The organism is Agrobacterium tumefaciens str. B6 (assembly GCF_001541315.1).
Taxonomy (GTDB): domain Bacteria; phylum Pseudomonadota; class Alphaproteobacteria; order Rhizobiales; family Rhizobiaceae; genus Agrobacterium; species Agrobacterium radiobacter.
This window is the reverse complement of sequence record NZ_LMVK01000023.1, coordinates 56,851-113,536: the sequence shown is the minus strand read 5'-3', so window position 1 is coordinate 113,536 and position 56,686 is coordinate 56,851. Positions and strand designations below refer to the sequence as shown.

51 protein-coding genes and 1 pseudogene (2 of these 52 running past the window's edge) are annotated in these 56,686 nt (G+C 60.3%); 24 read left to right on the top strand and 28 right to left on the bottom strand.

The annotated features are described in order from the left end of the window. The 3 genes from ASB65_RS16685 to ASB65_RS16675 form a co-directional block, all read left to right on the top strand. Window positions 1-185, top strand: the final stretch of a protein-coding gene (locus ASB65_RS16685) for an ABC transporter permease (RefSeq protein ID WP_060724737.1). It extends 691 nt beyond the left edge of the window; 185 of the gene's 876 nt are visible here — the last part of the coding sequence; its start codon lies beyond the left edge, outside the window; the stop codon is at window positions 183-185. 1 nt (window position 186) lies between these two features. Continuing rightward, window positions 187-1,410 carry an amidohydrolase/deacetylase family metallohydrolase gene (locus ASB65_RS16680; RefSeq protein WP_060724736.1) on the top strand — a complete coding sequence of 408 codons (1,224 nt, stop codon included), beginning with the start codon at window positions 187-189 and terminating at the stop codon, window positions 1,408-1,410. Window positions 1,411-1,495: 85 nt separating this feature from the next. Then, a complete protein-coding gene (locus ASB65_RS16675; RefSeq protein WP_060724735.1) occupies window positions 1,496-1,990 on the top strand; it encodes a RidA family protein in 495 nt (164 codons plus the stop codon). A 6-nt stretch (window positions 1,991-1,996) separates the two neighbouring features. Here the strand turns inward: ASB65_RS16675 and ASB65_RS16670 are convergent, their stop codons facing one another. Further along, a complete protein-coding gene (locus ASB65_RS16670; protein WP_060724734.1) occupies window positions 1,997-2,833 on the bottom strand; it encodes an IclR family transcriptional regulator in 837 nt (278 codons plus the stop codon). A gap of 89 nt (window positions 2,834-2,922) precedes the next feature. Here ASB65_RS16670 and ASB65_RS16665 point away from each other — a divergent pair, with 89 nt between their 5' ends. Both ASB65_RS16665 and ASB65_RS16660 read left to right on the top strand, forming a co-directional pair. Beyond that, window positions 2,923-4,119, top strand: coding sequence for an aminotransferase class V-fold PLP-dependent enzyme (locus tag ASB65_RS16665; protein WP_060724975.1), 1,197 nt, complete (start codon window positions 2,923-2,925; stop codon window positions 4,117-4,119). A 203-nt stretch (window positions 4,120-4,322) separates the two neighbouring features. Continuing rightward, the gene (locus tag ASB65_RS16660) at window positions 4,323-6,158 is read left to right on the top strand and encodes an ABC transporter ATP-binding protein (protein WP_060724733.1); all 1,836 of its coding nucleotides are present in this window, start codon (window positions 4,323-4,325) and stop codon (window positions 6,156-6,158) included. A 6-nt stretch (window positions 6,159-6,164) separates the two neighbouring features. Here ASB65_RS16660 and ASB65_RS16655 read toward each other — a convergent pair whose 3' ends face one another. Both ASB65_RS16655 and ASB65_RS16650 read right to left on the bottom strand, forming a co-directional pair. Continuing rightward, window positions 6,165-6,794 (bottom strand): glutathione S-transferase family protein, encoded by a 630-nt coding sequence (locus ASB65_RS16655; protein ID WP_060724732.1) that lies wholly within the window; start codon window positions 6,792-6,794, stop codon window positions 6,165-6,167. A gap of 1 nt (window position 6,795) precedes the next feature. Further along, window positions 6,796-7,161, bottom strand: a complete 366-nt coding sequence (locus ASB65_RS16650) for an ArsR/SmtB family transcription factor (protein ID WP_003500789.1) — start codon at window positions 7,159-7,161, stop codon at window positions 6,796-6,798. Window positions 7,162-7,372: 211 nt separating this feature from the next. Here ASB65_RS16650 and ASB65_RS16645 point away from each other — a divergent pair, with 211 nt between their 5' ends. Genes ASB65_RS16645 through ASB65_RS16630 form a run of 4 tightly spaced genes read left to right on the top strand, consistent with a single transcriptional unit; the run spans window position 7,373 to window position 12,227 of the window. Then, window positions 7,373-8,224, top strand: a complete 852-nt coding sequence (locus ASB65_RS16645; RefSeq protein WP_060724731.1) for an ABC transporter substrate-binding protein — start codon at window positions 7,373-7,375, stop codon at window positions 8,222-8,224. Continuing rightward, window positions 8,221-9,348 (top strand): LLM class flavin-dependent oxidoreductase, encoded by a 1,128-nt coding sequence (locus ASB65_RS16640; RefSeq protein WP_020011816.1) that lies wholly within the window; start codon window positions 8,221-8,223, stop codon window positions 9,346-9,348. The genes ASB65_RS16645 and ASB65_RS16640 overlap by 4 nt, the downstream gene beginning before the upstream one ends. Before the next feature lie 31 nt (window positions 9,349-9,379). Beyond that, complete coding sequence (locus ASB65_RS16635; protein WP_060724730.1) at window positions 9,380-11,212, top strand: TRAP transporter large permease subunit; 1,833 nt, start codon at window positions 9,380-9,382, stop codon at window positions 11,210-11,212. A gap of 16 nt (window positions 11,213-11,228) precedes the next feature. Further along, window positions 11,229-12,227 carry a TRAP transporter substrate-binding protein gene (locus tag ASB65_RS16630; RefSeq protein WP_060724729.1) on the top strand — a complete coding sequence of 333 codons (999 nt, stop codon included), beginning with the start codon at window positions 11,229-11,231 and terminating at the stop codon, window positions 12,225-12,227. A gap of 66 nt (window positions 12,228-12,293) precedes the next feature. On the opposite strand, the pseudogene aztD reads toward ASB65_RS16630, so the two are convergent. Next, window positions 12,294-13,543: pseudogene (gene aztD, locus ASB65_RS16625) on the bottom strand (zinc metallochaperone AztD). Window positions 13,544-13,846: 303 nt separating this feature from the next. Further along, window positions 13,847-15,358: an aldehyde dehydrogenase (NADP(+)) gene (locus ASB65_RS16620; RefSeq protein WP_020011811.1), complete on the bottom strand. Its 1,512-nt coding sequence runs from the start codon at window positions 15,356-15,358 to the stop codon at window positions 13,847-13,849. Between the two features lie 244 nt (window positions 15,359-15,602). On the opposite strand from ASB65_RS16620, the gene ASB65_RS16615 reads away from it, so the two are divergent. Beyond that, window positions 15,603-15,956: a hypothetical protein gene (locus tag ASB65_RS16615; RefSeq protein ID WP_060724974.1), complete on the top strand. Its 354-nt coding sequence runs from the start codon at window positions 15,603-15,605 to the stop codon at window positions 15,954-15,956. A 27-nt stretch (window positions 15,957-15,983) separates the two neighbouring features. Here ASB65_RS16615 and uxuA read toward each other — a convergent pair whose 3' ends face one another. The 7 genes from uxuA to ASB65_RS16580 form a co-directional block, all read right to left on the bottom strand. Continuing rightward, window positions 15,984-17,192: a mannonate dehydratase gene (gene uxuA, locus ASB65_RS16610; protein WP_060724728.1), complete on the bottom strand. Its 1,209-nt coding sequence runs from the start codon at window positions 17,190-17,192 to the stop codon at window positions 15,984-15,986. A gap of 16 nt (window positions 17,193-17,208) precedes the next feature. After that, entirely contained in the window at window positions 17,209-18,255 is a 1,047-nt protein-coding gene (locus tag ASB65_RS16605) for an L-idonate 5-dehydrogenase (RefSeq protein ID WP_060724727.1), read from the bottom strand. Between the two features lie 69 nt (window positions 18,256-18,324). Continuing rightward, entirely contained in the window at window positions 18,325-19,731 is a 1,407-nt protein-coding gene (locus ASB65_RS16600) for a TRAP transporter large permease (protein ID WP_060724726.1), read from the bottom strand. 4 nt (window positions 19,732-19,735) lie between these two features. After that, window positions 19,736-20,308, bottom strand: coding sequence for a TRAP transporter small permease (locus tag ASB65_RS16595; protein WP_060724725.1), 573 nt, complete (start codon window positions 20,306-20,308; stop codon window positions 19,736-19,738). Window positions 20,309-20,369: 61 nt separating this feature from the next. Then, window positions 20,370-21,344 carry a sialic acid TRAP transporter substrate-binding protein SiaP gene (locus tag ASB65_RS16590; protein WP_060724724.1) on the bottom strand — a complete coding sequence of 325 codons (975 nt, stop codon included), beginning with the start codon at window positions 21,342-21,344 and terminating at the stop codon, window positions 20,370-20,372. A gap of 62 nt (window positions 21,345-21,406) precedes the next feature. Beyond that, window positions 21,407-22,123 carry a FadR/GntR family transcriptional regulator gene (locus ASB65_RS16585; protein ID WP_003506492.1) on the bottom strand — a complete coding sequence of 239 codons (717 nt, stop codon included), beginning with the start codon at window positions 22,121-22,123 and terminating at the stop codon, window positions 21,407-21,409. Between the two features lie 366 nt (window positions 22,124-22,489). Then, the gene (locus tag ASB65_RS16580) at window positions 22,490-23,176 is read right to left on the bottom strand and encodes an HAD family hydrolase (protein ID WP_060724723.1); all 687 of its coding nucleotides are present in this window, start codon (window positions 23,174-23,176) and stop codon (window positions 22,490-22,492) included. Window positions 23,177-23,584: 408 nt separating this feature from the next. Between ASB65_RS16580 and minC the strand changes: the two genes are divergently transcribed. The 3 genes from minC to minE are packed head-to-tail and all read left to right on the top strand — an operon-like array spanning window position 23,585 to window position 25,421. Next, entirely contained in the window at window positions 23,585-24,313 is a 729-nt protein-coding gene (gene minC / locus ASB65_RS16575) for a septum site-determining protein MinC (RefSeq protein ID WP_060724722.1), read from the top strand. A gap of 35 nt (window positions 24,314-24,348) precedes the next feature. Continuing rightward, window positions 24,349-25,164 (top strand): septum site-determining protein MinD, encoded by an 816-nt coding sequence (minD, locus tag ASB65_RS16570; RefSeq protein WP_003506498.1) that lies wholly within the window; start codon window positions 24,349-24,351, stop codon window positions 25,162-25,164. Then, window positions 25,161-25,421 (top strand): cell division topological specificity factor MinE, encoded by a 261-nt coding sequence (gene minE / locus ASB65_RS16565; protein WP_003506500.1) that lies wholly within the window; start codon window positions 25,161-25,163, stop codon window positions 25,419-25,421. Before minD ends, minE begins: the two co-directional genes overlap by 4 nt. A 42-nt stretch (window positions 25,422-25,463) precedes the next feature. On the opposite strand, the gene ASB65_RS16560 is transcribed toward minE, so the two are convergent. The 3 genes from ASB65_RS16560 to ASB65_RS16550 all read right to left on the bottom strand — a co-directional run bounded on the left by ASB65_RS16560 (window position 25,464) and on the right by ASB65_RS16550 (window position 29,681). Next, window positions 25,464-26,366 (bottom strand): amino acid ABC transporter substrate-binding protein, encoded by a 903-nt coding sequence (locus ASB65_RS16560; protein ID WP_003506502.1) that lies wholly within the window; start codon window positions 26,364-26,366, stop codon window positions 25,464-25,466. A 72-nt stretch (window positions 26,367-26,438) separates the two neighbouring features. Beyond that, a complete protein-coding gene (locus ASB65_RS16555; protein ID WP_060724721.1) occupies window positions 26,439-27,332 on the bottom strand; it encodes an amino acid ABC transporter substrate-binding protein in 894 nt (297 codons plus the stop codon). Between the two features lie 30 nt (window positions 27,333-27,362). Next, window positions 27,363-29,681 carry an EAL domain-containing protein gene (locus tag ASB65_RS16550; protein WP_060724720.1) on the bottom strand — a complete coding sequence of 773 codons (2,319 nt, stop codon included), beginning with the start codon at window positions 29,679-29,681 and terminating at the stop codon, window positions 27,363-27,365. Between the two features lie 343 nt (window positions 29,682-30,024). Between ASB65_RS16550 and ASB65_RS16545 the strand changes: the two genes are divergently transcribed. Beyond that, entirely contained in the window at window positions 30,025-31,383 is a 1,359-nt protein-coding gene (locus ASB65_RS16545; RefSeq protein ID WP_060724719.1) for an amidase, read from the top strand. Window positions 31,384-31,428: 45 nt separating this feature from the next. Here ASB65_RS16545 and ASB65_RS16540 read toward each other — a convergent pair whose 3' ends face one another. Genes ASB65_RS16540 through ASB65_RS16530 form a run of 3 tightly spaced genes read right to left on the bottom strand, consistent with a single transcriptional unit; the run spans window position 31,429 to window position 34,440 of the window. After that, window positions 31,429-32,070: a ThuA domain-containing protein gene (locus ASB65_RS16540; RefSeq protein WP_060724718.1), complete on the bottom strand. Its 642-nt coding sequence runs from the start codon at window positions 32,068-32,070 to the stop codon at window positions 31,429-31,431. 17 nt (window positions 32,071-32,087) lie between these two features. Further along, window positions 32,088-33,188 carry a Gfo/Idh/MocA family protein gene (locus ASB65_RS16535; RefSeq protein WP_060724717.1) on the bottom strand — a complete coding sequence of 367 codons (1,101 nt, stop codon included), beginning with the start codon at window positions 33,186-33,188 and terminating at the stop codon, window positions 32,088-32,090. 52 nt (window positions 33,189-33,240) lie between these two features. Then, on the bottom strand, window positions 33,241-34,440 hold the full coding sequence (locus ASB65_RS16530) for an ROK family transcriptional regulator (RefSeq protein ID WP_003506508.1): 1,200 nt from the start codon (window positions 34,438-34,440) through the stop codon (window positions 33,241-33,243). Between the two features lie 195 nt (window positions 34,441-34,635). Between ASB65_RS16530 and ASB65_RS16525 the strand changes: the two genes are divergently transcribed. The 6 genes from ASB65_RS16525 (at window position 34,636) to ASB65_RS16500 (ending at window position 41,283) form a co-directional block, all read left to right on the top strand. Then, window positions 34,636-35,937 (top strand): ABC transporter substrate-binding protein, encoded by a 1,302-nt coding sequence (locus tag ASB65_RS16525; RefSeq protein WP_060724716.1) that lies wholly within the window; start codon window positions 34,636-34,638, stop codon window positions 35,935-35,937. A gap of 70 nt (window positions 35,938-36,007) precedes the next feature. After that, a complete protein-coding gene (locus tag ASB65_RS16520) occupies window positions 36,008-36,946 on the top strand; it encodes a carbohydrate ABC transporter permease (protein WP_060724715.1) in 939 nt (312 codons plus the stop codon). Then, entirely contained in the window at window positions 36,939-37,787 is an 849-nt protein-coding gene (locus ASB65_RS16515) for a carbohydrate ABC transporter permease (protein WP_003506513.1), read from the top strand. The genes ASB65_RS16520 and ASB65_RS16515 overlap by 8 nt, the downstream gene beginning before the upstream one ends. A gap of 17 nt (window positions 37,788-37,804) precedes the next feature. Further along, window positions 37,805-38,878 carry an ABC transporter ATP-binding protein gene (locus ASB65_RS16510; protein ID WP_060724714.1) on the top strand — a complete coding sequence of 358 codons (1,074 nt, stop codon included), beginning with the start codon at window positions 37,805-37,807 and terminating at the stop codon, window positions 38,876-38,878. Between the two features lie 143 nt (window positions 38,879-39,021). Continuing rightward, a complete protein-coding gene (locus ASB65_RS16505; RefSeq protein ID WP_060724713.1) occupies window positions 39,022-40,074 on the top strand; it encodes a sugar phosphate isomerase/epimerase family protein in 1,053 nt (350 codons plus the stop codon). 21 nt (window positions 40,075-40,095) lie between these two features. Next, entirely contained in the window at window positions 40,096-41,283 is a 1,188-nt protein-coding gene (locus ASB65_RS16500) for a Gfo/Idh/MocA family protein (RefSeq protein ID WP_003506517.1), read from the top strand. Between the two features lie 72 nt (window positions 41,284-41,355). Here the strand turns inward: ASB65_RS16500 and ASB65_RS16495 are convergent, their stop codons facing one another. The 3 genes from ASB65_RS16495 to ASB65_RS16485 all read right to left on the bottom strand — a co-directional run bounded on the left by ASB65_RS16495 (window position 41,356) and on the right by ASB65_RS16485 (window position 43,353). After that, the gene (locus ASB65_RS16495; protein WP_003506519.1) at window positions 41,356-41,604 is read right to left on the bottom strand and encodes a hypothetical protein; all 249 of its coding nucleotides are present in this window, start codon (window positions 41,602-41,604) and stop codon (window positions 41,356-41,358) included. Between the two features lie 116 nt (window positions 41,605-41,720). Then, window positions 41,721-42,995, bottom strand: coding sequence for a glycerate kinase type-2 family protein (locus ASB65_RS16490; protein ID WP_060724712.1), 1,275 nt, complete (start codon window positions 42,993-42,995; stop codon window positions 41,721-41,723). A gap of 4 nt (window positions 42,996-42,999) precedes the next feature. Next, a complete protein-coding gene (locus ASB65_RS16485) occupies window positions 43,000-43,353 on the bottom strand; it encodes a DUF1304 domain-containing protein (protein WP_060724711.1) in 354 nt (117 codons plus the stop codon). 223 nt (window positions 43,354-43,576) lie between these two features. Here ASB65_RS16485 and ASB65_RS16480 point away from each other — a divergent pair, with 223 nt between their 5' ends. The 3 genes from ASB65_RS16480 to ASB65_RS16470 are packed head-to-tail and all read left to right on the top strand — an operon-like array spanning window position 43,577 to window position 49,045. After that, window positions 43,577-44,341, top strand: coding sequence for an ImuA family protein (locus ASB65_RS16480; protein WP_060724710.1), 765 nt, complete (start codon window positions 43,577-43,579; stop codon window positions 44,339-44,341). After that, window positions 44,256-45,773 (top strand): Y-family DNA polymerase, encoded by a 1,518-nt coding sequence (locus ASB65_RS16475; protein WP_060724709.1) that lies wholly within the window; start codon window positions 44,256-44,258, stop codon window positions 45,771-45,773. Before ASB65_RS16480 ends, ASB65_RS16475 begins: the two co-directional genes overlap by 86 nt. After that, window positions 45,770-49,045, top strand: coding sequence for an error-prone DNA polymerase (locus tag ASB65_RS16470; protein ID WP_060724708.1), 3,276 nt, complete (start codon window positions 45,770-45,772; stop codon window positions 49,043-49,045). The genes ASB65_RS16475 and ASB65_RS16470 overlap by 4 nt, the downstream gene beginning before the upstream one ends. A gap of 12 nt (window positions 49,046-49,057) precedes the next feature. Here ASB65_RS16470 and ASB65_RS16465 read toward each other — a convergent pair whose 3' ends face one another. Together ASB65_RS16465 and ASB65_RS16460 are read right to left on the bottom strand one after the other, a co-directional pair. Further along, window positions 49,058-49,696 carry a class I SAM-dependent methyltransferase gene (locus ASB65_RS16465; RefSeq protein ID WP_060724707.1) on the bottom strand — a complete coding sequence of 213 codons (639 nt, stop codon included), beginning with the start codon at window positions 49,694-49,696 and terminating at the stop codon, window positions 49,058-49,060. Window positions 49,697-49,779: 83 nt separating this feature from the next. Beyond that, window positions 49,780-50,718, bottom strand: coding sequence for an AraC family transcriptional regulator (locus tag ASB65_RS16460; RefSeq protein ID WP_003506534.1), 939 nt, complete (start codon window positions 50,716-50,718; stop codon window positions 49,780-49,782). 182 nt (window positions 50,719-50,900) lie between these two features. Here ASB65_RS16460 and ASB65_RS16455 point away from each other — a divergent pair, with 182 nt between their 5' ends. Continuing rightward, window positions 50,901-52,118 (top strand): MFS transporter, encoded by a 1,218-nt coding sequence (locus tag ASB65_RS16455; protein ID WP_060724973.1) that lies wholly within the window; start codon window positions 50,901-50,903, stop codon window positions 52,116-52,118. Window positions 52,119-52,186: 68 nt separating this feature from the next. Here the strand turns inward: ASB65_RS16455 and ASB65_RS16450 are convergent, their stop codons facing one another. From ASB65_RS16450 to ytfQ, 5 genes are all read right to left on the bottom strand, one after another. Continuing rightward, window positions 52,187-52,921: a FadR/GntR family transcriptional regulator gene (locus ASB65_RS16450; protein ID WP_020011781.1), complete on the bottom strand. Its 735-nt coding sequence runs from the start codon at window positions 52,919-52,921 to the stop codon at window positions 52,187-52,189. Window positions 52,922-52,939: 18 nt separating this feature from the next. Further along, window positions 52,940-53,920, bottom strand: a complete 981-nt coding sequence (gene yjfF, locus ASB65_RS16445) for a galactofuranose ABC transporter, permease protein YjfF (protein WP_003506538.1) — start codon at window positions 53,918-53,920, stop codon at window positions 52,940-52,942. Further along, on the bottom strand, window positions 53,917-54,960 hold the full coding sequence (locus ASB65_RS16440) for an ABC transporter permease (protein WP_003506540.1): 1,044 nt from the start codon (window positions 54,958-54,960) through the stop codon (window positions 53,917-53,919). Before ASB65_RS16440 ends, yjfF begins: the two co-directional genes overlap by 4 nt. Further along, window positions 54,960-56,483 carry a sugar ABC transporter ATP-binding protein gene (locus tag ASB65_RS16435; protein WP_060724706.1) on the bottom strand — a complete coding sequence of 508 codons (1,524 nt, stop codon included), beginning with the start codon at window positions 56,481-56,483 and terminating at the stop codon, window positions 54,960-54,962. The genes ASB65_RS16440 and ASB65_RS16435 overlap by 1 nt, the downstream gene beginning before the upstream one ends. Before the next feature lie 75 nt (window positions 56,484-56,558). Further along, window positions 56,559-56,686: the 3' end of a galactofuranose ABC transporter, galactofuranose-binding protein YtfQ gene (gene ytfQ, locus ASB65_RS16430; protein ID WP_003506544.1), read on the bottom strand. Its footprint extends 832 nt past the window's final position; 128 of the gene's 960 nt are visible here — the last part of the coding sequence; its start codon lies off the right edge, out of view; it ends in the stop codon at window positions 56,559-56,561.

Genomic DNA, 56,686 nt, shown 5'->3' with positions numbered 1-56,686 from the left:
TCGGTGTCAGCCCCGAAATTCCGACCTGGGGAACCATGATCTCCGCCGGCCGCCAATATATCGGCCAGGCGGACTGGATGACCTATTTCCCCGGCTTTGCCATCATTCTTTCCGTGCTCTCGCTGCAAATGGTCGGCGATGGGCTGCGGGACATGCTCGACCCAAGACTGCGAAGGGATTTGTAATATGACGTCCGGTGAACAGGCGAAAACGCCTCTTCAAGCTCCCATTCTTCTCTCCAATGTGAAACCCGTCGGCTTCGAAAAGGGGGCATCACAGGCCTCGACCGATATTCTGATCGGCGGCGACGGCAAGATCGCGGCGGTTGGGCCAGCCCTTCAGGCGTCGGCGGATGCGCAGCGCATCGACGCCAAGGGCGCGTTCATCTCGCCCGGCTGGGTCGATCTGCATGTGCATATCTGGCATGGCGGCACCGATATCTCCATCCGTCCCTCCGAATGCGGTGCTGAGCGCGGCGTGACGACGCTGGTGGATGCCGGTTCGGCGGGGGAAGCAAATTTCCACGGTTTCCGCGAATATATCATCGAGCCCTCGAAAGAACGTATCAAGGCCTTCCTCAATCTCGGCTCCATCGGGCTTGTCGCCTGCAACCGGGTGCCGGAACTGCGCGATATCAAGGATATCGACCTCGACCGCATCCTTGAATGTTATGCCGAGAACAGCGAGCATATCGTTGGCCTCAAGGTGCGGGCGAGCCATGTCATCACCGGCTCCTGGGGTGTTACACCGGTCAAGCTCGGCAAGAAGATCGCCAAGATCCTGAAAGTGCCGATGATGGTGCATGTGGGTGAACCGCCGGCACTTTACGATGAGGTGCTGGAAATTCTCGGCCCCGGCGATGTCGTGACCCATTGCTTCAACGGCAAGTCGGGCTCCAGCATCATGGAAGACGAGGACCTGTTCAACCTTGCGGAACGCTGCGCGGGGGAAGGCATCCGGCTGGATATCGGCCATGGCGGCGCATCCTTCTCCTTCAAGGTGGCGGAAGCGGCGATTGCGCGTGGCCTTTTGCCCTTCTCGATCTCCACGGATTTGCATGGCCATTCGATGAATTTCCCAGTCTGGGATCTCGCGACGACCATGTCGAAGCTGCTGTCGGTCGATATGCCCTTCGAAAAGGTGGTCGAAGCCGTCACCCGCAACCCGGCCTCCATCATTCGCCTCGATATGGAAAACCGCCTCGATGTCGGCCAGCGCGCTGATTTCACTGTCTTCGATCTTGTCGATGCCGATCTCGAAGCGACCGATTCCAATGGTGACGTGTCGCGTCTGAAGCGCCTGTTCGAGCCGCGTTACGCGGTCATCGGCGCGGAAGCGATCGCCGCCAGCCGCTATATCCCAAGGGCGCGCAAGCTGGTGCGCCACAGCCATGGTTATTCCTGGCGCTGACCCCCGACTGGAATGGCGGAGGGCATTGCCTTTCGCCTTCCGCAGACACGACGGGATACCCGTCCCGGCATTATGAGGAATTCGCGTGAAACAGTCTTCGCTTGATGCCGAAGGGCATCTTTCGCCCTACGACCGGCTTGCCGCGCTCGGCATCTCCCTGCCGCCGCCGCCGCCGCCGATTGCCAATTTCGTCACCCATGTGGTGGAAGGCAACATGCTTTACCTTTCAGGGCAGGGCCCGAGGGAGGAAAACGGCCATCTTTACGCCGGCAAGGTGGGCGCGGAAATCGGGCTGGAAGAGGCCTATAACCATGCGCGGCTCACCGGCATCAATCTGCTTGCCGTCATGCACGAGGCGCTGGGGGATCTGGCGCGGGTGAAGAAGGTGGTGAAACTGCTGGGCATGGTTAATGCCGTCAGCGATTTCCGTGATCATCCGAGCGTCATCAACGGCTGCTCCGATCTCTTCATCGACGTGTTCGGCGATGCCGGGCAGCATGCCCGTTCCGCCGTGGGTTTCGGCTCATTGCCGGGCAATATCACCGTCGAGATCGAAGCGATCGTCGCGCTCAAGGGGTGAGGCTATTTAATGGTTGCGCCAGCCCATCAGCTTTTCGATCCGCTCCGCCGAGACCCTGACCTGTTCGGTGTAGTGGTTCTCGTCCGCCAGCACCTTCTGTTCCGGCAGCACGATGGAGATCGTTGCAACGCATTCGCCCCTGTTATCGCAGATCGGCGAGGCAATGCAGGCCACGGCGTAATCGGATTCGGCAACCTGTATCGACAACCGGTCATGGAAGGCGGTCGCCGCCGATTGCGACAGTGTTTCCGGATTGATCTCCGCGCGACCGGTCGGCGAAGAGCGGGCGCAGCGCCGGAAAAGTTCGAGACGCTCCGCTTCCGGCAGGTGGCCGACCAGCAGGCGGCCGGACGCGGTCCAGTTCAAGGGAACACGGGTGCCGACGCGCGAGGCAACCTGAAAATGGCTCGGCCCATCGGCCATGGCCAGCACAAGCATATGGTCGCCGTCACGACCGCAAAGCTGCACGGTCTCGCCCGCATGGCGGCACAGATCATGCATTTCATGCGTGGCGACGCCCATGAAATCCAGCGAGCGGGCATAGGCAAGGCCGTAATGGTAAAGGCGCGCGCCGAGCCAGATGTTGCCGTCGGCATTGCGGGCCAGCATGTTCTTTTCCACGAGATCGTCGATGATCACATAGACCGTGGAAAGCGGCGCCTTTATCGCCTTGGCGATGGCGTAAGCACCGGCTGGCGATCCGGTTTCGTAAAGGTAATCAATCACCTGAAGAGCGCGGTCAATGCCGCTGACGCGCGAGCGCTTTACCGCCTTCGCGTCCGGGTTTTCCGCTGCGTCGGACGGGGCGGTTGAAGACAATTCGTCCAGTCTGTGGGCGTCCAATTTCCGGCTCCTCATGAATTTTGAGAAGCTATTACATTATTATGGCATATATGTCGATGCCCATCGCATCGCAAAGACAGGAGAAAGACATGACCGAGGATATCAGAAGCAGGATCGGCCTTCGCCCGGTCATCAACGTCTCGGGCACCATGACCTCGCTCGGCGCTTCCATCGTCGTTCCGGAAGCGGTTGAAGCCATGGCGGCCATCCTGCCGCAATTTGTCGAGATCAACGATCTGCAGCGCAAGGCAAGCGCGGTGATCGCAAGGCTGACGGGCGGTGAGGCCGGTTTCATCACGGCCTCCTGCTCCTCCGGCATCAGCCTTGCGGTGGCGGGTGCGATCACCGGCAACAATCTTCTGGCCATCGAAAAGCTGCCCGATGTGACGCCGGAAAAGAACGAGGTTCTGGTGCAGATGGGGCATGTGGTGAGCTATGGCGCACCGGTGGACCAGGCGATCCGGCTTGGCGGCGGCAAGGTGGTGCTGGTCGGGCAGGCGACGTCCACTCACCGTTTTCACATGGAAAACGCAATCACCGACAAGACGGCGGCGGCGGTTTATGTCATCTCGCACCATGTGGTCGATTACGGCCTGCTGCATCTTTCCGAATTTGTCGAGATCGCCCATGCCAAGGGTGTGCCTGTCATCGTCGATGCCGCTTCCGAATATGATCTGAAGCTGTTTCTGGCGACGGGTGCGGATGTCGTGCTCTATTCCGGCCACAAGTTCCTCGGCGGCCCCACCTCCGGCATCGTGGCCGGCAAAAAGGAGTTGGTGCGCAACGCCTTCCTGCAGAATATGGGCATCGGCCGCGGCATGAAGGTCGGCAAGGAAAGCATCTACGGCGTCATGGCGGCGCTGGAAGCCTGGGAAAAGCGCGACCATGCCGGCATCCGTGAGCGTGAGACCGGCTATCTCAATCTCTGGAAGGAAACACTGGATGGCCGCCCCGGCGTGACAGCGCTGATCGAGCCGGATCCGACCAATAACCCGCTCGACAGGCTGCGCGTTATCATCAATGCCGAGGAAGCGCATATCACCGCCTGGGACCTGACGACGGCGTTGGCCAGGGGCAATCCTCCGATCATCACCCGCGACCACGAGGTGGAGCATCGCTATTTCTATCTCGACCCCTGCAACCTTCACCCCGGCCAGGAAACCATCGTGGCTTCGCGTCTCGCCGAGGAACTGGACAAGGCGCGCGCCTCCAACGAGGTGATTGCAACATCTTTCGAAGACCGCAGCCGCCACCGCTTCGACGGCATGCTGCGCTGGCCGGATTAAGTGAAGCGAGCGGGTGCCACTTGTTTCTTCTCCCCGAGGGGGAGAAGGTCGCGGCAGCGGGATGAGGGGGCGAGGGTAAGATATTTCGGAGAGCTTGCCCCCTCATCCGACCCTTCGGGCCACCTTCCCCCCCTCGGGGAGAAGAAACTCGCGGCAACTGCCCGCCTAAAACATTGCAACCAGAATAATAGAAGGGAACGATCATGACCATGCCGCAGGCCGCACCCCTTGGTGCCAATGAGCCGGTGCTTTCCGTCCGCAATCTCACCACGTCCTTTCACGTGGATGGCGGCTGGAAGCCCGTGGTTCGTGATATTTCCTTCGATGTCGGGCCGGGCGAGACGGTCGCGATCGTTGGTGAAAGCGGTTCGGGCAAAAGCGTCACCTCGCTCTCCATCATGCGGCTGCTGGATCGGGAAAGCAGCAGGGTTCAGGGTGAAATCCTGCTTGGCGGGCGCAACCTGCTCTCCCTTTCCGAAGATGCCATGCGGCAGGTGCGCGGCAACGATGTCGCCATGATCTTTCAGGAGCCGATGACCAGCCTCAATCCGCTCTTCACCATCGGTGACCAGATTTCCGAAGCCTTGCTGTGTCACCAGCCGATGTCCAGGGCGGATGCGCGGGCTGAGACGATCCGCCTTCTCGAAAAAGTCCGTATTCCTTCGGCCTCATCGCGTTTCGATGAATATCCGCATCGCTTTTCCGGCGGCATGCGCCAGCGCGTGATGATCGCCATGGCGCTGGCCTCCAAACCAAAGCTCTTGATTGCCGATGAGCCGACAACGGCGCTCGACGTCACCATTCAGGGCCAGATTCTCGACCTCATCAAGACGCTGCAGGAAGAGGAGGGCACGTCGGTTCTGTTCATCACCCACGATATGGGCGTGGTGGCTGAGATCGCCGACCGCACCGTCGTCATGTATCGCGGCGAGCAGGTGGAAGTCGGCGCGACGGCCGATATTTTCCATCGCGGCAAACATCCCTATACCCGGGCGCTTTTGTCCGCCGTTCCGGTTCTGGGCTCCATGACAGGTGAGGAAAGACCGCTCCGGTTTCCCATCGTCAACACCACCACGGGGCAAACGCAGCAGCCGGCGCGCCCGGGCGATACCGTCGATGCGAGCGCCCAGCCGGTGCTGAAGGTGGAAGGGCTGACCAAGCGCTTCGATATTCACTCCGGCCTTTTGGGACGGCTCAGCGGCCGCGTGCATGCGGTGGAGAATGTGTCCTTCGATCTGAGAGCCGGCGAAACATTGTCCTTGGTCGGCGAAAGCGGTTGCGGAAAATCGACAACGGGACGTGCCATCATGCGGCTGATCGAGCCGGATGCCGGCTCAGTGGTGGTCAATGGCGAGAATATTCTCGCTCTCGACAAATCAGGCATGCGCGAGATGCGCAAGACGGTGCAGATGATCTTTCAGGACCCCTTCGCCTCGCTCAATCCACGCATGACGGTGGGTGCGGCGATTGCCGAACCCTTTCTGGAGCATCGCATGGGAAGCGCCCGCGAGGCGAAGGACGTGGTGGCCGACATGCTCAAAAAAGTCGGTCTCTCGCCCGATATGGCGGCGCGTTACCCCCACGAATTCTCGGGCGGCCAGCGCCAGCGCATCTGCATCGCCCGCGCGCTTGCGCTTCAGCCGAAGGTGATTGTCGCCGATGAGAGCGTTTCGGCGCTTGATGTTTCGATCAAGGCGCAGGTGATCAACCTGATGCTGGATTTGCAGCAGAGCCTCGATCTCGCCTTCCTGTTCATCAGCCATGACATGGCGGTGGTGGAACGCGTCAGCCACCGGGTGGCGGTGATGTATCTCGGCGAAATCGTCGAGATCGGCCCGCGCGCGGCGGTATTCGACAATCCGCAGCATGATTACACCCGCAAGTTGATGGCCGCCGTGCCGGTGCCGGACCCGGACCGCAGAAATACCCGGCGAAATGCCGCGAATGACGAGCTGAAAAGCCCGATCCGCGCGGTCGACTACGTGGTGAAACCGCGTGAGTACCGCGAGGTCTCGCCCGGCCACCTTGTCGCGTGCTAAAGCAGGTTAAAGTCCCGGTACGTCGGAAGTCGCGAAAGGCACGCGGTAACCGCGCCGGAAAGTTTCGCGCTGTCCGAGCTGGCGATACCATTGCTGTACTGCCGGAAAATCATCGAGGTCGATTTTGTGGCGCGCGAAACGCGAGACCCATGGCCAGATGGCGATATCGGCTATGGAGAAATCTCCGGCGATGAATTCCCGGCCTGTCAGCCGGTCGTTCAACGTCCTGTATAGCCGCTCCACATCCGTCGTGAAACGCGTCTCGGCAAAGGGTGCCTGTCCGGCATTATACGTTAGGAAATAATGGGCATACCCGAGTGTGGGGCCAAAGTTCGCGGCCTGCCACATCAGCCATTCGGTGACGGTCAGTCGCGCAGCAGTGGAGGCTGGCAGAAGCCGCCCGGCCTTTTCGGCGAGATAGATCAGGATCGCATTCGATTCCGTCAGGATGGTGCCGTTATCGCGATCGGCGATCGCGGGGATTTTCGAGCCGGGATTGATGCGGGTATAATCGGCTGAGAATTGCTCGCCTTTTTCGATGTCGATGGCGTGGCTGACATAGGGCAGGCCGAGTTCTTCCAGCGCAATCGAGATTTTCAGGCCGTTGGGGGTGACCCAAGTATAGAGGTCGATCATGCTAATCGAACATCGCCTCGTCTAACGGCAAAGCCCGCCTGCCTTTCTTGCCGGTCACGTCGGAAAGATCCGTATAAAGACCTCGTAATGTCAGAACCAGCTGGACGATGCGCGGATCGGTGACACGGTAGATCACCTGTTTGCCTTCCCGCGAGCCTTCGATGACACCGGCGTCACGCAATTCGGCAAGCTGCTGGGAAAGCGTCGGTTGCTGGATGCCGAGCTCATATTCAAGTGCTGAAACGGAGGCTTCCGTTTCCATGAGATAACAGACAATGGCCAGGCGATTGGCGTTGGCGACAAGCTTCAAAAGCTCGCTCGCCTCCACCACGCTGCGGCAGATGAGATTGGAAACCGGTTTCGTCACGACTACAGGCCCATTTTTCAAACTATAAAAAAGTAAATTGTATCGCGATAAATTTCAATGGCTTGATTAATCCCTGTTTGACCAGATCAAGCATTTTTTAAAATCTACAGGATTAGTAGATTTCTCTTTCGCTTTCCGGACAAGGATAGCCAAAACGTTCCTCGAAAACATTCTATAAAAAAGTAGATTGATTGCGAAATGAGGTGTCGACATGAAAATCGGGGTCCATCCCAACAATCTGCATTTGCGGCTCGCCCGGCTCTGGCCCGGCGCCTTTGATGAATTCGATCCAGAATTTGTGCCCTATTGCGAAGGGCGCGATACGGCAGCGCTTCTGGAAAAAGGCGACATTCATTTCGGCGGCACAGGTTCGACGCCGCCCATTGAGGCGGATGCGCGCGGGCTTTCCGCAGCCTATATCGCGGCTTCTGCGCCGAGGCCAGCAAACGGCGCGATCCTCGTGCGGCGGGGTAGCCCGATCCGCTCTGCAGCCGATCTCTCGGGAAAACGCATATCGCTGATCGACGGGTCTTTTCATACCTATCTTCTGGCGCGCAGTCTGGAAGGGGCCGGGCTTGGTCTTGCAGACGTGACCCGCATCGAAAGCGGCGACAGCGACAGCCTGCGCGACCTCTTGGAAGGCCGCGTCGATGCCTGGGTGACGATGTCGCCACGGCTCGAAAAAGCCCTGACCCATGAAGAGATCAGTCTTCTGGTCCGTTGCGGCTCCACCATTCCCAACCGCTCGCTGTTCTGGACGCTTGCGCGTCACACTGTGGCACTGGAGAGGCGCGAGGCGATTGCCGCCGAACTGGACCGCGTTGGCCGGGCCGTCATGGCGGATATAGACAGGGCCGCAGCCCTTCTTGCCGCCGAGCCGGGCAGCGAAGGCGACGCGCAGTCATGGGCAAAGGTGCTGCGTTCGCGCGATCTTTCGGTGGTGCCCGCCGCCGAAAATATCCTTGCCGAACAGCAGGAGGAGGCCGATACGCTTTACAGGCACGGCCATTTCTCTTTACCGGTTCTGACGGGGCAATCAGCCAGCGCGGGAGGCGACAGATGAATGTTTTCTGGTACATGTGCGCGCCCGATGGCGCTTATCCCTGGCAACCGGAAGGATCCCGCAAGGTCGATCTCGGTTATTACAAGCAACTGGCGCTTGCCTATGACCAGCTTGGTTACACCGGTGCGTTGTTTGCCACCGGTGCGCATGACGTCTGGGTTCTGGCGGGCGCGCTGCTTTCCTATACCGAGCGGCTGAAGTTTCTGGTCGCCATTCATCCTGGCCTTGTCGCGCCAACGCTGCTCGCCAAGATGGCGGCGACGCTTCAGGAGTTTTCGCGCGGACGTCTGCTGATCAATGTCGTCTCGGGCGATGCGAAGATGCTCGGCGCTTACGGCATGACCATGCCGCATGACGAACGTTACGATATGGCGGATGAATATCTGCAGATCTGGCACCGTCTTTTTGCCGGTGAGACGGTCGATTTCAAGGGGCGGCATTTCCAGACCGAAGGCGCAAAGTTGGCGCTGCCGGTGGGGCAGGGCATCGAGCCGCCACCGTTATGGTTCGGCGGCTCGTCGGATAAGGCGATCGACGTTGCGGCCAAACATGTCGAGACCTATCTTTCCTGGGGCGAAACGCCAGACCAGATCGGTGCGAAGGTCGATCTCGTCAAGGCGCGGGCGGAGAAACTCGGCCGCGAGCTGGAATACGGTATTCGGCTTTATGTCATCGTCCGCGATACCGATGAAGAGGCATGGGCCGCCGCAGCCGATCTCTACGGGCGTATGGATGAGCGCGCCATTGCCGCCAACCAGCGTTTCGTCGGCAAGACGGATTCCGTCGGCCAGCAGCGCATGACGGCGATGCATGGCGGGCAGAAGCCGGAGAACCTGCGCGATCTCGAAATCGCGCCCAATCTCTGGGCCGGTATCGGTCTTGTCCGGCCGGGACCGGGCACCGCGATTGTCGGCTCGCCCGATACCGTCATCCGCACGCTGGAGGCCTATAAAAAGGCGGGTGTGAATACCTTTATTCTCTCCGGCATGCCATTGCTGGAGGAGGCCTTCCGCTTCGGGGAAAAGGTTCTTCCGCGTCTCGATGTATCGCGGGAAGTCTCGTCGGCCAAACAATTCACCTGGTCGACCTTGTTCGACCGCGACCTCTCGGCAAAGGCATCGTAAGCATGGCCTTCCGGGAGTGGAGAAAAAAGACATGACGGCAAGTCCGGCAACAACAATTGCACAACGGCGCATCGGCCCCCAACGCGTAGCCGAGCGGGTGCTTGCCGTGCTGGACAAGGCGCTCGGTGCTGTCGCCGCCGCAATCCTTGCCACGCTTCTCGTGGTGGTGCTGGTCAATGTCACCCTGCGTTATATCTTTCACACCGGCTTTATCGGCGCAGAAGATCTCGGCATCTGGCTGCATGTGGCGATGATCGCGGTCGGCGCGCCGCTCAGCCTCAAAAGCGCGCTCGCCATGCGGCTTGATGTTTTCGTGCGGTTTCTGCCTGAGCGTTTTCACGCAGCGACCGAAGTTCTGGCGGATGCCTTTTCCTTCGTCGCAGCGCTCATCCTCGCTTTCGGCGGGGGGGGGATCGCGGCGCTGCTGGGCGGGACGTCTCCCACGCTCGGCCTGCCTGAATGGGGGCGGTTCGGCTTTCTCGGCGCTGGCGGCGCGCTGATCCTTCTCTATCTCGCGCTTCAGCGTATCAGTGAAGGCAAGGTGTTTGCCTTTCTCGCGTCTCTCGCCATCGCAGTCGTGGCCTATGTCGGCCTGCCGGAAGTTTTCGTCGATACGACACTGCCGCCAAGCCTGTTTCTGGCGCTGACGGCGGCGGTGGGACTGGTGCTGGCGGCACCGCTCGCCCACGCCTTCCTTGCTGCGGCTTACGTGGCGATCGCCTTCGGCAGCACCTTGCCCGAGCCGGCCATCGTGTCTTCGACGGTAACCGGCATGTCGAAATTCCTGCTGCTCGCCATCCCCTTCTTCCTGCTCGCCGGAAGCCTGCTGACGGAATCGGGCGTCGCCAACCAGCTGGTTCGCTTTGCCGCCGCCATGGTCGGGCACCGGCGGGCGGGGCTGGCGCAGACGACGCTTCTGACCAGCGTGCTGTTTTCCGGCGCCTCCGGCTCCTCGGTCGCCAACGCCGCCTTCGGCGCTTCCACCTTCCAGCCGGAGCTCGTCAAGCACGGCTATCCACCGGCGCAGGCGGGTGCGATCATTGCCGCCACCTCGGTGCTCGACAACGTCATCCCGCCCTCCATCGCTTTCTTGATCCTTGCCACAGCCACCAATCTATCGGTCGGTTCGCTGCTGGTCGGCGGCTTCTTTGCCGGCGGGCTGATGGCGGTTTGCCTAGCGGTAGCGATCCATTTCAGCGTGCGCAGCGTCGATACTTTGCCGCGCGCCACGGGAACGGAGCGCTGGCGCTCGGCCATCGCCGCCATACCGGCCTTCGGTCTTGGCGTCATCGTGGTGGTCGGCATCCGCATCGGCATCGTCACCACCACGGAGGCCGCAGCACTTGCGGCGCTTTACACGCTGCTTCTCGGCTTCGGTTACCGGCTGGGTGCGGGCCGCATTTTCGCGACTTTCCGCCAATCCGCCGGTGAGGCAGCGGCCATCGGTCTTCTGATCGGCACGGCCGGACCTTTCGCCTTCCTGCTGGCGGTCGACAATGTCTCCGGCCTCGTCACTAACTTCGTGACGTTGCTCGGCGGCAGCAAGATCGCGGTACTTCTGCTCTCCAACCTCATCCTGCTCGCGGTCGGCCTGGTGCTGGATATCGGTGCGGCAATCCTGCTGTTCGGGCCAATCCTGCTGCCCGCCGCCGTGGCCGCCGGCATCGATCCGATCCATTTCGGCGTCATCCTTGTGGTCAATCTGATGATCCACGGCCTGACGCCGCCGCTTGGCATGCTGATCTTCGTGGTCAGCGGCGTCACGCGCATTCCGGCGACGGCGCTTTTCCGGGCTGTTGTTCCCTATCTCGTCTCTCTTCTCGTTTCCCTCGCCATTTTGTGCGTCTGGGCGATTTTCTCCTAAATCCGGGGTTCTATTCATGACTATTATCGATCGGCGCAATCTCCTCAAATTCTCCGCCATTGGCGCGGCGACGCTTGTCGCACCGGCCTTCGTTCGCACCGCAAATGCCAGAACCCGCAGCCTCACCGTTGCGTCTCTTTTTGCCGACGACAAGCCGGAAACGAAGATCTGGGTGAAGATCAGCGAGCTGGTGGAGGCGAAACTGCCTGGCCGTTTCCGCTTCAACATCGTCAAGAGCGGCGCGCTCGGTGGCGAAAAAGAAGTGGCGGAAAACATCCGTCTGGGATCGGTTCAGGCGAGCCTCTCCACGGTTTCCTCGCTTTCCGGCTGGGTGCCGGAACTGCAGATCCTCGACCTGCCTTTCCTGTTCCGCGATGCCGCCCATGTGCGCAAGGTGGTGACGGGCGAGACTGGCAACGACTTGAAGACGAAGCTCGGCGCGCAGCAATTCGTCGCCGTGGATTTCATCAATTACGGCGCGCGTCATCTTCTGACCAAGGAACCGGTGACCAGGCCGGCTGAGCTCGAAGGCAAGAAAATCCGCGTCATCCAGAGCCCGCTGCACACCAAGCTCTGGAGCGCCTTCGGCACCACGCCGGTCGGTATTCCAATTACCGAAACCTATAATGCGCTGGCGACCGGCGTGGCTGACGCCATGGACCTTACCAAATCCGCCTATGCCGGCTTCAAGCTTTACGAGGTCGTGCCTTATATGACCGAGACCGGCCATATCTGGGCCTCGGGCGTCGTCTATTATGGCGCGACCTTCTGGAACCAGCTGGATGATGAGGAAAAGAAAGTTCTTTCGGAAGCCTCCAGCGAAGGCGCGCAATATTTCAACCAGCTGATCGTTGAAGACGAGACGAAGTCCGTAGAGCTTGCGCTCTCCAAGGGCGGCAAGGTGCTGCAGCCGGAAGCGCTGGATGAATGGCGCAAGGGTGCTCAAGGCGTCTGGCAGGATTTCGCCGGTGTCGTCGGCGGTATCGACAGGATCGAGGCGATCCAGTCCGCCTGAGGATCAGCACTTCCAAATTGGAGAACCCCGTGCGTCGATCGGCGCACGGGGTTTTTTTGCGCAAGATCAGTGCGAAGCGCCTGAACCGCCGACGGCAACGATAGAATAGGGCTGGCCTTCCACCGCAAGCGTGCGGGTTTCCTTCAGGCTTTCCGCATCCACCACGCGGATGAGTGAATGGCGCGGATCGGAGATCGCGACCTGCCCATCGGCAACGGCCAGACGCGGGCGCGGATCACGCCAATGGCCGTCCTTGCTGTAGGGCTCGGTGACCTTTGCCTTGCGGGTAATCGCGCCTTCCAGCACATCAAGCACATGCAGGTCACCGTCTTCCGTCAGAATATAGGCGTTGCGCGGATTGGCGGGATCGAGGATGAAATCCACGCGCCGGGTCGGCAGCTCCACCAGACGGAAGGCGTCCTTGCTATCAGGATCGATCAGGACGACCTTGTCCTCACCGTAATTGCCGAGGAAGAACTGCATGGATTTGCCGCCAAGCAGTGTGCCGGTATAGGCTTTCGGGAAATCCTCGGGATAGGTCAGCATTTCAAGCTTCGGACCATCGGTGCCGCCCGGGCGGGCAACGAGAATGCCTTCCTTGCAGCCGAAGGCGACAAGCCGTGCGGATGTCGCCTCGCCATGCAGATCGGTGCATGCCGCCTGTTCGCAACCTGCTTGCCCTCCATGTCGAGAACGCGCAGCCCTATGCGTGGCGGCAGCGCATCGGGTTTTGTTTCGACCTCGGTATTCGGCACGGAAACCAGAACGTAACGCCCCATCGTCACCGCCACACCATGATGCGGTGCAGTCGTGTCGACGGTGCGGACCTTGGCCTTGCCGTCAAGCAATGCTCCCTCGTCGATTATCTCAGCCTTGCCGCCACGGTCATAAAAGAGGATCGCATGGTCATCATGCGGCACGACGTGGAAAGGGCGCTTGCCTTCGAAGGTGACGGGCAGAAGCGCGGCATCCTCCACATTCAGATCGCGATGCTCACCGTGATCGGAAAAAACGATGCCGGTCTTGATCACATGCACCATGTCGGCATCCGATTGCGTCGCGAAAACCGTCTTGCCGGAGGCGCTGGCGGTCAGCGCCGCATAGCCTTTTAGATCATAGCGCCCAAGTTCCTTGCCGGTTTCGAAATCGATTGCGCGCACCACCGGCTGGCTGTGATCGGCGACGAATAGCCGCCATTCCTTGATGCTGTCACTGCTTTCTTCTGCCAGCGCCATGCCTGGAATGAGCGGCGTGGCAAGTGCAAGGCATGTGGCGAGTGCGCTCACGCCAAAATGGTGATGAAGGGAAAATCTCATGGTGTTCCTTCCAGATGTTGTCATCCTCTTGCGGGTTCGAACCGATAGCGGGTCTTTGAGAATGATTGTAATGTTATTACGTTACGAAGGACGTATTTGCATTATGCGCAGGGTCCATGTCAACCGACGTGGACGCCGTGCTGCTGAAAATCTGGAAAGTGTATATCGGTGAAGCGTTGAAGCGTCGGGGCTTCCGTGAAAGGCCGCAAACGCGACGTCATCCTCGGGCTTCACCCGGGGATGACGGAAGCGGAGGTTCTGGCGCTGAAGGCAGGCGCATTGCCGCGCCTGCCTTTTCAGTGGTTAGCGAATGTCTTCCGGCAGAACGTCCGAAGGAATGTTCTGATAAGAAACCGGGCGCATGAAGCGGCGGATCGACATGGTGCCGACCGAAGTTGCGCCGAAGTTCGTCGACGCCGGGTAGGGGCCGCCGTGAACCATGGCTTCGGAGACTTCGACGCCGGTCGGGAAGCCGTTGGCGAGAACGCGGCCCGCCTTGCGTTCCAGGATCGGCAGCAGCTTGCGGCCGAGTTCGGCGTCGCCGGCATCCAGATGCAGGGTTGCCGTCAGCTGGCCTTCGAAGCTCTTGGCGACTTCGATCATTTCTTCAGTGCTTTCGACCGTGACGATCAGGCCGAGCGGTCCGAAGACTTCTTCTGCGAGTGCATGGTTGGCAACCCAGTCCTTGCCGGCAACACGGTAGAGATAAGGTGTCGCATTGCGCAGGTTGCAGGAGGTGGTCAGCACGTCGCGCACGCCGTTGCCGGCAGCGATGCGGTCGCGGCCATCACGATAGGCCGAAGCGATGCCATCGGTCAGCATGACCTGCGGGCCGACTTCGGAAAGAGCAGCACGCGCGGTTTCCGCGACCGTGTCTGCCTGCGAGGCAAGAACGACGGCAATGCCCGGATTGGTGCAGAACTGGCCGGCACCCATGGTGAGCGAACCCGCCCAGCCCTTGGCGATGGCTTCACCGCGAGCGGAAACGGCTTCCGGCAGCAGGAACATCGGGTTGACCGAACCGAGTTCGCCGAAGAAAGGGATCGGCTCGGGGCGCTGGGCGCAGAGGTCGAACAGCGCGCGGCCGCCGGCGAGCGAACCGGTGAAGCCGACTGCCTTGATGCGCGGATGCTGGACGAGCGCGGAGCCGACATCGCGGCGGCCGCCCTGGATCAGCGAGAAGACGCCGGGATGCAGATTGTGCTTCTTGACGGCGGCGAGAACGGCTTCGGCAACGATTTCGCCGGTGCCGGGATGGGCGGAGTGACCCTTGACGACCACCGGGCAGCCGGCAGCCAGAGCCGCTGCGGTATCACCGCCGGCCGTGGAGAAAGCGAGCGGGAAGTTGGAGGCGCCGAAGACCGCAACGGGGCCGATCGGACGCTGCATCAGCCGGATATCCGGGCGCGGCAAGGGCTGGCGATCCGGCAGCGCTTCGTCATGGCGACGGTCGAGATAGTCGCCCTTGCGGATATGCGAAGCGAAGAGACGGAGCTGGCCAACGGTGCGGCCGCGTTCGCCCTGCAGGCGTCCTGCGGGCAGGCCGGTTTCGGACGAGCCGATTTCGGTGATGGCGTCGGCGCGGGCTTCGATCTCATCGGCGATGGTGTCGAGGAATGCGGCGCGCTCTTCGCGGGTGGTATAACCGTAGCTCCAGAAGGCTTCTTCGGCTGCTTCTGCGGCCTTGTTCACCAGATCGACGGTGCCGACCGAAAAATCGAAAGCTTCGCCATGTGCAGGCTCGCTGCGGAATTTTGCTTCCGTTGCAACCCATTCTCCTGCAACCAGATGTTTGCCGTGCGGCTTGAAACTCATTGTGCTCTTCCCTGAAAATCTGATCCTGTGTGGAAAATCCACCCGACACCGTGACGCCAGACCGAAAAGCGACAGCGCAAACGCCATCAGCCGCGATCCTCGCCCGGTTGCCTTCTGCCTTAGCCCGTGTGGGGCTTGAGCGAAAGCCGGTTTTTCAACTATCTGACCGAAAAGTGTGATTAATTGGGCGAGGCGTGAAAAAGACCCGCTTCCGTTTACGCGCACGGCGCTTTATTGTGACGCCATGATGACAAATAGACTTCCGAAATATGTCGCTTGGTCGGTTCTGCTGCTGATCGTGATCGTTACAATCTGCCCGATCGGATTTCGGCCGCATACGCTGACGACGGTTGGCATAGACCGCGCTGCCGCCTTTGCCTTCTGCTCTGCCGCCTTCGTGCTCGCCTATCCGCGTTATTGGCTGGCGATCATTATGGCGGGTGTTGTCGCGGCTTTCGGCATCGAGGCGCTGCAATTTCTGTCTCCGACACGTCATCCGCAGCTGACGGATGCCGCCGTGAAAGCCGCCGGAGCAGTTGCCGGTGGACTTGCAACCTTCTCCTATCTCTTTTTCCGGGCGCGGTTGACCGCAGGCTGATGGGCCGTCCGCGGTCAATTCTCCTGTTCAGCCTTTGCCGTTCGCAAGACCGAAACGGCTGTGAGACAGCGTGCGCTCGATGCCGCGCAGTTCCGCCAGCCCCTTCAGCCGGCCAATGGCGGGATAACCGGGTTGCGCGCCGCGCGTCAGGTCGTCGAGAATTTCCTGGCCGTGGTCAGGGCGCATTGGAATGGTGTGGTCTTCTCGGCCCTCCGACCGGCGGCGCGCCTCTTCGGTGACGAGTGCGGCGATGACGGCGACCATGTCGGTTCCGCCTTCCAGATGTTCATCCTCGAAGAAGGAGCAGGGCACGGTATCGGTATCGCGCGTCACGTTGCGCAGATGCACGAAATGGATGCGGTCGGCAAAACGGCTGGCGATGAAGGGCAGGTCGTTATCGGCCCGCGCGCCGAGAGAGCCGGTGCAGAGCGTCACGCCGTTGGCGCGGCTATCGACCTTTGAGAGCATATGGGCATAATCGGCTTCGGTGGAGAGGATACGCGGCAGGCCGAGCAGCGGCCACGGCGGATCATCACCATGGGCGCAGATGTTGATACCGACTTCTTCGGCAACGGGCGTCACCTCCGAGAGAAAGTCGATGAGGTTCTGCTGCAGCCTTTCGCGGTTAATGCCGTGATAGGAGCGCAGCTTTTCCAGAAGCTGGGCAAGCGTATAACCATCCGCCGAGCCCGGCAGACCCGCGCCGATATTACGCCCGAGCGCTGCGATTTTTGTATCCGGCATCTCAGTGAAGCGTTTTGCTGCCTCTTCCACCAGCCAGTCCGGATAATCGGCCGTTGCGTCCGGGCGCTTCAGGATGTGAATGTCGAAGGCGGCGAAATCGGTAAGATCGAAGCGCATCGCCTTCGCGCCGTGTCTGGTTTCCCAGCGCAGGTCGGTGCGGGTCCAGTCCAGCACGGGCATGAAATTGTAGCAGACAGTGCGGATGCCGGAGGCGGAAAGGCGGCGCAGCGTCTCCTGCCAGTTGGATATGTGTGTTTTCCAATCGCCGGTCTGGGTCTTGATATCCTCGGAAACGGGCACGCTTTCCACCACGTCCCAATAAAGACCGCCGGCCTTGATGGCCTCATGCCGCTTGGCGATCTCGTCCACCGGCCAGACATCGCCGGTGGCGATGTGGTGCAGCGCACTGACAATGCCTTCCGCCCCCGCCTGAGCCGCATCCTGAACCGTGACCTTGTCGACCGGGCCGAACCAGCGCCATGTATGTCTCATCTTAAATCCTCAAATATCATTCTGCGGAAAATGTCAGTTGCACCTTGCAGGCGGCGGATCGGTCTCCGGCCTGTTCGAACGCGGCTTTCGCCTCGCCAAGCGGGAAACTGTGGGAAATGATTGGCCGCACATCGATCTTGCGGGTGGAGATGAGCCCCGCGGCGATGGCGAACTCCTCATGAAAGCGCTGCGAGCCGCGCCAGAGGATTTCCTTGCCCACCAGCGCATTGAGCGGGATGGTGATATCGCCGGTAACGCCCACCTGCACGATGGTGCCGCGCGGACGCACGCAGGCGAAGGCGCTGCGGAGCGCGGGGCCAGCGGCGGAGCAATCGAAAATAACGTCGAAATAACCCTTATTGTCCTGATAGGGCAAAAGCGCCTCGGCATCCTTCGCGACATTGATCGTGCGGTCCGCACCCATGGCTGGCGCACGTTCCAGCGCCGCATCGGTCAGATCGGTCGCAACAATGATGCTTGCACCCGAATGGCGGGCCGCAGCGATGGTCAAGAGCCCGATCGGCCCGGCCCCCGTCACCAGCACCTTCGCGCCAGCGAGATCGCCGGCCTGTGCTGCGGCATGCAGGCAGACGGCGAGCGGCTCGGTGCAGGCAGCTTCGGCCGGCGAGGTTGCGTCTGAAAATGTTGCACATTGTTTTGCCGGAACTACGAGCCGGTCGCGGAACATGCCCTGTTCGTGCGGCAGGCGCATGGCGCTGCCCATGAAGCGCATCTCAAGGCAGTGGATCGGCTGACCCTTCTGGCAGAAATGGCAATGGCCGCAGGGCTGCGAGGGATTGACGGCGACGAGCTGGCCGATCGCGAGCCCGCTGACGCCTTCTCCCAGCGCCCGCACATGGCCGGACGCCTCATGCCCGCAGATGATCGGTTCACGCACCCGGACCGGGCCGAAGCCGCCATCCTGGTAATAATGGAGATCGGAGCCGCAGATGCCGCCCGCCGCCATGGTGAGCAGCACTTCACCGGCCCCCGGTTCGACGAGGTCCTGTGTTTCGACGCGAATGTCCTTCTGGCCGTATAGACGTGCCACGCGTGTCTGCATGACGATGCCCTCATGTCTGTGTATGGAATGAATGAACCCGCGCGGCGAACCGCGCGGGCAGGGGGTTCGTCAGCGGATCAGGCCCATTTCGGTCGGCAGCCACAGCGTGATGGCCGGGACGAAGGTGATCAGCAGCAATGCGATGAACAACGGCACCAGCCATGGCAGGATGGCCATGGTGGTGCGTTCGACGGAGAGTTTCGCCACGCGCGAGAGCACGAACAGCACCATGCCAAGTGGTGGATGCAGCAGACCGATCATCAGGTTGAGCGTGATGATAAGGCCGAAATGCACCGGATCGATGTTAAATTGCAGCACCAGCGGCAACAGGATCGGCACGAGGATGGTGATGGCCGCAATCGTATCGAGGAAGCAGCCGACGAACAGCATCAAGAGATTGACCAGCACGAGGAAGATCCACTTGCTGTCGGTGATCGTCAGGATCGCCGCAGACAGAAGCTGCGCCGCCTGGCTGACAGTCAGAAGCCATGCGAAGACCGAGGCTGCCGCGACGATGAAGAGCACCGAGGCAGTTGTCTCGATGGTGTCGAAGGTCGATTTCGCCAGCGTCTTGAAGGTCATCGTGCGGTAACGGACGAGCCCGAGGAACAGCGACCAGAGCACGGCCGCGACGGCTGCTTCCGTCGGTGTGAACCAGCCCATGGTCATGCCGCCGATCAGGATCACCGGCGTCATTAGCGCCATCACGGCGGAGAAGTCGAAATACCAGTCGCAGGCGAGCAGGATGACCAGCACGATCAGGATCGACAGGTTCAGCGACAGGCCAAATGCCGTGAGGATATAGATGCCGAGCGGCACCATCATCACCACGAAGACTTCTATTGATGCACCAAAGATGGTTCTGAGGCTGAAGGGCGTATCGGAGCCCCAGCCCTTGATATAGGCGAAGACCGCAACGGTGATCATCATCAGCAGCGTCATGACGACACCCGGAATGATGCCGGCCATGAACAGCGCGCCGATGGAGACATTCGCCATCATGCCGTAAATGACGAAGGGCAGTGATGGCGGGAAGATCGGTCCGAGCGTCGCGGAAGCGGCGGTGACGCCGACGGCCGCTTCCACCGGATAACCGTGGTCCTTCATGGCCTTGATTTCGATGGTGCCGATACCGGCGGCGTCGGCAAGCGCCGTGCCGGACATGCCGGAAAAGATCACCGAGCCGATGATGTTGACCTGTGCCAGGCCGCCTTTCATCCAGCCGACGAGCGCGACCGCGAAGGAGTAGATACGTCCCGTCACCCCTGCTGTGTTCATGAGATTACCGGCAAGGATGAAGAAGGGAACGGCCAGAAGCGGGAAGCTCTCGACACCTGCAATCAGGCGCTGCGCCGCGATGATATCAGGCGCGACATTGTAGAACACGATGTAGAGCAGCGAGGCCGAGGCCATGGAAATGGCGACCGGCAGGCCGATCAGCATCAGCAGAAGAAATGAGCCGATAAGAAGCAGCATCTGATCAATCCCCCGCGCTCTGGAATTCTTCGGGCCGCTCCAGAACGGAATAGCCACGCCGCATATTGTCGATGAAGACCTGCACCGACCGGAAGAACATCAGCACGAAAGCGGCCAGAACCGTGTAGAAGACGATGTTGCGCGGAAGCGCCACGGTTACCATCTCCTCATCTGCGACGATTTCCAGATAGCGCCACATCAGCCAGGATGTGTAAGCGAAGAAGACGATACGCAGCACATCGACAAGGATCGACATGACGCGGGCCACCTGCGGCGGCACATAGTGATAAAGCACATCCACCTGGATGTGACGCGACATGCGAACGCACATGACCGAGCCCAGAAACACCACGCCGATCAGGCAGTTGACGGCGATTTCCTCCGTCCAGGCGTAGCTGTTGTTGAGCACGTAGCGGGTGAAGAACTGAAGGAACACGCAGCCCGTCATCAGCCAGAAAAGGCCGAGCGTGACCCAGTCCTCGAATGAATAGACCTTGAGATCGACCTCGGGCGGCGCCTCGTCGAATGTATGGGCGAGTTCCTCAGGCGTGACCTGAGTATGGATTTCCTGCGACATTGAGATATCCCGTCTGGAGAGAAAGGGCGGTGCGGCAAAAGGAGCCGCACCGGATCTTGCTTCACTTGACGGCGCGAATGGCTTCCCAGTCGGCCTTGTCGTAACCGAAGTCCTCGAACTTCACTTTTTCGATGACGTTCTTCTCGAAGTCGGCCTTGTCGACTTCCGCGACGGTCAGGCCGCGCTTCTTGAAGTCTTCGACGAGGCTTTTTTCGCGTTCATCGATTGTCTTGGTGGTCCGCTCGGCGGCCTGCTGCATGACCTCGGTGAAGATTTTCTTGTCTTCATCGGAAAGCTGCGACCAGAGGTTCTTCGAAATCACCGTGTTGAGGTGGTCGACGATGTGACCGGTCAAGACGATATTCTTCTGCACCTCAAAGAACTTCTTCGCCTCGATGGTGGTCAGCGGGTTTTCCTGTGCGTCGACGGTGCCGTTCTGGAGCGCCAGATAGACTTCCGCAAAGGCAATCGGCGTCGTGTTGGCACCGCAGGCACGCGGCATGGCGAGATAGGCTGGAACATCGGGAACACGCATCTTCAGCCCGGCCATGTCGGCGCAGGCGGTAATCGGCTTGTTCGATGTCGTGTGGCGCGTGCCGTAATAGCTGACGGCGGCGATGTGGTTGCCGGTTTTATCTTCGTAACCCTTGGCGAGGCGCTTGAAGATGTCGCTCTTGGTATAGGCGATCAAATGGCTCGGATCGCGGAAGATATAGGGGAAATAGGTGACGCCGATCGGCTTGAAGTCACGCGCCGCGAAGCTCGAGCCGGAAATGATGATATCAACGGTGCCGATCTTCAGGCCCTGATTGATATCGGCTTCCTTGCCAAGCTGAGAAGCCGGAAAGACATCGATCTTGTAGCGGCCATCAGTGCGCTTGGCGATTTCTTCTGCGGCCCAGACCGAATCCGTGTGGAACGGTTCGGAGGTTTCGTAAACATGGGCCCATTTCAGCGTGGTCTGTGCCTGCGCCGCCAGAGCGGAAAGCAGGATGGCGGCTGTTGCACCCATCAAAGTCGACAATCTGATTTTCATTCTTAACTCCTCCCGAATTAAAGTCAGATTTTTCATTTCCCCCGTCGCCGGTTTGGCGGCGGTTATTCTTCTCCGATCGCTTCCTCCCCGAAGCTTTCGGAAAATCTCTTCTGCGACAGCGTCAGATGCTGCCGCATCGCCTCGCGCGCCCCTTCCGGGTCGTTGGCGGCAATGGCGTCACGGATTACCCGATGTTCCTGCACGGCGAGGTTCCAGGTGTGCGGGCCCTCGAAATAGCTGGCGAGCTTTTCGAAAAAGGGTGACAGGCTGCGCTCGTCATAGATCAGGCCGGTAAAGCGATTGAGCGCCGAATTGCCGATGATGTCGGCAATCGCAGTATGGAATGCCCGGTCGAGATTGAGCGCCTGCGGTGAATTGTCAAGCGCGCCGGCCATGCGTTCGATGATATCGTCAAGCTTGGCGATGCATTCCGGCTTGGCAAGCCGCGCGGCTTCCTCGGCAATCGCGCTTTCGATGATGCAGCGCGCCTGCAGGATTTCGAACGGACCATGCGCATCCGGCACCGTCGGCTTTTCTTTAGCCTGTTTGCCGGCTGCGCTGACATAGACGCCCGAACCCATGCGGATATGGATGTGGCCCTCCACTTCCAGAACGATGAGGGCTTCACGAACCGTCGGGCGGGAAACGCCGAAACGTTCCGCAAGATCCCGTTCCGCCGGCAAGCGCTGACCTTCGGTCAGCTCCCCGCTTTCGATGAGCAAACGAATTTGTTCCGCGACCAGCCGGTAAAGGCGGCGCGGCTCCAGAGCCACAAACATGATGTCCCTCCCAGCGCGAAAGTCTCCCCCGATCGCGCAAGCGGTAAGATGGTCTTACCAATTTTATTAGGGCGCATTTATGTGGTGCTGTCAATTGGCCGGTGTGGAAAAGTGCGAGGCGAAAGACTTGCGGCCGACGCAGAGGCTTGGCATTTGCCTCACTCCGGGGCTTTTTTCATTTCCGCCATTCCGGACTTGAACCGGAAACCAGCCAGCCCAAGTCATCGGACCGAGGGTGATGGCAAAGTCCGAAAACGTCTCCTCCGTCATGCTCGGGCCTGTCCCGGGCATCTGCAACCGATCGGCTTTGCGATACGTGGTTGGGTCCTCGGGACAAGTCCGAGGATGACGGCGCGGGTTGGCTTTTCAGCTCTTGCTACCTGCGAGCTTCAAGCCGCCGTCATCGCCGATGATGACATCCAGCTCACCATACCCGCCAATGGAAAGATGCGGCGTTTCGATCGGGTGGGAATGGGTCACGTTGATGACCACCACCGCGGCGCCCATGCGTTCTCCGGCCTGAATGCCTGCGGGCGCGTCTTCGAAGACGACGCAGCTTTCCGGCGCAACGCCCAGCCTTTCGGCCGCCTTCCTGTAACCTTCGGGATCGGGCTTGCCGTTGACGACATCGTCCGCACAGATCATGACGGGTGGCGGCGTAATGCCGGCCGCGGCGAGCCGCCGTTCCGCCAGTTCACGCACGGCTGAGGTCACGATGGCCCACTTGCCTGCCGGCAAAGATGCGAGGAAGGCTGCGGCGCCCGGTATCTGGATGATGCCGTCCACATCATCCATCTCGGCGCGCAGTATCATGTCGGCCTCTGCATCCACATTAAGGCCGGGAACCGCCTCGCGACGGATCACCTCCGAAGCCCGCATGCCATGAATGCGCTGCAGGAAAGCAACCGGCTCGATGCCGTTAGCAACGGCCCACTCCCGCCAGACCCGCTCGACGACGGCGATCGAATTGACGAGTGTTCCATCCATGTCGAACAGGAAGGCCGCAAACTCTTGCGAAAAAATCTGGTTCTGCGGCGGGACTTTGCTGTGCATCTCATTCTTCCGTTGGAACTGTGGGGCAGCCCGTATCTACAGTATTGGGAGACATAACGGAATCGCTTTTCCATCCAGGGAATCGAAGGCCGGCTCAAGGTCGGTCGGAAATCCTGTGCCAGAATCGGACGTGCCGCGATCCCGTCGAGTCGATCTCCCCGGGGCAGGGAAGGAGGGGAGGGCGTGTCTTCGCTGAGACGTCAGCCTGCTGCAAGGATGAGCTGTCATCATAGGCATTCACAGCGGGTGGAATATCGCGAAATCAAAAGGTAGCCGAGGTTTTTGAAAGTTCTGCGCGAGGAGTTTCGCAAAGGGAATTTTCTTAACGATTTCCCTTCTTTGGGGTCGGCGTTAACCATTTGTTAACCATATTCGAGGTACCTAATTGTCAACGATTTATTTACCAAGATGACCAAAGTGCTAACAGACCAGCGTTCGATCCGTATCAAAGGCCGCTCCTTCCTCGCAGTCGTCCTGTCCCCCGAATCTCCGGTCGATCAATGGCTGGGGAGGCTTGATGATCTCGCCGCCCGTTCGGCGGGCTTCTTTCTGTCGCGGCCGGTGGTTCTCGACGTCTCTGAGCTGTCGCTCGATAAGGCGGGCCTGAAAGAACTGCTGGCGGCGCTGACGGAGCGCAATGTCGGCATCATGGGCATTGAGGGTGTTCGCCCGTCGATGATCGAGCCGGGCATGCCGCCATCGCTGAAGGGTGGAAAGCCTGCTTCCGATGTCGAGGTTGAACCGGTCGCCATCGCCGCCGACTTGCCGGAGGAAAAGCCGCGTGCTGCCGGTGAGGTCAGGGCCGTCGTGCAGTCGCTGGTCATCAACGAGCCGGTGCGTTCCGGCCAGTCGATCATGTTTCCCGAGGGCGACGTGACCGTCATCGGCTCGGTCGCCTCGGGCGCGGAAATCATCGCCGGCGGTTCGGTGCATATTTACGGCGCCCTGCGCGGTCGGGCCATGGCCGGTTCGCTCGGCAATGTTTCGGCGCGCATCTTCTGCCGCAAGCTCGAAGCGGAGCTTCTGGCCATCGACGGCGTCTACAAGGTGGCCGAGGATATTGACGACAAGCTGCGCGGCCAGCCCGTTCAGCTCTGGCTGGAAAACGATACGATCAAGGCCGCAAAACTCGGCTGATAACAGATAAACACACAGGAACAGGAGAGAGCCATATGGGGAAGGTAGTCGTTGTAACTTCCGGCAAGGGCGGGGTCGGCAAGACCACCTCGACCGCAGCGCTTGGCGCGGCATTGGCGCAGAATAAAGAGAAGGTCGTGGTCGTCGATTTCGATGTCGGCCTGCGCAACCTCGACCTCGTCATGGGTGCTGAACGCCGCGTGGTTTACGATCTCGTCAACGTCATCCAGGGCGACGCCAAGCTGACGCAGGCGCTAATCCGCGACAAGCGCCTCGAGACGCTGTTCCTCCTGCCGGCCTCGCAGACGCGTGACAAGGACAATCTGACGCCCGAAGGCGTCGAATGGGTCATCAACGAACTGAAGAAACATTTCGACTGGGTGATCTGTGACAGCCCGGCCGGTATCGAACGCGGCGCGACGCTGGCCATGCGCCATGCAGACGTGGCCGTCGTTGTCACCAATCCGGAAGTCTCCTCGGTGCGTGATAGCGACCGCATCATCGGCCTGCTCGATTCCAAGACGCTGAAGGCCGAACGCGGCGAGCGCATGGAGAAGCACCTGCTTCTGACGCGTTACGATGCTTCCCGCGCCGAGCGTGGCGACATGTTGAAGGTCGATGACGTTCTGGAAATCCTTTCCATTCCGCTGCTCGGCATCATTCCCGAAAGCACGGACGTGCTGCGCGCCTCCAACGTCGGTGCGCCGGTAACGCTGGCGGATGCCCGTTGCGCGCCGGCCATGGCCTATTTCGACGCCGCCCGCCGCCTGTCCGGCGAGGATATTCCGGTGGTCATCCCGGGTGAGAAGCGTGGCATCTTCTCCAAGATCTTCGCAAGGAGGGCTGCATGAGCATCTTCAGTCTTTTCCGCAAACAGAAGTCGGCACCGCTTGCGCGTGAGCGTCTGCAGGTGCTGCTCGCCCACGAAAGGGCATCGTCCGGCTCCGATCTCGTGGCTATCCTCCGGGAAGAAATTCTCGGTGTCATCGCCAAGCATGTGCAGATCGACAGCGACAGGGTGCATGTGAAGATGGATCGCGACGAGCATGTCTCCATTCTGGAGATCGACGTCGAAATCCCGCTTGGCGCGGACCTGCGCGCTGCCTGAAGACATTCCGCCAAAGACGCCGCCCGCCACCGGGCGGCTTTTTTATTCCGCCGTCGTATCGACGGGTTTGTGAAACGCTTCCTCCAGGTCACCGGGCAGCGGGCGTTTCAGGTTTATCCCGTTCGGCGGGATCGGCGCGTTGAACCATTTGTCATAGATTTTTTCGATTTCTCCGCTGGCATAGATTTCGCCGAGCGCTTCGTTGACGGCATCCCTGAAGCCGGTATCACCGTGCCGGAGCATCAGCCCATAGGGCTGAGGCGGGGCGAGATATTCGTTGGAGATGACATAGTCTTCCGGCTTGCCCGTTTCGGCGACGAAGGATCGCAGAAGAATATCGTCCATCACGAAGGCTGAGGCGCGGTTTTCCGTCACCATGTCGAAACTGCCCTCCGTGCTGTCATTCTGCAGCACGGCAATGTTCAGCCCCAATTTGCGATTGAGCACGTTGAGCTGGCTGATATTGATGGTTCCTGTCGTCACCACCACCGTTCGTCCGGCAAGATCGGCGACGGTGTTCAGACCGCTCGATTTCAGCGCGACATAACGCGTGCCGGTGATGAAGTGGCTGTAGGAGAACCACACGGCCTTGCGCCTTTCCTCCGTATTCGTGCTTGCCACGCATTCCATATCCATCGTGCCGTCATTGAGAAGCATGATGCGGTTGCTGGGCGTGCGCTTGACGAATTCGACCTTCAGTTCCGGCAGGCCGAGCTTTCTCTTGATGGAATCCGCCACCCTCAGGCAGAGCTCGATGCTGTAACCGATCGGTTCCGATCCGGTGCCAAGATAAGAAAAGGGAATATTGCGATCGGCATAACCGAGCTTGATCGTGCCGGTTCTGGCAATGGTATCAAGCGTCGGCGGTTGGGCACCGTCACTGGCCGCCTGGGCGGGCAGAAGACTGAGGAAAAACAACAGAAGCCATAATGTCGATCTCTGCATCGCGCATCTCCAGCCAAAATAATCCGTCAAAACATCTTCATGAAAATCGATAGGAGTTGGCGCTTTGCGCTCTCAGTCCTGGTATTCGCTTGGATATTCGTAGGCCTGTTTTAATGACGCGGCCATTGGCAGGTTCAGGTTCATGCCGTTGGGGGGAATGGGCTTGGTGAACCATTTTTCATAGAGGCCGTGAATGGCCGGGCCGGTGAAGATATGTCTGAGACTTTCATTGACCGCCGCTTTGAAAGCCGGGTCGTTGCGCCGGAAAACCAGGCCATAGGGTTCGGGCGCGCTCAGCGTTTCCTCGGAAAGCGCATAGAGGTCCGGGTTTTCCGATGTCGCCGCCAGCGCCGCGAGCAATATGCCATCCATGACAAAGGCGGAAGCCTTGCCGGAAACCACGAGTTCGAAGGCCTCCTCATTGGTCTTTGTCGGCATCACCGAGATGTTGAGGTTCTTCGCCCGGTTGACGGCGTTGAGCTGCTCGATATTGACGGTGCCGGAGGCGGATGTGACGGACCGTCCGGCGAGATCGGCAAGGCTTTTCAGATTGTCCTGCCTGCGGGAGAGAAACTGCGTCGCGGTCATGAAATTGGGATAGGAGAAATCCACGATCTTGCGGCGTTCGCTATTATTGGTCGTGGCCGCGCATTCAATGTCGATCTGGCCGCTGCGGACAAGGATGAAGCGGGTCGCGGGCGTTGCCTTGACATATTCGAGCTCGATGCGGTCGAGCTTCAGCTTCCTGCGAATATCTTCGCTGATCGCCCGACAAAGATCGGTCGAGAAACCGGTGACCTCGCCATCGGGCAATTGATAGGAAAAAGGCGGTTCGGCCTCGCGATAGCCGATGCGGATCTTGGCGGTTCTGGCAATCTGCTGAAGCGTGTCGCCTTCGCCGGCGGCCTGCAAGGGGGTGATGGGAGCAAAGCATGTGAGGAAAAGGCAAAATACTGAAAGACGCATTTTATGTCCTCTGGGCCGGCGGCCGGTTTCTCAAATGGCTTTTTGTGGTGGGCAATAGGTTTCCTGTGTCGGCCGACCGATGTCGCCGAATTCACCCTGCGCAATCGGAGTGATGACGGCGCGGTTCTTGAGAATTCGGGCAAGCGGCACGGGCTCGGCAAAATAATAGCCCTGCGCTTCGTCGCACCCGGAAAGCTTGAGCGCTTCGACCTGCTCACTGTTCTCAACTCCTTCGGCGGTGACCTTCAGGCCGATCTGTTCAGCCATATCGATGACGGTGTTGACGATGGCCGAACACATGGGATTTGCCGGCAGGCCGGAGACGAACTCCCGGTCGATCTTGATCTTGTCGAAGGCGACGTGGGTAAGTGTGCTGAGCCCGGCATAACCGGTGCCGAAATCATCAAGAGCGAGGCGAACGCCTCTTTCCTTCAGCAGTTTCAGCGCCCGGGCGCTGCTGTCGCGTTCCAGCATGGCCGTTTCAGTCACTTCCAGTTCAAGCCGCTCCGCCGGGAAGCCGGATGTTTCAAGCGCCCGGTCGACGACAGGGACGATATCATCATTGCAAAGCTGAACGGCGGATAGGTTGACGGCGAGCCTGATATCCTTCGGCCAGGTCATCGCATCCATGCAGGCCTGTGCCAGAACCCATTCGCCCAACGGCCTGATGAAGTTGTTTTCTTCGGCAAGCGTGATGAAGCGGTCCGGGGTGATGAGGCCAAGCTTGCTATGCCGCCAGCGGGCCAGCGCCTCATAAGCGACGATGCGACCGCTCTGCAGATTGACCACGGGCTGGTAATGCAGCTCGAATTCGTGGTTTTCGAGTGCGGATTTCATGTCTATTTCCAGCGCATGCTTGTGCTGCGCCGCCATGTCCATGCCCGCCTCATAGAAAACGAAATAGCCGCAGCCCATGGATTTCGCCCGGTAAAGGCCGAGATCTGCGTGTTGCAGAAGCTGCGTGGCGGATGTGCCGTGGCCCGGCGCGCAGGCAATGCCGATGCTGGTATCGATGCTGATATCGCTGCCTTCCAGGTTGAAATTGCGCGAGACGGCATGCACCACCCGGGCGGCCAGCATCGCCGCATCGCTCTCGCAGTCACCGTTCGTCGATTGGATGATCGCGAATTCGTCGCCGCCGAGGCGGCTCACCATGTCGTTTTCGCCGAGCACGGAAGAAATCCGCGAGGCCACCGCCACCAGCAAGGCGTCACCGGCGGCATGTCCGAGTGTGTCATTGACGGCCTTGAAGCGGTCGAGATCGAGCAGCATGACATTGAAGGGCTGGCCGGACGCCGACAGTTGCTCCAGACGGTTTTCCAGCGTCTTCATCAAAAGCACACGGTTTGGAAGTCCGGTCAGAGCGTCGTGATGGGCCATATGCTCCAGCTGCTGCGCCATATCGCGTATCTGCCGCAGGCGTCCACGCTCCAGAACCGCCTCGCGCAACGTCTCGATGGCGGTTGCCATGTCGCCGATCTCGTCCCTCCGCTCCTGGAACGGCGTAGCGACATCTGTTTCCTCACGGGCAATCCGCAGCGTCGCCTGCACCAGCGCCGGGACCGGTTTCAGGAAATGCCGGGCAATCACGGTCACAAGTACGCCGGTGACGGTCAAGACCACGATCAGGGCGGCGAGCGAATTATAGATCAGCTTGCGCTGCGCGCCATAAAGCGCGTCCGAGCCGCCGATGCTGACGGCGACCGCGCCGATCGGTTTCTTCGTTTCCGTGCTGATGATCGGCAAAAGACCGATATAATGGCTGGATTCGCCGATGGTCGCAAAACCGGTGGAAAAACGCGCGGCGACCGCATCTCTGGAAAAGATGGGATCGGTGGCGAGCGGCTTTTCATCGTCATCGGTGGCGTTGTCGAAGGCCGCCGCGATCTGTCGGAAGCCGGAATCGGCCTCATCATAACGGAAAAGCCAGACGGCATTCTTGGTCTGCGCGCCGATAAGCGCGAGCACGTCGCTGGGGTTGAAGCCGGTGACGAGAATGGAGTCATCATCGCCGATCGGCTTGTCGGTCAATATGCCGTTGACCTGCCCGTCGGTATCGGCGGTGACGCTGACATAGGTATAGATGCTGCGAAGCGTGGCGCTGGCGATCTGCGAATTGACGCGGGCCTGGTTGAGCCATTGCTCGCTGGCGGCGGCGACGAACATGTACCAGCCGACGAGTGCGCCGATGCTGTAGGAAAAGATCACGCCGCCCAGGAATATCAAGGTTATCTTGCTGGCAAGCGACCGCCGCCGCGAAAACCGGCCTGTTTCCGGCTGCGTCGGTGAGCGAAGCGTGTGGCCCGGTTCAACCTGTCTATCCGTCCCGCGATAGGCAGTCTCTTCCATTCGCGATAGTCCCCCGCGATGTCGCGTTATAATTGTTTTATGGAATTTTATAGGGCATGCGTTTCAATGATGTCTGCTAAATAATTCAACAAAGTTTAGAGGCGATTAAGAATTAATCCGTCTTTTTATAGTCGTAGCTTATATAAGAAATGGCATTCATGCACCTCAGGTTGAAAAAAAAGGAGGTTAGAGATTAAGCGTCAAGGATAGACTCCAAAATTCTGCGATCTTCGTCATGTTTCCTGATCTGCGTGTGGGGCATAGATGGCGCGACGATTGACCTTGCCAACGGGTCGATAAACGGCATGTTGTGCGCAACATGCCGTTTTCAGGGAAGATATCCATGGCTCACAGAGGCAAAAATATCGCGCAGCTTTCCGCTCTCATCCAGAGCGGCCATCTCGATCCGCGTACCTTGGCGGAGGAGACGCTGGATGCGATCGGCAATGAGGGCGATCAGACAATTTTTGTCGAGTTGACGGCCGCGCGGGCCATGGTGGAGGCGGAAGCCGCGTCAAAACGCATTGCCGAGGGCCGTTCCTGTGGCGTGCTTGATGGCATTCCGGTGGCCTGGAAGGACCTTTTTGATCTGGAAGGCATGGCGACCACGGCCGGATCGACGGTGCTTGCGGATGATGCGCCTGCGTCTCGTGATGCTGATGTGGTGACGGCGCTGAAACAGGCGGGCATGATCTGCATCGGCCGCACCAATATGAGCGAGTTCGCGTTTTCCGGTCTCGGCATCAATCCGCATTATGGCACGCCGCGCAATCCTGCTTCTAAGGATGGTCACCGTCTGCCGGGCGGCTCTTCGTCTGGCGCGGGCGTCACTGTCGCAGCCGGTCTGGTGCCGGTAGCGATCGGCACCGATACGGGCGGATCGGTGCGTATTCCCGCAGCCTTCAACGGTGTGGTGGGTTACAAGGCAAGCCGCGGCCGCTATTCGATGCGTGGCGTTTATCCCTTGGCAAAAAGCCTGGATTCGCTCGGGCCGCTCACGCACACCGTGCAGGACGCCGTCTGGGTGGATGCCGCCATGCGCGGCAAGGCGGCTGCAGACGTCCAGCGTGCGCCTCTCGCGGGCCTTTCGCTGGTGGTGCCGGAAACTGTATTTTTCGATGGCATAGAGGATGGCGTTGCAGCCGCTTTCGAGCAGGCGGTGGAACGTCTTGTCCGCGCCGGTGCCTCGGTGCGGCGGCAGGCATTTCCCATTTTTTCGGAGCTGTTCGATCTTATCAAAGAAAAGGGTGCGCTGGTGACGGCGGAAGCCTTTGCCCTGCACAAGACACGGCTGGAAGGTGCGGATGCCGCGCGCATGGACCCGCGCGTGGTTGCGCGAACGAGGCTTGGTGCAAATATTTCAATGCCTGATTATATCGCCATCATCGAGGCGCGCGAACGCATGACGGCGGCGTTTTCAGGCATGATCGGCAGGCAGGAACTGCTGGTGTCGCCGACATTGCCGCATGTCGCGGCCAAGGTCGTGCCGCTTCTCGATGATGACGATGCCTTTTTCGCCATGAATGCGAAAACCCTGCGCAACACCCAGATCGGCAATTTCTTCGATCTCTGCGGCGTTTCCATCCCTTGCGGGACGGGTGAAGCAGACATGCCGGTTGGCCTGCTGCTTTCCGGTCTACACGGCTCGGATGACCATGTTCTCAGCGTGGCGATGGCGGCGGAAGAGATTATTCGCGGCTGATGAAAGGAAAAGGCGGCCTTGTTTGGCCGCCTCTCAATGCACGCTTCAGCGCGCCGCCCAGTTGGCGCCGCGGCGAAACATGGTCTTCATCTGCGGTACGGAAAATTCCTTGGCCTGATGGCCGAGCGCCGAATAGAAGACGCGGCCTTTGCCATATTTGCGTTTCCAGACCACCGGCATCACCACGCCGTCGATCCACCAGGCGTGGTCGCCGGTGAACTTCGTCGTGGCCAGCACCTCGTTGGAGGGGTCGACATGCATGTAATATTGCTCCGACGGATAGGGGAAATCGGAAATTCCCTCCATCAGCGGGTCGTCGGGGCGGGTGATGTTGACCGTGTAATCGATGATATTGCCGGGGTGGGCGACCCATTGGCCGCCGATCATGAACTGATATTCCACGCATTCGCGGAAACTGTCGCCCGCACCGCCATGGAAACCGGCAATGCCGACGCCGTTTTCGACGGCGGCCGTGAGGTTCTTGATCTCTTCCTTCTCGATCTTCGACATGGTGACAATAGGCACGACGAGGCTGAGATCATGCACCGACGGATCGGCGAAAGCCTCCGTGCTGTGCTCCACATAGACCTTGAAACCGTCTTCCTCCAATATGTCCTTGACGATCGTGGCGCATTCCTGCGGCTCGTGGCCGCTCCAGCCGCCCCATACGATAAGTGCTTCGCGCATTTATTTCCTCCTGCGGATTATTTGCCGAGCTGGCCGTCGACCAGCGATGTTTCGAGCGGGGCAGGGCGCTCCGCTTTGGTGGTGATGGAAACGGTCGTGCCGCTGTCCGACGCCGTCTGGAAGGCTTCCATGACTTCCAGCACATGCAGGGCGAGATCGCCATTGGCGCGGTGCGGACGGTTCTCGCGGATCGCGTAGGCCATATCTGCAACGCCGATGGAGCGATAATTGCCGTCAGCATAGGGCGACGACAGCGACTGCGGCTCGAACTGGCCGCCCTTTTTCAGCAATTGCACCTCGCCGCCGAAATGGTTGGGATCGGGCACGATCAGCGTGCCTTCGGTGCCGTAGAGTTCCAGTGGCACATGTTTGTGGCCCGCCACATCAAAGCTCATGCCCACCTGCACAACCGCGCCGTTCTCGAAGGCCAGCACGCCGGACACATGGGTGGCGACATGGACGGGGATTTTTTCACCGTTCTTCGGTTCGCTGGTGATGAGGCGCTCATTGCGCGGTGCAACGGCAAAACCCGCCACCTTGGCGACCGGGCCGAACAGGTTAACGAGATCGGTAATGTAATAGGGCCCCATATCCAGCATCGGCCCGCCACCGACCTCGTAATAGAAGGCCGGGTTGGGGTGCCAGCGCTCATGGCCGGGGCACATGAAGGTGGCTGTTCCGCCAACGGGCTGGCCCAGCACACCCTCGTCAATCAAGCGGCGCGCGGTCTGGTGTCCGCCACCGAGGAAGGTGTCCGGAGCCGAGCCGATGCGCAGGCCCTTTGCCTTTGCCGCGTCTGCAAGGCGTTTGCCTTCCGCGAAATTGATGCCGAGCGGTTTCTCCGAATAGGCGTGCTTGCCGGCATCGAGCGCGCGCAGGCCCACTTCCACATGCGCCTTGGGGATCGTCAGGTTGACGATGATTTCCACTGACGGGTCGGAGAGAAGTGCGTCGATGCTGGTTGCCTTCAGGCCGAATTCGTCCGCCCGCGCCTTCGCCGCTTCCTCGTTCATATCCGCCAGTCCGCGAATGTCGAGAATGGGAAACGACGCCATGGCCTTGAGATAGGCGCTGGAAATGTTGCCGCAGCCTATGATGCCGATACCGACCTTGTTCATATGATTCCTCCCGTAAATCAGAAATACCTGGGTCTGTGCTCAACCCCGTGGGCTAGAGCGCTGGCCCGGTTGTGTTCCATGGCGATTCGTAAAGTTCGTAAAGCGCAACGGCCGCGGCCCCCTGCGCCCACAATTCGTCGCTCGCAACATCGAAAACCAGTTCCGCGACACCGGCCAGCGATGGCGGCACGGCGGCGTTGTAGCTGTTGCGAATGCTGGCGATGAAAGGTTCGCCAAGTTCGAGGCTGGAGCCGGTGATGATGACCCGCGGCGGCGCAAACAGCGTGACGATATTGGCAAGTGTCAGGCCAAGTGCTGCGCCGGCGCGCAGGGCCGCTGCGATGAGATCGTGATCTTCGGCCGCAATCAGCGCATGGGCATGCTGCATGCCACGGCCGAGCCGGATCGCTTCGGCAAAACGCCCGTCCACCGGGCGCGAGCCTAAAATGGCATTTTCGCCCGCCTGGCTTGCCAGCCGCACCGTGCCTTCATTGGCAAGGCCGATGACGAGGTCGCCGAGATTGTGGCTGAGACCGCCCGCACCACGAAACAGCTGGTTCTGGTGCAGCACGCCAAGCCCGAGTGTCTGTTCCAGCGAAATCAGCACCATGTCTTCGAGATCGCGCGCATGGCCGAACCAGTGGTGGGCGAGCGTGATGGCGTGGGCGTCACTTTCGATGATGGTTGGCGAATTCAGCCGCGCCGTCATTTCCTCGGCAAAGTTGACGTTTACTTCGCGCAGGATAGGACTGCTGCGGATCCTGCCGGTGCGGTGTTCGATGACACCGGGCAGGCCGAGACAGACCATGTCCACATCCTCAAGCGAAAGACCGGCATCGACGACGCAGCGTCGTACGCCGTCTTCCACCAGATCGGCGATGACGCCGATGGGCTGGCGGTCGACGCGGATCGGCAAGGCAAGGGTGGACAGCACATTACCGCAAAAATCGGTGACGACGAAAACCATGCGGTTTGCGGCGATCTTGGCGCCCACAACGCGGGCGGCATCCGGGTTCAGTTCCAGCATCACGCGCGGTCTGCCGCGCGCTCCTTCGGTACGGATATCACCGATATGGCGGGTGAGAATCAGCCCGTCGTCGAGCAGCGAGGCGGTAATCGCCGAAACGGTCGTGGTGGAGAGCTGCGTTCTTTCGCTGATTTCCACCCGGGAGATCGGGCCATGGCGGCGGATGCTATCAAGCACGCTCAGCCTGTTGATCGCGCGCATCAATTCGGGGTCTGCGGTCTTCATGAGGTCCTGCTGCGATCGGGTTCGATCTAAAACGAATTTATATCGGATTGCGGATTAAATAACGTCTGTCGGGAGGGGTGTGTCAAGCGGTTTGGGTAAAAAATTGGCAAACCGCCTTGACATCGGGCAGGGCGTGGGGTGAATTAATCCGCATTGGGGAATAAATGGTGAGGAACCCCAGGGAGGATCACGATCATGACGTATTGGCACGCAGGCGCAAGCCTGAGCGGCAGGCGGATTGCCTTTGCCGCAACGACAAGCATAGCCCTGATGCTCGGCGCGGCCAGCGCCTCGGCAGCGACCGTCGTTAAATGGATGCATGTGGAGCTGGACCCCAAATCTGTGGCTGTCTGGGAGGAGATTGCCAAGGAATATGAGGCCAAGCATCCCGATGTCGATGTTCAGCTGCAGTTCCTCGAAAACGAGGCCTTCAAGGCAAAATTGCCGACGCTGCTGCAATCCAATGACGTGCCTGACTTCTTCTACAGCTGGGGTGGCGGCGTCCTTGAGGAGCAGTCCAAGACCGGCGCGCTGAAAGATCTGACCGACGTTTTCGACGCCGATGGCGGCAAGCTGCGTCAGGCCTATAATGCGTCCGCAATCGACGGCCTGTCTTTTGACGGCAAGGTCTGGGCCGTGCCTTACCGTGTCAGCCTCGTCAGCTTCTTTTATAACAAGGAGTTGTTCGCCAAGGCCGGTGTGAAGGCGGAGGATATCAAGACCTGGGACGATTTCAGCGCCACGGTCAAGAAGATCAAGGAAGCCGGTATCGTCCCGATCGCCGGCGGCGGCGGTGAAAAATGGCCGATTCATTTCTACTGGAGCTATCTCGTCATGCGCAATGGCGGGCAGGCCGTGTTCGATGCCGCCCGCAAGGGCGAAGGCGAAGGTTTCATGGCCCCGGCGATCATCAAGGCCGGTGAACAGCTGGCCGCGTTCGGCAAGCTCGAACCCTTCCAGCCCGGATATCTCGGCTCGACCTGGCCACAGGCGCTCGGCGTCTTCGGCGACGGCAAGGCGGCGATTATTCTCGGCTTCGACAATACGGAAGCCAACCAGCGCAAGAATGCGGGCGACGGCAAGGGGCTGGCCCCTGAAAATATCGGCCGCTTCGCCTTCCCGATTGTCGAAGGCGGCGCCGGCAAGGCCACCGATACGCTGGGCGGCCTGAACGGCTGGGCGCTCACCAAGAACGCCTCCAAGGAAGCAATCGATTTCGCAACCTTCCTGACCAGCAAGGAAAGCGAAGAGAAGATGGCGACCGCGGGCATGATCCTGCCGGTTGCCACGGGTGCCGCCGGTGCGGTGAAGAACCCGCTGCTGGCGGATTCGGCAAAACAGCTTGCCGCCTCCACCTGGCACCAGAACTTCTTCGACCAGACGCTGGGCGCCGCCGTCGGCCGTGTCGTCAACGATATTTCAGTCGAGATCGTTTCCGGCCAGATGACCTCCGAAGAGGGCGCCCAGCAGATTCAGGACGCATTCGAGCTGCGCTGATCTGACGGTTTCCATGGCGGCGCCGCGAATGTGCGGCGCTGCTTATCTGCCTCCATGAAAGCGGATAGAGATGACGGATATTTCCATGACTTCTGCGTCCATACCGGCGCGCGGCGCGGCAAAGGCCAAGCGCAAGCAAAGTTCGGTCGCGCATGACCGGGCGCTCACCCTTCTGGTGTTTCTGCCGCCTGCGCTGTTGCTCTTTACCCTGTTCGTCATCCTGCCCATGGGCGAGGCGGCGTGGTACAGCCTTTACCGCTGGAACGGTTACGGCACGCCGACCGATTTCGTCGGTTTGAAGAATTTCCAGGTTCTGTTCGGCAATGCCGCCTTCTCGCAGGCCCTGATCAATAACGGCCTGATCATCCTTATCTCGATCCTGATCCAGATTCCGCTGGCGATCTGGCTGGCCATGATGCTGGCGCACCGCATTCCCGGCGTCGTCGCCTTCCGGCTGGTGTTCTTTCTGCCCTATGTTCTGGCTGACGTCGCAGCGGGCCTGATCTGGCGCTTCGTTTATGATGGTGACTATGGTCTGTTCGCCGCCATCTCCAATTTCTTCGGTTTCGCCAACCCTTACGTGCTGGCTGACAAGGATGTGGCGATTTATGCCGTGCTTGGCGTCATCGTCTGGAAATATTTCGGTTTCCACATGATGCTGTTCATCGCCGGGCTTCAATCCGTCGACAAGAACGTGCTGGAAGCAGCCGAAATCGACGGCGCGTCCGGCTGGCAGAAATTCCGTTATGTCACGCTGCCGATGCTTGGCTCCACGGTGCGCCTTTCCGTCTTCTTTGCGGTAATTGGCTCGCTGCAGCTCTTTGACATGATCATGCCGCTCACCGGCGGCGGTCCGTCCAACTCCACGCAGACCATGGTTACCTTCCTCTACACCTACGGCGTCATGCGTATGCAGGTGGGGCTTGGCAGCGCGGTGGGCGTCGTTCTCTTCGTCATCTGCGTGACGCTTGCCTTCGGCTACAAAAGGATTTTCATGCGCCATGACTGACACATCCACTTCCGTCCGCATGCCGCTGCAAACCAAGCTTTATCTTTACATATCGCTGAGCCTGATCGCGGCCATCGTGCTCATTCCGCTTCTGACGACAGCGCTTGGCGGCTTCAAGACGCTTGGGGACCTGCGCGTCAACCCGTTCGGTATTCCGGCCGAATGGCAATGGTCCAACTACGGCGATATCCTGCTTGGCAAACGCTATTGGCTGCAAATCTTCAACTCGCTGGTCATCGCGCTGCTGACGGTATTCCTGACACTGACTGTCTCGGCCATGGCGGCCTTCACCTTCGCGCATGTGAAATTCTTCGGCTCGTCCTTCCTGCTCAACTATTTCCTGCTGGGGCTGATGTTTCCGGCGGCGACCGCCATCCTGCCGCTGTTCATTCGTATCCGCGATCTCGGCCTGCTCGATACCTATTGGGGTGTGGTGCTGCCGCAGGTAGCCTTCGGGCTGGGCATGAGCATTCTCCTGTTCCGCAATTATTTCCGTAACCTGCCGGACGAGCTGTTTCAGGCGGCCTTCGTGGATGGCTGCGGTTATCTGCGCTTCTTCTGGCATATTTCCGTGCCGCTTTCGCGGCCGATCGTGGCGACCGTTGGCATCGTCTCCTTCGTCGGCAGCTGGAACAGTTACATCCTGCCGCTGATCATGCTGAATTCGGAATCGAAATATCCCTGGCCGCTCGGCATCATGGTTTATCGCGGCGAATTCGGCACGGAATGGCAGCTCGTTCTCGCCTTCATCACGCTGACGATCCTGCCGACCGTCATCGTCTTCTTCCTCGCACAGAAACACATCATCGCGGGCCTGACGGCCGGTGCCGTCAAATCGTGACGTGAAAGGAGCAAAACATGGCTTCCGTCGAACTTAAGGATATCCGCAAGTCCTATGCCGCGCTCGATGTCATCCATGGCATTTCGCTTGATATAGCGGATGGTGAATTCATCGCGCTGGTCGGGCCTTCCGGCTGCGGCAAGTCCACGCTGTTGCGCATGATCGCCGGGCTGGAGGAGATCACCGATGGGGATATTCTCATCGGCGACAAGGTGGTCAATGGCATGACCCCGCGCGAGCGCAACATCGCCATGGTGTTCCAGTCCTATGCGCTTTATCCGCATATGACGGTGGCCGAAAACATGGGCTTCAATCTGAAGCTCGCCGGCCAGCCCAAAAACATCATTGAAGAACGTGTTGCGGAAGCCGCCCGCATGCTCGATCTCGGCAAGCTTCTGGATCGCAAGCCCTCGCAGCTCTCAGGCGGCCAGCGCCAGCGTGTCGCCATGGGCCGCGCCGTGGTGCGCAACCCGGCCGTCTTCCTGTTCGATGAGCCGCTGTCCAACCTCGATGCCAAGCTACGCGTACAGATGCGCAGCGAAATCAAGGCCCTGCACCAGAAAGTTGGCACGACCTCCATCTATGTCACCCATGACCAGATCGAGGCCATGACGCTGGCGGACCGGGTGGTGGTGCTCAATCACGGCCGCATCGAACAGCAGGGCACGCCGCTCGAACTTTACAAGACACCCGCCAATCTCTTCGTCGCCGCCTTTATCGGTTCGCCGGCCATGAACCTCATCGAAGGCGTGGTCGATGGCGAGGGTGACCAGCCCGCCGCCCGGCTGAAGGACGGCACCGCGATCCGCATTGCCGCCTCCCGCAAGGTCAAGCGCGGCCAGCCGGTGACGATCGGGCTTCGCCCCGAACATATCGGTTCGGCGATTGGCGGCGATATCTCGCTTACCGGACGGACGGTGCTGGTGGAACCGACGGGCGCGCAGACCCATGTGGTCTTCGAACTGGCGGGCGATCAGGTTACGGCAGTGGTGGATGGTGAGCAGCCGGTGAAGGTGAACACCCCCTTCGCAGCCACCGTGCACCATGAGCGCGTGCACGTCTTCGACAGGGCGAGCGGACTGGCGCTTTAAGCGCCTCCCGTCTTTTAAATGAAATACGGAAATTCTCTTGCCCCTCCGCTTTTGGGGCTTGTTTGAAAATCACGAGCGGTTAGCTTGGCGCTTGGGACAAAGCGGGTTACCGCGCAACTGTATCGATGCAGGAGGAGATTTTTATGAGAACGATCAAAGGGCCGGGTCTTTTTCTCGGTCAGTTTGCCGGTGATGCAGCCCCCTTCAACAGCTGGGATGGCATTACCAAATGGGCGGCGGAAAAGGGTTACGCCGGTGTGCAGGTGCCGACCTGGGCCGGACAGCTGATCGATCTCAAAAAAGCGGCGGAATCGAAGGATTATTGCGACGAGTTCGCCGGTGTCGCGCGCCAGAACGGCGTGGAAGTAACCGAGCTTTCCACCCATCTGCAAGGTCAGCTCGTCGCCGTTCATCCGGCCTATGACGAGGCCTTTGACGGTTTTGCCGCACCGGAAGTGCGCGGCAACCCGAAGGCGCGTCAGCAATGGGCGGTGGAGCAGGTGAAGCTCGCGCTGAAAGCCTCGAAAAATCTCGGCATCAAGGCGCATGCGACGTTTTCCGGCGCGCTTGCCTGGCCGTTCGTTTATCCGTGGCCGCAGCGTCCTGCCGGTCTGGTGGAAACAGCCTTTGATGAACTGGCGAAACGCTGGACGCCGATCCTCGATTACGCTGATGAGCAGGGTGTGGATGTCTGCTACGAAATCCATCCGGGCGAAGATCTCCATGACGGCGTGACGTTTGAGATGTTCCTCGAGCGGGTGAAGAACCACAAGCGCGCCAACATGCTCTACGATCCCTCGCATTACGTGCTGCAATGCCTAGATTATCTCGACAATATCGACATCTACAAGGACCGCATCAAGATGTTCCACGTCAAGGATGCGGAGTTCAACCCGACCGGGCGGCAGGGCGTTTATGGCGGTTATCAGGGCTGGGTGAACCGCGCTGGTCGCTTCCGTTCGCTGGGCGACGGGCAGGTTGATTTCGGTGCGGTCTTCTCGAAAATGGCGGCCAATGATTTTGACGGCTGGGCCGTCGTCGAATGGGAATGCGCACTGAAACACCCTGAAGACGGCGCCCGGGAAGGGGCGGAATTCGTCAAGGCGCATATCATCCGCGTCACGGAAAAAGCCTTTGACGATTTCGCATCAAGCGGCACCGATGATGCGGCCAACCGCCGTATGCTTGGGCTTTGAAAGCATTTCAGGGGAGATATTATGGCTATTGAAGGAAAGACAACGGACAAGGCGAACAAGCGGATTCGCCTTGGCATGGTCGGTGGTGGTTCGGGCGCATTTATCGGCGGCGTTCACCGCATGGCGGCGCGGCTCGACAATCGTTTCGATCTCGTCGCAGGGGCCCTGTCCTCGACGCCGGAAAAATCCCTCGCTTCCGGCCACGAGCTGGGGCTCGATCCCGAGCGTTGCTATGGTTCGTTCGAGGAAATGGCCGAAAAGGAAGCGCTGCGCGAGGATGGCATCGAGGCGGTGGCGATTGTTACCCCCAACCATGTGCATTATCCGGCAGCGAAGGCGTTTCTGGAGCGCGGCATCCATGTCATCTGCGACAAGCCGCTGACCTCCAATCTGGAAGACGCCAAAAAGCTGAAGCAGGTGGCCGACAAGGCCGATGCACTGTTCATCCTCACGCACAACTACACCGGCTATCCGATGGTGCGGCATGCGCGGGAACTGGTGGAGTCAGGCGCGCTCGGCACGATCCGTCTGGTGCAGATGGAATATCCGCAGGACTGGCTGACGGAAGCGGTGGAACAGACCGGCGCGAAACAGGCCGTCTGGCGCACCGATCCGGCTCAGTCCGGCGTCGGCGGCTCCACCGGCGATATCGGCACCCATGCCTATAATCTCGGTTGCTTCATTTCCGGTCTGGAAGCGGATGAGTTGGCGGCGGATGTGCATACCTTTGTCGAAGGCCGCCGGCTGGATGACAATGCGCATGTGATGCTGCGCTTCAAGCCGAAGGGCGGCAAGCAGGCAGCCAAGGGGCTACTCTGGTGCAGCCAGGTTGCGGTCGGTCACGAAAACGGGCTGAAGGTCCGTGTTTATGGCGACAAGGCCGGCATTGAGTGGACGCAGGCCGATCCGAACTATCTCTGGTTTACGAAGCTTGGCGAGCCGAAGCAGTTGATCACCCGCGGCGGTGCCGGGGCAGGGGCTGCTGCAGCACGCGTCACCCGCATTCCGTCCGGCCATCCGGAAGGTTATCTCGAAGCCTTCGCCACCATCTATACCGAGGCGGCGCATGCCATCGAAGCCCGCCGCACCGGCTCGGCGCTCGATAAGGCGGTTATTTACCCGACCGTCGATGACGGGGTTAAAGGCGTCGCCTTTGTTACGGCCTGCATCGAGTCCGGCAAGAAGAATGGCGGCTGGGTGAAGCTGTAAGACGAGGTTGCGGTATATTTCTTCTCCCCGTTGCCGGGGAGAAGATGCCCCTGACGTCATCTGCCGACGGGATCAATTGACGCGTGTCGTCTGTCGCTGCACCCGTTCCGTTATGGGGCAGCCATCCTGGAGCTTGGTCCAGGACGAAACGTTGAGCTTCATCTCGCAGCGCGCGAGATAGGAGCCACCGTCGACCTTCAGGCAGGATGTCTGGCCGAGTTCGAACATGGTGCCGCGATTTCGGCATTTGCAATTATGGGCATCCGCCAAGGTCGGAATAAGGGCCATGATCAGGCCAAGTATGAGCACTCCAGTACGCATGGCTGAGGCTCCAAAGAATATACCGCCAGATTACTCCTGTCCGAGGGCATAGTCAAAAACGGCCTTTGCCTGTGATGCGCGCCCTCTGCGGGCAGCAGCCCCTGCGAATTCCCCCGCTAGCACCCGATCAAAATCGCCCTGATATCATTCACATTCGTCAGGGTCGGACCTGTGACGACAAGGTCTCCTGCCGCCTTGAAAGCGGTGTAGCTGTCGTGGCTTACGAGCGACTGACGCGGATCGACACCGGCTTCGCGCATGCGGGCAAGCGTATCCGGCGTCACCACAGCACCCGCCGCATCCTCGACGCCGTCTATGCCGTCGCTATCGCCGGCAATGGCCCAGATCTCGTCCGCACCTTTCAGCGTCAGCGCAAGGCTCAGCAGGAACTCCGTGTTGCGGCCACCTTTGCCGGCTGGCCCCTTGCCAATCGTGACCGTGGTTTCGCCGCCGGAAAGCAAAACGGCCGGACCTTTTAGCGGCAGGCCCTTGCGGCTGGCGGAGAGCGCTATGCCGGCCATAACAGCGCCGACGTCCTTGGATTCGCCTTCCAGCGAATCCCCGAGGATGAGCGGCGTAAGCCCGAGTTTCACGGCCTCATCAGCTGCCGCCTGCAAGGCGAGCGAAGGGGCCGCGATGAGCCGGATATCCTCGTCGATATCGCCGGCCTTCGGGGTTTCCTCGCCTTTTTCCAGCACCTTGCGCACGTTTTCCGGAAGATCGAGCGCATAACGGGAGATGATTTCCCGCACGGTTTCGATGTCGCTCGGATCGGCAACCGTCGGGCCGGAGGCGATTTCCGAGGGGTCGTCGCCCGGCACGTCGGAAATCAGCAGCGAAACAACCTTGGCCGGTCTGGCAGCCAGTGCCAGCCGTCCGCCCTTGATGCGGGAGAGATGCTTGCGCACGGCGTTCATGTCGGAAATCGTCGCGCCGCTAGCAAGCAAAGCGCGGTTGACGGCCATCTTGTCCGCAAGTGTCATGCCTTCGGCCGGTGCCACCATCAGCGCCGAACCGCCGCCGGAAATCAGCGCGATCACCATGTCGTCGGTGGTCAATCCCTCGACGGCGGCGAGAATGCGTTTTGCCGCTTCCGCGCTCCTATCGTCGGGCACGGGATGGGAAGCCTCGATGATCTCGATATGCGCAGTCGGGACGGCATGGCCGTAACGCGTGACCACCACACCCGAGAGATCGACATGTGGCCATGCCGCTTCAAGCGCTGCGGCCATCGCGGCCGAGGCCTTGCCGGCGCCCACCACCACGCACCGGCCTTTGGGCGGAGATGGAAGGTGGTGTTGCAACACCTTTGCCGGATCGGCGCTGGCGACTGCAGCCATGAAGATGCGGTTGAGGGCGTCTCTTGCGGACGTGTCGTTCCATGCGCTCATCGGTTCATGCTCCGATCCAGAGGAAGCCGAGCGCAAACAATGCCGGCAACGCCTGAATGAACAGGATCTTCATATTGGCTGTCATGGCGCCGAAAATACCGGCCACCAGAACGCAGGTAAGGAAGAAAACCTTGAAGCTCAGCCCTTCATCGCCCTGCGTGAGCCCATAGATCAGCCCCGCTGCGAGAAAGCCGTTATAAAGGCCCTGATTGGCGGCAAGCACTTTTGTTTGCCGGGCAAAATCCGCCGAAAGACCGAAAGCATTGCGCCCGGCTGGCTTTTCCCACAGCAGCATTTCCAGAATGACGATGTAAATATGGATGGCCGCAACCACGGCAATCAGAATGCTGGCGATCATCGGCGGTTTCCTCCAAACCATGATGTCCGTAGCCGTTGTCAGGGTGAACAGGTGGCGAGCGGACACTTCCGTTTTAACGGTGGCACGAAGGGCTGCAAGGCCAGAATCTCCTCTTCCCGTGCAAACTGTTGAAGAGTGGTGACCTGTTGCTTGACTCTTTGCTGAAATAGGAACAAAACAAGAACAATAGAGATGAATAACCGGAATTGAAACCTGTCATGCCATGCAAAAGCGCGCGGATCAGTTGCTCGTTGTCGAAGAGCTGCGTGAAAGGCTGGAAAGGATCGGTAACGGTCCTGAGCGGCTGCACGAGACCTTGCCTTTCGGCGTGGATGCCATCGACCATCGCCTGCCGGGAGGCGGGCTCAAGCTCGGCTGTCTGCATGAGCTGAGCGGCGGCGGCAATGGCGCTGCCGGTGGGGCGGCGGCCGCCCTTTTTGCGGCCGGGGGGGCGGCAAGGCTTTCCGGCAAGGTTTTATGGTGCGTCACCCGGCGGGATCTGTTCATGCCGGGGCTGACGCAGGCCGGCCTTTCGCAGAACCGGCTCATCATTGTTGAATGCCGCGATGAGAAGGGCGTGCTCGACTGTTTCGAGGAGGGCTTGCGCTGCAATGGTTTCGGCGCGGTGATGGGTGAGGTGGCAAAACTGCCGATGAACGCATCGCGACGGCTGCAACTGGCGGCGGAAACCTCCGGTGTTACCGGCATCGCCATCCGCCGTTTCCGGCGTGCGGCCGATGCGGCGCTGTACGGCGAACCGACGGCGGCGGTGACCCGCTGGCGCATCTCCGTCCGTCCTTCTTCGCCCTTGCCGGTGCCGGGGGTGGGCAGGCCGCGCTGGTTTCTCGAGCTTTTGCGATGTCGCGGCGGCGAAAGCGCTGAATTTGAAGTGGAAGCCTGTGATGCAAAGGGTCGTATCGCTCTACCTGCCGACATGGCCGACGGATCGCTTCCGGCGTCTTTCGGGAGAGAACGCGCCGCCGGTTGAAAAGCCGCTGGTCATGATCGGCCGCCAGGGCAGCCGCCGGCTGGTGCTGGCGCTCGACAAAGCGGCAAAGGCGGCGGGCATCCGGCCCGGCACGCCGGTCAGCAAGGCGCAGGCGCTGGTGCCGGGCCTTCTGGTGGAAGATCTGGATGCAGCTGGAGATGCCCGCGCTCTGCAGCAGCTGGCCTTTCATTTTCTGCGCATCTATGCCCCCATCGTCGCCGCCGATACGCCTGATGGGCTGGTGCTGGACACGGCGGGAGCGGACCATCTGCACGGCGATGAGACGCTGATGCTGAGCGGGATGGTCAACCGCCTGCATGCCGCAGGCTTTGCCGCCCGCGCGGCCATTGCCGATAGCTGGGGTGCTGCCCATGCGCTGGCCCGCTTCGGCCGCGAGCAGATCAGCATCATACCGCCGGGCGGGCAGCGGGCGGCGATCAACGGCTTGCCGCTTGCTGCGCTGAGGCTGGAGGAGCGTATCGTTTCAGGGTTGAAGGTGCTCGGCTTCCGCAGCATCGGCGAGCTTGCCGAAGCCCCGCGTGCGCCGCTGACCCTGCGTTTCGGTCCCGAAGTCGTCCGGCGTCTTTCCCAGGCTTTCGGGGAGATCGGCGAACCTATCGAACCGGTGCGCGTGGCCGAACTGGTGGAGGTGCGGCGCGCCTTTCCCGAGCCGATTGCGGCGGCGGAAACGATTGCCCGTTATACGCAGAAGCTGGTCACGGGGCTTTGCTCAGCACTTGAAAAACGCGGCCTTGGCGCCCGCCGGGTCGATCTGGTGCTGCACCGGGTCGATAGCGGCCTGCAGGCGGTACGCGCAGGCACCTCCAGACCGGTGCGCGACATCAAGCAGCTTGTCCGGCTTCTGACCGACCGTATCGACACCATCGATCCCGGTTTCGGCATCGAGATGATGGTGCTGACCGCCACCCATGCTGAGCCGCTTCTCGCCGCGCAGGCTCGCTCCTCGCTTCTGGAGGAGGGACGTGCGGACATCGCCGATACGGTCGATGTCATCCTCAATCGTGGCCACAGGGTCTATCGTTACGCGGCGGTGGCGAGCGATGTGCCGGAACGCTCCGTTGCCCGCGTTGCGGCGCTTGCATCTGAGGATACGCTCGGCTGGCCCGGCCACTGGCCGCGCCCGGTCAGGCTTTTTGCAAGGCCGGAACCCATCGAGACGCTGGCGCTGCTGCCGGATCATCCGCCGCGTTATTTCATCTGGAAAGGCGTGCGCCATAATGTGCGGCGCGCTGACGGGCCGGAACGGGTGTTCGGCGAATGGTGGAAACGCGACCGGGAAAAGGAAGCCGTGCGCGATTATTTCACGGTGGAAAATGAAAGCGGCGAGCGCTTCTGGATTTTCCGCTCCGGCGATGGCGAACATGCCGAGACAGGCTCGCAGGGCTGGTTCATCCACGGGGTCTTCGCATGAGCACGCCGCGTTATGCCGAACTTCAGGTGACCACGCATTTTTCCTTCCTGCGCGGCGCAAGCTCCTGCGAGGAGCTTTTCGAACAGGCCAAAAACCTCGGCATCGAGGCGCTCGGCATTGTCGACCGCAACAGCCTTGCGGGCATTCCCCGCGCCTACGAGGCGGCAAGCACCCACGGCATCCGGCTCGTCATCGGCTGCCGGCTCGATCTGGATGACGATCTTTCCGTGCTTGTCTACCCCATGGATCGCCCGGCATACGGCCGGCTTTGCCGCCTGCTGTCCGTTGGCAAAAAGAGGGGTGGCAAGGGCAAATGCCGGCTGACATGGGACGATCTCGTTACCTATGGCGAAGGTCTGATCGTGGTGCTGCTCGCCGAGCTCGCCGATGATCTCTGCGCGCTTCGCCTGCGGCGGCTCAAGGCTGCTTTTGCGGATCGCGCCTATATGGCGCTCAGCCTCAGAAGACGTCCCAATGACCAGATGCGGCTTTTCGAATTGTCCAATATGGCTCAAGTCGCAGGTATACCGACGGTGGTGACCAATGACGTACTGTTCCATGTGCCCGAGCGGCGCATGCTGCAGGATGTCGTCACCTGTATCCGGCATAATTGCACCATCGACGAGGCGGGTTTCCGCCGCGAGCGGCATGCCGACCGCTATATGAAGCCGCCGGAGGAAATGCACCGGCTATTTGCCCGCTACCCCGAAGCGCTGGCCCGCAGTCTCGAAATCACGAAGCGCTGCAAATTTTCACTGAAGGAACTGGTCTATCAATATCCCGAGGAGCGCAGCCTGCCGGGGCTGACGGCGCAGCAGGCGCTGGAGAAGATGGTCTGGGAAGCGGTGCCGGGGCGGTATCCGGATGGTCTGCCGGCGAAAGTGGAAAAGGCGCTGAAACATGAGCTTACACTGATCGGCAGGCTGGAATACGCCCCCTATTTCCTGACGGTAAACGCCATCGTTCGCCATGCACGCTCGCTGGATATTCTCTGCCAGGGACGTGGCTCGGCGGCCAATTCGGTTGTCTGTTACGTGCTTGGCATTACCGCCATCGATCCCGTCAAGGTCGATCTTCTGTTTGAACGTTTCGTTTCTGAAGAACGGCGTGAACCGCCTGATATCGATGTGGATTTCGAACATCAGCGGCGTGAGGAGGTCATCCAGTGGGTCTATGACACCTATGGGCGCGACAAGGCCGCGCTGTGTTCGGTCGTCACCCGTTATCGCGGAAGGGGTGCGCTGCGCGATGTCGGCAAGGTTCTCGGCCTGCCGGAAGATTTGACGAAACTTCTATCCTCGCAGGTCTGGCGCTGGAGCGAGGGGGTGGACGAGAAGCAGGTGAAGGAGCTGAACCTCAATATGGAGGATCGCCGCCTGAGGCTTGCATTTGAGCTTGCCAATCAGCTTGTCGGTACGCCGCGTCACCACAGCCAGCATCCGGGCGGCTTTGTTCTCACCCATGACCGATTGGACGAGTTGGTGCCGATCGAACCCGCCGCCATGGATGATCGCCAGATCATCGAATGGGACAAGGACGATATAGATGTCATGAAGTTCATGAAAATGGATTGTCTGGCTCTCGGTATGCTGTCCTGCATGAAACGCGGTTTTGACATACTGGAGGAGCGCTATGGTAAAAAATATGACCTTACTTCCATGCCGGAAGATGATCCAGCAACCTTCAAAATGATCCAGAAGGCCGATACGCTTGGCACCTTCCAGATCGAAAGCCGGGCGCAGATGTCGATGCTGCCGCGTCTGAAACCGGCAAAATTTTATGATCTCGTCATTCAGGTCGCTATCGTTCGTCCCGGTCCCATTCAGGGCGATATGGTGCATCCTTATCTGCGCCGCCGTAACAGACAAGAGGATGAGCATTATCCGAAAGAAGAGCTTAGAGGGGTACTGGGCAAAACACTCGGTGTGCCATTGTTTCAGGAGCAAGCCATGCGCGTCGCTATCGAATGCGCCGGTTTCTCCCCCGGTAAAGCGGATCAACTGCGCCGCGCCATGGCCACCTTCAAGAATGTCGGCACCATCTCCAAATTCAGGCAGGATTTGATCGACGGCATGGTGGAGCGCGGTTATGAAAAAGAATTCGCCGAACGCATCTTCAAACAGCTGGAAGGGTTCGGCAGCTATGGTTTCCCCGAAAGCCATGCGGCCTCCTTCGCGCTGATCGCCTATGCCTCTTCATGGCTGAAATGCCATTATCCCGATATTTTCTGTGTTGCCCTTCTAAATTCACAGCCCATGGGGTTTTACGCCCCGGCGCAGATCGTGCGCGATGCGCGCGATCATGGCGTGAAGGTGCGCCCGGTCTGTGTCAATAACAGCCGCTTCGATTGCACGCTGGAGCCCACGGGTGAGAAGGATGCGAAAGGCGACGAGCGGTTTGCCGTGCGGCTCGGTATGCGCCTGGTGAAAGGGCTTTCCAACAAACATGCCGCCGATATAGTCAATGTCCGGCAGGATCGGCCTTTTGCCTCGGTGGATGATCTCTGGCGAAGGGCGGGCGTTCCCGCCGCTGCCCTCGTCTGTCTCGCCGAAGCCGATGCCTTTTTACCGTCGCTTTCGCTTGCCAGACGCGAGGCGCTCTGGGCCATCAAGGCCTTGCGGGATGAGCCGCTGCCGCTTTTCGCCGCCGCCGCCAGCCGGGAAAATACCGTGGTGGATGAGCTTCAGGAACCCTCCGTCGCGCTCAGGCCCATGACTGACGGTGGTGAGGTAGTTCAGGATTACGGCCATGTCGGACTGACGCTGCGCGAACATCCCATGACATTCCTGCGGCGCGATCTTTCCCGCCGCCGTATCGTCACCTGTGCGGAGGCCGTGCGCGCCCGTGATGGCGTATGGCTGGAAACGGCGGGTCTGGTGCTGGTGCGCCAGCGCCCCGGCTCGGCAAAGGGGGTGATCTTCATGACGCTGGAGGATGAGACGGGCATCGCCAATGCGGTGCTGTGGGTGAAAACCTTCGAAAAATACCGGCGCGTGGTGTTGTCTGCCGGCATGGTCGGTATTTACGGCAAGATCCAGCGGGAGGGTGAGGTGGTGCATCTGGTCGCCCATCGGCTGACAGATTTGTCGGAGGCGCTGGCCAGCGTGGGCGAACGCAACCATGCCTTTCCCCTGCCGCATGGGCGTGGTGATGAGTTCCACCACGGCATTCCACCGGATGATCACCGCACTATCAGGAAGCATCCGCCGCCTGCCGTGGATGATGCGGAGGAGGTGGAGCGGATAAAGGTCATTTCCCGCAATTTTCACTGAAGACGGCTCAGATCACCTTTTGCGCGCCACGATGTAAGGACGATTGTCATTGCCCTTTGTCGCGTGGATTTCCGTGGCCAGAATGTCGAAACCGCCGGCGTTTATATGCCGGCCAAGCTCGGCCGCGTTGAACACGCCGGCAAAGGGCGCCTTGCCGATCACACGCATCGCCGGCAGGACAAGGCGGATAAACGGGTTCATATCCCCGACACAAGGGGTCTTGGTGATGAACAGCCCGCGCGGGCCAAGCAGGGAATGAATGTGCTGCAATGTGCCGCGCAGGTCGCGCACCAGATGAAGATAGTTGAAACCCAGCACCACGTTGAACTGATGAGGGTCGGGCGCAAGCGTTTCCACGGTCGCAGTGCTGAAAACGAGGTTCGGGAGACGGCCGGCGGCGTGTTTTCTTTCCTCGGCGATTGCGATCATGCCGGCGGAAATATCCGTCGCAAGATAGTCTTTGACGCTGCACGCAAGCCGGATCGCCGTTGTCCCGGTGCCGCAACCCAGTTCCAATACCCTGTCATCCGGATTCAGCAGGGCACGGGTCCGCTCCAGCGTGCGCTCATATCCGGCCTCATCCGAAATCCTGCCCTTTGCATATTTCCGAGCGGTCCGGTTCCAGAAACGGGCGTCGTCGGCAATACTCATGGTGGATGCTCCCCGGACGGCGCCCTTCCGCTTCGGGCGGATCTGCTCTCACGCGGATATCCTATCCGGTTTGTTTGTAGCTTTTAAGCCGCATCCTCCAACCCGGCCGTGTCCTTCCGGCGAAACTGGCTGGGCGGTGCGCCGAGCACGCGTTTGAAGGCGCGGCTGAAGGAGGCTTCGGAATCGTAACCGAGTTTTTCCGCCGCCAGCGTCACGCGCATGCCTTCGCGCAGCCACAGCCGTGCCTGGTGCATGCGTACGCGCACCACATAGCGCGCCGGGCTTTCGCCCACCACGCGGGTGAAGCGCTCCGCGAAACTGGAGCGGGAAGCGCCCATCAGGGAAGCAAGCTCCTCCACGCTCCAGTCCTTTTCGGGATTGAGGTGGATGGCGGCCAGCACCCGTCCGAGTTCGGGGTTGCGCACCGCAGCCAGCCAGCCGCTGGAATCGCCGCAGCCATATTCCACCCATGTGCGGATCAACGTCGCGGTCAGCACATCGGCAAGCCTTGCCAGAATGCCGCCCGCACCAACACGGTTCAGTTCCACCTCACGCGTCATGGCCTCCAGCAGATGCGGAATGGCCGGATCGCTTTTGGCGAGATCACTGGTCAACATCACATCCGGCATCAGCTGCAGGAGGGGGTGCAGATTATCCATGTTGAAACGCATCGAAGCGGTAAAGGCCACGGTATCGCCGCCGGCGCTGGCGCATTGCAGGTCGAAAACGCCCTGGCAGACTTCCTTCTTGCCGAAACGGTCGAAGGGGGTAGGCGTCACATCCTCGCCGCTACCCAACACATGGGCGTGGCCGCGGGGCAGAAGAACGGCGTCGCCGCATGTCAGCGTCAGCCACTCGCCGGAGGGTTTGCGCAATTTCGCCTGGCCGACACCGATGAAATGGAACCGTGCCGCTTCCTGCTCGGGAAAAGCTGTCGCCCAGGGGGTGGCCATGCGGCATCGGCCGTATTCCACGCCGTCGAGCCTCAGGCCACGCAACATTTCCGTCAGGGCATCATTCATGGCGCTCTCGCAAATTTGGATGTTTGGTTAAGGAATACGGATTTTCTAGCATGGAAACGCCGGGCTGTCACGCATAGCTTACGACCATTGATTTGCAGAATATGAACTGGCCTCCCACCGGTTTCACCATTTTGCCATTCCGTTTCAGAGCGCGTTCCGGAAATGCGCATCAGGAGATTTTCATGAGCAACCGGACCATAAACGAACTCGAATATGTGCCGCGCAAGACAGAGCCGGATGCGAATTGGGCCGCCGTGGTTTCGCTTTCGCTCGGCGTCTTCGGGCTGGTGACGGCGGAGTTCCTGCCGGTCAGTCTGCTGACGCCGCTTTCGGCCGATCTCGCCGTCAGCTCCGGCATCGCTGGCCAATCCATTACCGTTACGGCGCTGGTCGCGGCGGTCGCCGGCCCCGGCGTTGTCATTGGCACACGCAGCATCGATCGCCGCTGGACATTGCTTGGGCTGACCACGCTGCTGATCATCTCCAGCACTTTGGCCGCCTTCGCAAACGGTCTCTTCATGCTGTTTGCCTCGCGCGTCCTGCTCGGCATCGGCCTTGGCGGCTTCTGGGCCATGTCCGCGGCGCTGGCACTGAGACTCGTACCGCTTGATAAAATGCCGCGTGCCATGGCCATTATCCTGACAGGGGTTTCGGTCGCCACCGTCTGTGCAGCGCCGGTGGGCGCGTGGATCGGCGCGACACTTGGCTGGCGTTCGGCCTTTGTCGTTGCGGGTGTGCTCGGTGTCATTGCGCTCGTCGTGCAATTGCTCACCGTTCCGTCGCTGCCGCCGGCCGGTGCACCCGGTCTCTCCACCATGTTCCGCCTGTTGCAGCGGCCGCAGGTCCGGATCGGCCTTCTGACGACGCTGTTCATCGTTGCGGGTCACTTTGCCGGCTTCACCTATGTCCGTCCGTTCCTGGAAGATGTGACGCTTCTTGGCGTCGAGGCGATTTCGCTCGTCCTTCTGGTTTATGGTGTCGGCGGCTTTTTCGGTAATCTCTTCGGCGGTTTCCTCTCCGAGAAAAACACGGCATGGGCGGTGACGTTCGCCGCCACCCTGATCGCCGCATCGGCTTCCGTTCTGGTCGTGGCGGGTGCGTCGCCCCTGATTGCCGGCCTTGCCATCGCCTCCTGGGGTTTTGCCTTCGGCGCACTTCCAGTCAGCGTGCAGAGCTTCATCACGAGGGCCGCTTCCGACGAAGCCGAAAGTGCCGGCGCGCTGCTGCTCGCCACGTTCCAGATCGCGATTTCCAGCGGTGCGGTTCTGGGCGGTCTGCTGATCGATCTTCAGGGTGCGACGATGGTCTTCGTCTTCGTGGCGATTGCCGCCCTTCTCGGTGCTTCGCTGATGGCGTCGCGCCGCGGTGTGGTCCCGCAGGTCGAAGCGTCGCAGGGGTAAGCCAAGCCGCGACAAAAAAGACCCGCCTTCGAGCGGGTCTCACGAGAAGCGCAGGCGTTATCGCGTCTTTAGGGCGCCTTGATCGCGTTCTGCGTCCGGTCCTTGCCGACCTCGATCACATGGCGCATGGCTTTCACCGCCGCATCCGCGTCACGCGCCGCAATCGCGTGTACGATACGCAGATGATTGGAGGCGATCTCGGCGATGGTGCCGGGTGAAGCGGCCGGTGACGAGAGCTGGAAGGATATCGCAAGTGCGGCTTCGATCAGCCCGCTTGCGGAGCGCATGAAGGGGTTGCCGGACATATGCGCGACCGCAAGGTGGAATTCGAGATCGACCTTGGCGATGCTTTCCGGCGTATGTTTCGGATTGTCGAATTTGGCGGCGATGACGTAAAGGGAAACGATATCGTCATTGGAGGCCTGCAGCGCCGCCGCCGCCGCCGCCGCTGGTTCCAGCGCCAGGCGTATCTCCGCCAGATGCGTGACGAATTCCTGATCTATGCCGGCCTCGCAGCGCCAGCCCAGCACGTCGGGATCGAAGAAATTCCAGCTGGAGCGGTCAAGAACGCGGGTGCCCACCTTGGCCTTTGGTTCCACCAGACGCTTCGCCGCCAGCGTCTTCATCGTCTCGCGCAGCACGGTGCGGGAGACGCCGAACCGCAAGGAAAGTTCGGCATCATTGGGCAGCAGGGAGCCTTCCGCAATCCTGCCCGAGACGATGGCGCTGCCGAGTTCGGAGACCACATGGGCGTGGCTGTTCCGGCGTTTTCGCCCGCTTATCGTCGTTTCGAGCAGCCCCAAGCAAGCCTCCCTTGGCAATTATGCCGGATGCGGTCCGGCCAGTCTCCTGTTTGAATACCAGATGATTGCGCGCTGCAACACGATGAAGACGAAAAGCAGCACACCGATGACGATTTTCGTCCACCAGGAAGAAAGCGTCCCGTCAAAAACGATGTAGGTCTGGATCAGCCCCTGTATCAGAAGGCCGATAAAGGTTCCCGCCACCAGCCCCGTGCCGCCGGTCAGAAGCGTCCCGCCAATGACGACAGCGGCGATGGCGTCCAGTTCCACGCCCACCGTCGCCAGCGAATAACCTGACGAGGTGTAGAGCGTATAAACGATGCCGGCGAGGCCCGACAGGAAACCGGAAAGCGCATAGATGCCGATGGTCGTCGCGCCAATCGGCACACCCATCAGCTCGGCCGATTGCGGATTGCCACCCAGCGCATAGACATTGGCGCCGAAGCGGGTGCGGCTGGCGATCAGCATGCCGGCGGCGAAGACGAGAAGCATCAGCATGGCCAGCGCCGTCAGCCTGCCGCCGCCTGGAAAGCGGAAATAAAAGCCCTGTATCGCATCGATGAACGGGTGGGAGATCGGCACCGACTGCGTGGAAATCAGATAGGCCGCGCCGCGCGCCAAAAACATGCCCGCCAGTGTCACCACGAAAGGCGGGATCGACAGGAAGCGGATCATCGCCCCCATCAGGCAGCCGAACAGCGTCGAGACTGCCAGCACGATGGCGAAGGCCAGCAACGGATGGATGTTATAGGTGCCGACCATGACCGCCACGAAGACGCTGGTGAAGGCGATGACCGAACCGATGGAGAGATCGATGCCGCCCGACAGGATGACAAAGGTCATGCCCACCGCCGCGATGCCGAGGAAGGCATTATCGGTCAGAAGATTGCCTATCACGCGCGTCGACAGGATCGATGGATATTGCAGCACGCACAGCAGATAGGCGACCACGAAGATCGTCAGCGTGGTGAGGAAGGGCAGATTGCGGCTGTGGATCATCGCGCGGTTCCTTCCTTGGTCATGCCATTGGTCGCCGCCGGTTTGACGTGCGGCTTCGGCGCTTTCACGAAACCGAGGACGGCCATGATTGCAGGCGATTGCAGTGTGAGCACCACCATGATGATGCCTGCCTTGATGATGAGGTTGAATTCCGGCGGGAAGCCCGAGACGAGGATGCCGGTATTGATGGTCTGGATGATGAGCGCGCCGATCAATGAAGCCGTGATGGAAAAGCGGCCGCCATTTAGCGATGTGCCGCCGATCACGACCGCCAGGATCGCGTCCAGTTCCAGCCACAGCCCGGCATTGTTGGCATCCGCGCCGCGAATATCGGCGGTCACGATCATGCCGGCAATGGCCGCGCAGAGGCCGGAGACAGCATAAACGAAAAACAGCAGGAAGCGCGCCCGCACGCCGGCGAGCGCCGCTGCACGGCGATTGATGCCTGTGGCCTCGATCAGGAAACCGAGCGCGCTTTTACGCACCAGAAGGCCGATCAACAGCGCCGCCGCCACCCAGATGATGACGGGCAGCGGGATGCCTGCGAACGAGCCGGAGCCGATGGCGGCAAAGCTGTCATTGTTGAAGGTGAGAATGACACCCTCGGTAATAAGCTGGGCGATGCCGCGTCCCGCCACCATCAGGATCAAGGTGGCGATGATCGGCTGTATATCGAGAAGGGCGACCAGCACGCCGTTCCACAGGCCGCAGGCAATGCCCACCGCAAGTGAGATGACGATGACCGAGGGAATGGAATGGCCATTGCTGATGAGCGTGGCCGCGACCGCGCCGCAGATGGCGATGACCGCGCCGATGGAAAGATCGATACCCTTGGTGGCGATAACCAGCGTCATGCCGATGGTCAGCAGCGCCACGGGAGCGGCGCGCACGAGAATATCCACCAGACTGCCATAGAGCCGGCCATTCTGGAAAGAAACATGCAGAAAACCCGGCGAAATGATTGTAATCGCTGCCAGAATGATAAAGAGCGCGGCAAGCTGGGGAGCAAGTCTTTTGAAGCGTCGTGTTACAGCCACCATCACGCCGCCTCCGTTTTCGCCGCATCCGCAATTGCCCGCATGATGTTGTCGGCGGTCACTTCGCTGCCTTTCAATTCACTGACATGGCGGCGGTCGGAAAGCACGATCACACGATGCGCAACGGCCGTCAGTTCTTCCAGTTCGGAGGAGATGACGACGAGCGACATGCCTTCGCCGCAGAGTTTTTCGATCATTTTGAGAATTTCCGCATGCGCGCCGATATCGATGCCACGTGTCGGCTCGTCGAGTATCAGCAGTCTGGGCTGGGTGGCGAGCCAGCGTGCCAGAATGGCCTTCTGCTGATTGCCGCCGGACAGGAATTTTATCGGCCGGTTGGGGTCGGCCGGGCGGATATCGAGCGATTTGATGAAGCTTTCGGCCAGCTCCGCCTTTCGCCGACGGGACAGTGGCCGTGCCCAGCCCTGTCGGGCCTGAAGCGCCAGCGCGATATTATCGGTGACGGAAAAGTCGCCGATGATGCCATCCGTCTTGCGCTCTTCCGGACAGAAGCCGAACCCGGCCGCAATGGCGGCCTCGGGCGACGAAATCGCCGCCGGTTTTCCGTCAATCATCGCCGTGCCGGTATCGGGACGGTCGATGCCGAACAGCAGGAAGGCGGTCTCCGTTCGTCCGGAGCCAAGAAGACCGGCAACGCCGACGATCTCTCCCGGCCGGATGCCGAGATCGAAGGGGGCGATGCTGCCGCGCTTGCCATAGGCTTCGAACCGGATTGGCGGCTCGCCCTCGGCGACCGTATCTTCGGTCGCCTGATGTTCGTGGGTAATATGCTGAAGCTCGCGACCGAGCATCATCGAAATGAGTTCGGACCTCGGCAGGCTGCCGATGTCTCGGGTGCCGACGAGGCGGCCATTGCGCAGCACAGTCACCCGGTCGGCAATATCATAGACCTGATTGAGGAAGTGGGTGATGATGATGATGCCGATGCCGCGGGCGCGCAGGTTTTTCAACACCCCGAACAGCATCTCGACCTCATGGGCGTCAAGGCTGGCTGTCGGTTCGTCCAGCACCAGCACCTTGCCGGAAAGATCGACGGCGCGGGCAATGGCGATGATCTGGCGGATAGCGACGGAATAGCTGGAAAGCAGGGCGTTGACGTCGATGGAAAGCCCGTATTGGGCGAGCAGCGCCTGCGAATTCTTCTGCATCGTGCTGCGGTCGATCAGCCCGAAGCGGCGTGGCTGGCGGCCGAGAAACAGGTTTTCGGCGACCGTGAGATTTTCGAGAAGGTTCACTTCCTGATAGACCGTGCCGATGCCAAGCGCCTGCGCCTCGCCCACATTGGTGGGCGAGATTTCGCTGCCCTCCAGAAAGATCGAACCGCTGTCGCGGTGATAAACGCCAGTCAGGATTTTGATGAGCGTCGATTTGCCCGCGCCGTTTTCGCCAAGCAGGGCATGGATTTCACCGTGCCCGAGCGAAAAATCGACGCCATCGAGCGCCGTGATCCCCAGAAAGGATTTGCCGATGGCGCGTGCTTCCAAAAGTGGTGCCGTTTCGGACATTGAGCAGGTTCCGCATGAAGAATGCCATGATGGAGCGGCACGAACGACGCGCCGCTCCTTCCGAAGAATGGGGTATCAGTAACCCAGACCCTTCTTCGCCTCGTAGACCTTCATCGGGTCGTCAGATGCCGTGTAAAGCTTGGATTCGGTCTGAATCCACTTCGCTGGCGCCTTCTTGTCCTTCAGATAGGCTTCGAGCGCGT

Excerpts from the sequence above, each read along its gene's own strand:
- ASB65_RS16495 (WP_003506519.1), bottom strand. The coding sequence starts at position 41,604 with ATGCGTACTGGAGTGCTCATACTTGGCCTGATCATGGCCCTTATTCCG.
- ASB65_RS16525 (WP_060724716.1), top strand. The coding sequence starts at position 34,636 with ATGACGTATTGGCACGCAGGCGCAAGCCTGAGCGGCAGGCGGATTGCC.
- ASB65_RS16465 (WP_060724707.1), bottom strand. The coding sequence starts at position 49,696 with ATGAGTATTGCCGACGACGCCCGTTTCTGGAACCGGACCGCTCGGAAA.
- ASB65_RS16470 (WP_060724708.1), top strand. The coding sequence starts at position 45,770 with ATGAGCACGCCGCGTTATGCCGAACTTCAGGTGACCACGCATTTTTCC.
- ASB65_RS16580 (WP_060724723.1), bottom strand. The coding sequence starts at position 23,176 with ATGCACAGCAAAGTCCCGCCGCAGAACCAGATTTTTTCGCAAGAGTTT.
- ASB65_RS16595 (WP_060724725.1), bottom strand. The coding sequence starts at position 20,308 with ATGTCGCAGGAAATCCATACTCAGGTCACGCCTGAGGAACTCGCCCAT.
- ASB65_RS16435 (WP_060724706.1), bottom strand. The coding sequence starts at position 56,483 with ATGTCCGAAACGGCACCACTTTTGGAAGCACGCGCCATCGGCAAATCC.
- ASB65_RS16530 (WP_003506508.1), bottom strand. The coding sequence starts at position 34,440 with ATGAAGACCGCAGACCCCGAATTGATGCGCGCGATCAACAGGCTGAGC.
- ASB65_RS16550 (WP_060724720.1), bottom strand. The coding sequence starts at position 29,681 with ATGGAAGAGACTGCCTATCGCGGGACGGATAGACAGGTTGAACCGGGC.
- ASB65_RS16660 (WP_060724733.1), top strand. The coding sequence starts at position 4,323 with ATGACCATGCCGCAGGCCGCACCCCTTGGTGCCAATGAGCCGGTGCTT.
- ASB65_RS16485 (WP_060724711.1), bottom strand. The coding sequence starts at position 43,353 with ATGATCGCCAGCATTCTGATTGCCGTGGTTGCGGCCATCCATATTTAC.
- ASB65_RS16500 (WP_003506517.1), top strand. The coding sequence starts at position 40,096 with ATGGCTATTGAAGGAAAGACAACGGACAAGGCGAACAAGCGGATTCGC.
- ASB65_RS16520 (WP_060724715.1), top strand. The coding sequence starts at position 36,008 with ATGACGGATATTTCCATGACTTCTGCGTCCATACCGGCGCGCGGCGCG.
- yjfF (WP_003506538.1), bottom strand. The coding sequence starts at position 53,920 with ATGATCCACAGCCGCAATCTGCCCTTCCTCACCACGCTGACGATCTTC.
- ASB65_RS16645 (WP_060724731.1), top strand. The coding sequence starts at position 7,373 with ATGAAAATCGGGGTCCATCCCAACAATCTGCATTTGCGGCTCGCCCGG.
- ASB65_RS16555 (WP_060724721.1), bottom strand. The coding sequence starts at position 27,332 with ATGCGTCTTTCAGTATTTTGCCTTTTCCTCACATGCTTTGCTCCCATC.
- ASB65_RS16655 (WP_060724732.1), bottom strand. The coding sequence starts at position 6,794 with ATGATCGACCTCTATACTTGGGTCACCCCCAACGGCCTGAAAATCTCG.
- uxuA (WP_060724728.1), bottom strand. The coding sequence starts at position 17,192 with ATGAGACATACATGGCGCTGGTTCGGCCCGGTCGACAAGGTCACGGTT.
- ASB65_RS16480 (WP_060724710.1), top strand. The coding sequence starts at position 43,577 with ATGCAAAAGCGCGCGGATCAGTTGCTCGTTGTCGAAGAGCTGCGTGAA.
- ASB65_RS16440 (WP_003506540.1), bottom strand. The coding sequence starts at position 54,960 with ATGGTGGCTGTAACACGACGCTTCAAAAGACTTGCTCCCCAGCTTGCC.
- ASB65_RS16455 (WP_060724973.1), top strand. The coding sequence starts at position 50,901 with ATGAGCAACCGGACCATAAACGAACTCGAATATGTGCCGCGCAAGACA.
- ASB65_RS16490 (WP_060724712.1), bottom strand. The coding sequence starts at position 42,995 with ATGAGCGCATGGAACGACACGTCCGCAAGAGACGCCCTCAACCGCATC.
- ASB65_RS16600 (WP_060724726.1), bottom strand. The coding sequence starts at position 19,731 with ATGCTGCTTCTTATCGGCTCATTTCTTCTGCTGATGCTGATCGGCCTG.
- minE (WP_003506500.1), top strand. The coding sequence starts at position 25,161 with ATGAGCATCTTCAGTCTTTTCCGCAAACAGAAGTCGGCACCGCTTGCG.
- ASB65_RS16505 (WP_060724713.1), top strand. The coding sequence starts at position 39,022 with ATGAGAACGATCAAAGGGCCGGGTCTTTTTCTCGGTCAGTTTGCCGGT.
- ASB65_RS16475 (WP_060724709.1), top strand. The coding sequence starts at position 44,256 with ATGCAAAGGGTCGTATCGCTCTACCTGCCGACATGGCCGACGGATCGC.
- ASB65_RS16535 (WP_060724717.1), bottom strand. The coding sequence starts at position 33,188 with ATGAACAAGGTCGGTATCGGCATCATAGGCTGCGGCAACATTTCCAGC.
- ASB65_RS16630 (WP_060724729.1), top strand. The coding sequence starts at position 11,229 with ATGACTATTATCGATCGGCGCAATCTCCTCAAATTCTCCGCCATTGGC.
- minD (WP_003506498.1), top strand. The coding sequence starts at position 24,349 with ATGGGGAAGGTAGTCGTTGTAACTTCCGGCAAGGGCGGGGTCGGCAAG.
- ASB65_RS16540 (WP_060724718.1), bottom strand. The coding sequence starts at position 32,070 with ATGCGCGAAGCACTTATCGTATGGGGCGGCTGGAGCGGCCACGAGCCG.
- ASB65_RS16560 (WP_003506502.1), bottom strand. The coding sequence starts at position 26,366 with ATGCAGAGATCGACATTATGGCTTCTGTTGTTTTTCCTCAGTCTTCTG.
- ASB65_RS16665 (WP_060724975.1), top strand. The coding sequence starts at position 2,923 with ATGACCGAGGATATCAGAAGCAGGATCGGCCTTCGCCCGGTCATCAAC.
- ASB65_RS16605 (WP_060724727.1), bottom strand. The coding sequence starts at position 18,255 with ATGCAGACACGCGTGGCACGTCTATACGGCCAGAAGGACATTCGCGTC.
- ASB65_RS16515 (WP_003506513.1), top strand. The coding sequence starts at position 36,939 with ATGACTGACACATCCACTTCCGTCCGCATGCCGCTGCAAACCAAGCTT.
- ASB65_RS16585 (WP_003506492.1), bottom strand. The coding sequence starts at position 22,123 with ATGTTTGTGGCTCTGGAGCCGCGCCGCCTTTACCGGCTGGTCGCGGAA.
- ASB65_RS16620 (WP_020011811.1), bottom strand. The coding sequence starts at position 15,358 with ATGAGTTTCAAGCCGCACGGCAAACATCTGGTTGCAGGAGAATGGGTT.
- minC (WP_060724722.1), top strand. The coding sequence starts at position 23,585 with ATGACCAAAGTGCTAACAGACCAGCGTTCGATCCGTATCAAAGGCCGC.
- ASB65_RS16590 (WP_060724724.1), bottom strand. The coding sequence starts at position 21,344 with ATGAAAATCAGATTGTCGACTTTGATGGGTGCAACAGCCGCCATCCTG.
- ASB65_RS16615 (WP_060724974.1), top strand. The coding sequence starts at position 15,603 with ATGATGACAAATAGACTTCCGAAATATGTCGCTTGGTCGGTTCTGCTG.
- ASB65_RS16545 (WP_060724719.1), top strand. The coding sequence starts at position 30,025 with ATGGCTCACAGAGGCAAAAATATCGCGCAGCTTTCCGCTCTCATCCAG.
- ASB65_RS16680 (WP_060724736.1), top strand. The coding sequence starts at position 187 with ATGACGTCCGGTGAACAGGCGAAAACGCCTCTTCAAGCTCCCATTCTT.
- ASB65_RS16640 (WP_020011816.1), top strand. The coding sequence starts at position 8,221 with ATGAATGTTTTCTGGTACATGTGCGCGCCCGATGGCGCTTATCCCTGG.
- ASB65_RS16635 (WP_060724730.1), top strand. The coding sequence starts at position 9,380 with ATGACGGCAAGTCCGGCAACAACAATTGCACAACGGCGCATCGGCCCC.
- ASB65_RS16460 (WP_003506534.1), bottom strand. The coding sequence starts at position 50,718 with ATGAATGATGCCCTGACGGAAATGTTGCGTGGCCTGAGGCTCGACGGC.
- ASB65_RS16510 (WP_060724714.1), top strand. The coding sequence starts at position 37,805 with ATGGCTTCCGTCGAACTTAAGGATATCCGCAAGTCCTATGCCGCGCTC.